This is a genomic window from Kitasatospora sp. NPDC022856 (assembly GCF_055561235.1).
Genome location: NZ_JBVHHE010000042.1, coordinates 1 through 46,440, shown reverse-complemented (window position 1 = coordinate 46,440; position 46,440 = coordinate 1). Strand labels below are relative to the sequence as shown.

Here is a 46,440-nt window from a genome sequence, read left to right as displayed (position 1 = left end):
GCCCTGGAAGGCCCGTCGCTGGACCTCTTCCTACCTGACTTGCCCTGACGCCGTCACCGGAGCAGTGGTGCTTTCACGGAACTCGCGCCAGAGCCGGCAAAGTCCAGGTGTGCGGCCAGTTGAGCCCCGGTTGATGGCCACCAGAAATCCAGGTGGACGGCCGTCCGGCCTGCGGTGTTCCTGATCGCTTCCTTATCTGAAGGAGACCCCTTCGTCCGGTTTGCTGGTGTTTGCGAAGCATCAGCGAACTGGTCGAAGAGGTCCTGTGACGAAGTCTGGCAGAGAGATCATGGAGATATTCGAGGCGTACGACCTGACCGAGACGGTCTGGTCGGCAGCTGCGCTCACGGGGAACGACCCGAAGACGGTCAAGCGGTACGTCGAGGCCCGCGCCAGCGGCCGGAACCCGAATCACCGCGAGCCGCGGCTGAAGATGATCGACGGCTTCCTGGAGAAGATCGAGGAGTGGGTCGAGCAGTCGAAGGCGTCGATCCGCGCTGACGTGGTCCACGAGAAGCTCGTGAAGATGGGCTTTCAGGGCAGCGCGCGTTCAACGCGGCGGGCGGTGAACGCGGCGAAGACCACGTGGAGGGCGGGCAAGCGCAGGACCTACCGGCCGTGGATCCCGGAGCCCGGGAGGTGGCTGCAGTTCGACTGGGGTGAGGGCCCGAAGATCAACGGCAGGCGGACCTGGCTGTTCTGCGCGGGGCTGTCCTGGTCGCGGTTCCGGGTGGCGATCCCGGTCTGGGACTGCACCCTGGGCACGCTGGTGGCCTGCCTGGACACCACGCTTCGGCGAATCGGCGGGGCGCCGACCTACGTGCTGACCGACAACGCGAAGACGGTCACCGTCGAGCACATCGCCGGGATCCCGGTGAGGCATCCGCAGATGGTCGCCGCGGGCCGACACTACGGTTGTCAGGTCGTCAGTTGCGTTCCCTACGACCCCGAGAGCAAGGGCGGGGCGGAAGCCACCGTCCGGATCGCGAAGGCCGACCTGGTCCCGACCACGGCGAACCTGCTACCCGCCTACGACTCCTTCGCCGAGCTCGCGGACGCCTGCCGGATCTGGTGCGACAGCGTGAACACGCGCCGGCACCGCGCGACTGGGCAGATCCCCTCCGACCGCCTCGAGATCGAACGCACCACACTGCACGTCCTGCCGATCGAGCCGCTGGCCCTCGCGCTGGGCGAGGAGCGGCTGGTCGGCTCGGACCGCACCATCAGCTTCAACGCGGTCCGATACTCGACGCCGCCGGGTTACACCGGAGCCCGGGTCTGGTGCCGGGTCGTCGGCGACGAGCTGTCGATCACGGCCCGCACCACCTCCGGCGACCTGTCGGAGATCTGGCGGCACCAGCTGTCCACGCCCGGCGTCCCGCAGATCATCGACGCCCACTACCCCGACCACCCCGACGGCCGCGGCGTTCACCAGCCCCGGCTCCAGCCCCGCTCCGAGGCGGAGATCGCGTTCGTGGGCATCGGTTCCGGCGCCGGACGCTGGCTCAAGGAGGCCGGACCCGCCGGAGCGTCCCGGATCCGGGCGAAGATGGCCCACGCCGTCGAACTCGCCGCTGTCCTGGGCAGCGACCGGGTCGACCAGGCCCTCGGGCTCGCGGCCGCGGCCGGGCGCTTCGCCGAGGACGACCTGGTCTCCGTCCTGGAGCACATCGCGGCCAACAGGCCCGTCGGACAGGTCGTTCGCGCGGACGAGGCCCACTCCGTCCAGAACGGCACCATCGCCTGGCAGGCCCTGGGCCGGCAGCAGTCGGCGGCCGGGGAGTCGAGGGCCGACTGACCTGGTCAGTCGCCGATGAACCACAGATACAGGTGCGGCCCGCGCTCGACGACCTGGCACAGCTCGCGGACCTGCCCGACCCAGTCGCCGTCCAAATCGGCAGGAAGCCGGTCGAGTTCCGACAGCAGCAGCGGCACCTGCCGCTGGTTGAAGACCGCATCCCCATACGGCGTCAGGGCCCAGAGCATCGGGAACTGCGTCATCTCCAGATCCGCGAGGCCGGCCATCCAGTCGACACCGGCTTTGGCGCGGGCGCGGCGGCGGCGGGCACCGGGGCGGGGTCCTCCGGGGCGAGTTCGCCGGCGGCCGCCTCGTGCCCGGCGCGCCCGCCGTCGGCACCGGCGCCGGTGCGGTCGGCCGGCACCTCGTTCGGCCGGCCTGCCGCGTCGGAGCCGCGCTGCTTGGGCAGCGCTCCCGGGTCGGGGGTCGCGGCTGCGACGGGTGGTGGGGCGACGGCGGTCGCCCCGCTGGCGGCGGCGAGCACGGTGAGCACCGTGCAGATGAGCAGCGCAAGGCAACGACGCAGTGCCAACACCGAAAGAATTCCCCCGACTTGTCCTGAAGATCGGGCAGAGATATATCGGACCGGTGTTCCTGTTGTGAAGACGGATCGAGCCCGAACCGGCGGGAAGGTGACCGGTATCACAGGCGGAAATGACGCGGCGGCCACGTAAAGGACATGTTTCGCCCACAGACGGAGGGAACCGTTCCGGTGCGGTCACCGATCCCCGGAGGCGCCGCACCGCGGGGGAGCGGGACCGTGGTCGGGCCGGGCGCCGGACCTGCCTGGGACTCAGCTGTGGCCGTCGGCGCTCTGGGACGCCGCCATCGCCGCTTCCACGGACCGGGCGCGCTGGAGGTGTCCGATGGCGGCTCAGGGCTGCCCTTCCGCGTCGAGGACGTCGGCGGCGAACTGGTGGGCATGGACGAGTGCGGGCCCGTACGTGCTCGGGTTGTCCACGAAGTACGGGTCGACGGCCTGGACCGCCTCGGTGGCGTCGCGCCGTGCGCCCGCCGTGTCGCCGGGCAACAGGAACCGGCCACGGGCGACCAGCGCCAGCACGAGCCCCACCCGCGAGCTGGCCGTGTGCGGATGACCGGGCCCCAGCATCCGCGTCAAGTCCTCCACCAGGGAACGCAGCAGGACGATTGCCTCACTGAATCGTCCGGCGTCTCCGTAGGCGTGGGCGAGGTTGTGACGGGTGGTGAGCGTGTCGGGGGCGTCCTCGCCCAGGACCCGGACCCGGTCCCGCAGGGTCCGTTCGTGCAGGGGGATGGCGCGGGCCAGGTCTCCGGCTTCCTGGTACGCGTGGGCGAGGTTGTTGCGCGTGCTGAGGATGGCGGGGGCGTCCTCGCCCAGGACCCGCACCATGGCTTCCAGGGTCTGCTCGTGGAGGGCGATGGCGTGCACCCGGTTTCCGGCGCCCCGGTAGGCGGTGGCGAGGTTGTGGCGGGAGTTGAGCGTGTCGGGGGCGTCCTCGCCCAGGACCCGGGCCCGGTCGTGAAGGGTCCGTTCGAGGAGGGGGATGGCGCGGGCCAGGTCCCCTGCCTCTTGGTAGGCGGTGGCGAGGTTGTTGCGGGAGGTGAGGGTGGCGGGTGCGTCCTGGCCCAGGACCCGGGCCCGGTCCCGGAGAGTCCGTTTGTGCAGGGGGATGGCACGTGTCAGGTCTCCGGCCGCCTGGTAGGCGGTGGCGAGGTTGTTGCGGGAGGTGAGAGTGTCGGGGGCATCCTCGCCCAGGACCCGGACCCGGTCCCGGAGAGTCCGTTCGTGCAGGGGGATGGCACGTGTCAGGTCTCCGGCCGCCTGGTAGGCGGTGGCGAGGTTGTTGCGGGAGATGAGGGTGGCGGGTGCGTCCTCGCCCAGGTTCCGGGTCTGCTCCTGGAGGGTCTGTTCGAGGAGGGGGACGGCGCGGGTCAGATCGCCGACGGCCTGGTAGGCGGTGGCGAGGTTGTTGCCGGTGGTGAGGGTGGCGGGTGCGTCCTCGCCCAGGACCCGTTTCGTGGCCGCCAGGGTCTGTTCGAGGAGGGGGATGGCGCGGGTCAGATCGCCGACGGCCTGGTAGGCGGTGGCGAGGTTGGTGCGGGAGGCGAGGGTGTCGGGGGCGTCCTCGCCCAGGACCCGGGCCCGCTCCTGAAGGGTCTGTTCGAGGAGGGGGATCGCGTGCGTCACGTTTCCGGCCGCCTGGTAGGCGGTGGCGAGGTTGTTGCGGGAGGTGAGGGTGGCGGGTGCGTCCTCGCCCAGGACCCGTTTCGTGGCCGCCAGGGTCTGTTCGAGGAGGGGGATGGCGCGGGCCAGGTCCCCTGCCTGCTTGTAGGCGTGGGCGAGGTTGTTGCGGGAGGCGAGGGCGTCCGGCGCGTCCTCCCCGAGGATCCGCGTCAGGCCGGTGAGGGAGCGTCGGAGGTGGGCGGTGGCACGTCGGGCCTGGCCCTGGCCGCTGAGGAAGAGTCCGGCGGTGTTGAGCACGGTGGCGGTGGTCACCGTGTCGGCCGACTCGGGTGTGCGGTCGGTGAGGGTGTCGACGTGGGGGATCAGGGCGCGTAGGAGAGGCCACCTGTCGGGCTGCCTCGTGTCGCCGGGGAGGGCGGCCTTGAGGCACTGGGCGGCGTGGTGGCGGGCGGTGGTGATGTCGTCGGCCCGGCGGTGGTGGTCGTGGGGGTCGGGGGTGCGGGCGAGGGTCTGGACGAGGCGGTGGACGGACAGGGTGCCGTCGCGGTTGTCGGTGATCATGCTGTAGGCGAGGAGCCGGCCGAGCGCGGTGGCGATCCGGGGGAGGCCGGGGCCGTCGTCAGCGCCGGCGAGGTGGTCGATCAGGCCACGGGGGACGTTGTCGGGGGCGTACCAGGCCAGGATCCGCAGGATCTCGCCGGCGAGGGGAGTGTCGGTGAGGCGGTCCAGGGTCAGGTGCCAGATCCGCGCGATGGTGCGTTCCGCGTCCGTGCCCTCCGCTCCGGCGGCGAACATGTCGGCCGGCCACCGGGTCAGCATCTCCAGGTAGGCGTTCGGCGTGGTGGCGGTCTGCGCGCAGTAGGCGGCGGCCTGCTCGACGGCCAGGGCCAGGTGCCCGAGCTCCTCGCACACCGCCTCGGCGCCCTCGCTCGCGCGCGGGCCGTCCTGGGTGAGGACCCGCACGAACAGGTCCACCGCGTCGCACCCCTCCAGGACGCCGAGCCGGACGGTGGTGGCGCGGTGGTGCCATCCGCCGGTGCGCCGAGTGGTGACGAGGACCCGGCCGCGGGGGACGCGTTCCAGCAGGGCTTCGATGTGGGCGGGGTCCTCGACGTTGTCGAGCACCAGCAGCCACCCGTCGTGGTCGGCGGCGAGCCACCGTAGCGCGCGCTCCACCTGCAGGTCCTCCGGCAGACCGGTGAGGCCGGGCTGGAGGGCGCGGGCGAGGGAGGCCAGCCCGGCCCGCAGTCCGACGGCCGTGTCGGCGGTGATCCGCCACCGCACCCGCTCCCCGCGCATCGAGGCCCAGTGGGCGGCCAAGGCGGACTTGCCCACCCCGCCCAGCCCGTGGACCGTGTGGACCACCACTTCACCCGTACGCTCGAACGCCGCGTCCAGCAGCGCGAGTTCCTCACGGCGCCCGACGAACAGCCCGCCGCGGATGTTCGACACCCCGCCCCGGGCCGCGTCGGCGGGGATCGGCGCGTACGCCTTCGGCGGCAGGACCAACGCCTGCTCGGCCCGCACGAACTGGGTCGAGGAACCGATCACGTCCCCGGCCGCGACGATCGCGCCCGTGCTGCCCTGAAGACTCGGACCGCCGTCGACGATCTGCTCCCCGGCAGCCGCGTCCCGCTGCCCGGCGCCGGTCCGCTCCTCGGCGCCGTCGTGCTCCTGCCCGCCGGTGGTGCCCTTCTTCCGCCGAGGCGTCTTCTTCCTGACCCACTTCACGGGCGGTACTCGGTGTGCGAGTTGTCCACCCTGCCGCGCGCGACGATGGCGCCGGTGGTGCCGTGCGTTCCGGTCGCCGGAGCGGGCCCGGAGCGGGTCGGGGCGGGGCCGCGGGCCGACGTCGTCGAGTCCGACACGTCCCCGTCGGCCACGATCGCTCCGCCGCTGGCGGTCATCGGCTCATCCCGCCGGGCCGACGAACGGGCGGTGCGCAGCTGCCACAGGGCGACGACGACGGCGGCGACGCCGGCCACCGCGCTCACTGCGCCCCACGCCTGCCCGGCACCGTCGGGGTGCGTGGCCGTCAACCACCACGCCGTCCCCGCCACCGCGCCCGCGCCCACGACGCCGAGCCCCCACCAACACGCCCGCTGCCAGCCAGTCATGGTTTCATCGTTCCCCCGGCAGCATGGTCAAGTACGCCCGATCCGGTACCGGGGCCAACCTGTTGCACAGGGACGAGGAATGTCACCACGGCAGGACTCCGGACCTTCCCCGAACACCCGGGGTGGCCGGCTCGGTCCCAGGGGCAGCTACCTCTCTGGGGAACGGAGCACCGTCGAGCGCGCTGCGCGGGATCCCCGGAAAAGGGTGACGTGTTCTGTCAGTTTTGGCATGAACGATGGATGACATGAACCACAAGGACATCACCACCCGGAACACTCAGAACGCCGCCGTGCAGGCCGGCCCCGCGCGTCCGCTCGCGGGGCGGGTCGCGCTCGTGGCGGGCGCCACCCGCGGGGCGGGCCGGGCCCAGGCCGTGGAGCTGGGCCGGGCCGGGGCGACAGTGTACGTCACCGGCCGCACCACCCGGGCCCGGGCCAGCGAGGTCGGCCGGACCACCGAGACCATCGAGGAGACCGCTGAACTCGTCACCGCGGCGGGCGGCGCCGGGATCGCGGTTCCCACCGACCACCTCGACGAAGTCCAGGTGCGCGCCCTCGTCGAGCGGATCGACCGGGACCACGGGCGGCTCGACATCCTCGTCAACGACCTGTGGGGCGGCGAGCACCTCCTGGCCACCTCGGTGTTCGGGAAGAAGAGCTGGGAGACGCCGCTCGCCGACGGTCTGCGGATCCTGGAGCTCGGCGCGCGCTCGCACGTGATCACGGCGGCGCTGCTGCTTCCGCTGCTGATCCGCTCCGACGCCCCGCTGCATGTGGAGGTGACCGACGGCACCGCGCACTCCAACCGCCGCTACCGGGAGAACATCTACTACGACCTGGCGAAGAACGCCCCGATCCGCCTCGCGTTCGGACTGGGGCAGGAGCTGGCGGAGTACGGGGGAGCGGCGGTCGCGGTCTCGCCGGGCTTCCTGCGCTCGGAGCAGATGCTCTCCCACTTCGGGGTGACCGAGGAGAACTGGCGGGACGCGATCGCCCAGGAGCCGGCGTTCGCGATCGCGGAGTCCCCGCGCTACCTGGCCCGCACGGTCGCCGCGCTGGCCGCCGACCCGGACCGCGCGAGACGGTGGAACGGCAAGTCCACCTCCAGCGGGGAACTCGCCAGGGTGTACGGGGTGACGGACGTGGACGGCAGCCGTCCGGACGCCTGGGCCTACTTCGAGGACGTCGTCCACGGCGGCGGGGAAGGCTCCCCCGAGGACTACCGCTGAGCCTCGGCTTCCCCGGGTTCCCCCTCCTGAGGGTCGCCCTGGTAGAGGGCGGCCAGGGCTGCGGCGCGCTCACGGAAGCGGGCGCGCAGGCAGGCCGGGGCCAGCACCTCGGCGTCCGCGCCGAGCCGGGCCAGCTGGTCGAAGGCGACCTCCTCGGACTCCGCCGGCAGGTCGAGGGTGACCAGGCCGGCGGCGTCCGGGGCGCTCGCGGAGGCGAGCGCGTCCACGACGGCGGCCCCGTCCACGACCGCGGGCAGCCGTTGGAGTCCCCGGCCGGTCAGCCGGATCGTGACGGTGGTGCGCAGCAGGGTACGGGCGAAGGCGGCCGAGCGGGCTTCCCAGTGCGCGGCCAGGTCGAAGGACGGGTCGCGAACGAAGGGTTCCTCCGTGCCGGGAGCGGGGTCGAGGGCGGTGATCCGGTCGACCCGGTAGGTTCGCCAGCCGCCGTCGTGTTCCTCCCGCTCGTCGGGGACGCGGGCCACGACGTACCAGGTGCCCGCCTTCAGCACGAGCCCGTACGGCTCCACCACCCGCGCCACGGCGCGGGCGTCGGCTCGGCCGGCCCGCGCGTACGACAGGTGGACGGTGCGGTCCGCCCACACCGCGCGGGCCAGCTCCGGCAGCAGTCGCGGGGTGGTGGCGGGTTCGCGGAACCAGGCCGGGGCGTCGAGGTGGAAACGGCGCACCGAGGACTCGGCGGCCTGGCGCACCGACGGGAGCAGGGTCGCGGTCAGCTTCAAGCGGGCGGTTTCCGCCGCGTCCGACAACCCCAGGTCCCGCAACGCCGAGGGGAGACCGAACAGGAAGAGCGTCTCCGCCTCGCTCGGACGGAGCGTGGTGAGCCGGGTCCGGTATCCCGCGGCGAGGAAGTACCCGCCCACCCGGCCCCGGTCCGATCGGACGGGGACGCCGGCCTCCTGCAACGCCTGGACGTCGCGAATCACGGTCCGCTCGGAGATCTCCAGCTCACGAGCGAGGGCGGCGGCGGTCAGGCCGGGGTTCGACTGGATCAGGAGGGCCATGCGGATCAGGCGGGCGGCGCGCATCCTCAAAGGATCGCCGACCCGACGAAGGAACGGGAACTCCCGCCGCCGCTGCTCCAGCCCGGACAGCCCGAGAACTGGCTGCGGCTCCCGGCCGTACGGACCGCCCACGGCTCGCAGTCACGGCTTGTGACGGAGCGACACCTGGCCTCGATGGCCAACCTCGATGAGGAACAGGCTGAGGTGGTCGCCCGGAAGGCGTGGAGCGACCGCCTGACGAGGCTCGGTGGCGGCGGGCAGCCGTCGGGGCGGTGGATGCTCCCGCGGCCGTGCCCCGGCGTCGGCGCAGCGACGTCGGGGCACGGGGGACCGGTTGCTGGTGGCGGTCCAGGGGTCAGCGGAAGGTCCGCAGCCGCAGGCTGTTGCCGACCACGAAGACCGAGGAGAAGGCCATCGCCGCACCGGCGATCATCGGGTTGAGCAGGCCGGCGGCGGCCAGCGGCAGGGCCGCGACGTTGTAGCCGAAGGCCCAGAAGAGGTTGCTCTTGATGGTCGCCAGGGTCCGACGGGAGAGCCGGATGGCGTCGGCGGCCGAACGCAGGTCTCCGCGGACCAGGGTGAGGTCGGCGGCCTCGATGGCGGCATCGGTGCCGGTCCCCATCGCCAGGCCGAGGTCGGCCCGGGCGAGCGCGGCGGCGTCGTTGACCCCGTCCCCGACCATCGCGACGACCCGGCCCTCGGCCTGCAGCCGTTCGACCACGGCCACCTTGTCCTGCGGTAGCACCTCGGCGATCACGTTCTCGGCGGGGATGGCGACCTCGGCGGCCACCGCCCGTGCGACGGCGGCGTTGTCGCCGGTGAGCAGCACCGGCCGCAGGCCGAGCTTCCGGAGCCGGGCGATCGCCTCGGCGCTGGTGGGCTTGACCGCGTCGGCGACTTCCAGGACTGCCCGCGCCGCGCCGTCCCAGCCGACCGCGATCGCTGTGCGCCCGGCGGCTTCGGCGGCGCGCTTGGCCTCGGCGAGTGACTCCGGCAGGTACTGCGCCCAGTCGGCGAGCAGCTGCGCACGGCCGGCCACCACGGCGTGGCCGTCCACCACGCCCTGCACGCCGAGGCCGGGGACGTTCTCGAACCCGTCGACGGCGGGCAGACGGCGTAGACGGCGGTGCCGACGGTCGGCGCCTGGATGGTCGTGGTGGCGGCGGCATCGGTCGAGCAGCAGGTGCCTTCGGTGGAGCAGGACATGGGATTCCTCCGGTGGTGGGTCGGCGTCGCAGTCTTCTCTATACCCCCTGGGGGTATCAGCTCGCCGTGAGATCTCTTTATACCCCCGGAGGGTATGAGCCACAAGTGCTGTCCAGAACTTCGTCAGGGCGGACGGCCGGCAATACGCCCTATGCGGCCGGGCGGCGGTGGCGTGCGGGGGCGGGTACGTTCCACTCGTCCACCAGCAGGCCGGCCCGGCCGTACGCGACGAGCCGTTCGCGCCGTGCGAATCCGCCTCCCGCTCGGCGGCGTACTCGGTGCGGGCGACAGGCCGCACGCACCGTCACTCCACCCGGGAGGCCCGGGGTCGGTCGGCTCCATGCCCGCCGCCTCCGCGACCGGTGATTCGGCCATGAGGTGGTCACCCCGGGGATTCGCCCGAAGCCGTGCCCGTCAGTCGCCCCACCTTGACGTGATACCCCAGGGGGGTATGTAATCCAGGGCGTCGGAGGACCGGCCCGAACGATTCGGGGGACCCCCCGTGCCCCGGCTACCACCACGAGAAGGAGCCGGTCCTACGGACGCTGCGCCCCGCGTGATGCGCGCCTGCCCCCCCGGGGCACCCCTGCCCACCGCCAGCTTTCGAGGAGTCCGCCATGAACACCGCTGTGAAGATCACCGCCTTTGTCGCCGGCGTGGTCACCGTCTTCGGTGCCTCGTACGGGGTCGGCCACGCCACCGGCGACGGCGCGCCCACCGTTCGGCAGGCCGCCACGCCTCTGCCCACGGCGGACACACCCCCACCGTATTCGGAGCACCCGCCTCATCCGCAGCACCCGCCACCGAGCAGGTGCCCGGCGGCCTGCAGATCTCCGAACGCGGCTACATGCTCGCCCTGGAGAACCCGTACGTCACCGCCGGCGCCCCGACCGAGCTGAGGTTCCGCGTCCTCGGCGCCGACGGCCGCCCCGTCACCGACTACCGCCCGGCGCACGAGAAGGAACTGCACCTGATCGTCGCCCCGCGCGACCTCGCCACCTTCCAGCACCTCCACCCCGTGCGCGCCGCCGACGGCGTCTGGAGCACGCCGGTCGCCCTGCCGGCCGCCGGGGAGTACCGGGTGTTCGCCGACTTCACCCCGGCCGACGCCCCCGAGGGCCTCACCCTGGGCGCCGACCTGCACGCCGCCGGCGAGCTGCGACCCGTCCCGCTGCCGCCGACCGGACGGACCGTCACCGTCGACGGCTACACCGTCACCCTGGGCGGCGACCTGATCCCCGGACGGGCCGGGCGGCTCACCCTCTCCGTCAGCCGGGACGGTCAGCCGGTCACCGACCTCCAGCCGTACCTGGGCGCGGCCGGACACCTGGTCGCACTGCGGGCCGGTGACCTCGCCTATCTCCACGTCCACCCCGACGGCGAGGGCGCCACCGGCGGCCCGGCCGTCACCTTCACCACCACCGCGCCCAGCACCGGCGAGTACCGCCTCTTCCTGGACTTCAAGCACCAGGACACCGTCCACACCGCCGCCTTCACCCTCCCCGCGGCCGCCACCGCCCCGGCCACCCCTGCGCCGGCCCCGGCGTCAGCGGCCGCACCCACCACCGCCCACGAGGGGCACCAGCACTGACGCTGCGCACCGACCCGCCCCGCACGGGGCCCGCCCACGTCGTACACCGAACCTGCCTAGGAGCCACGGTCATGTCCGCCACACTCGAAGCCGTCCAAGCACCCTCCTCGCCGCGCCGGTGGACGGCGCTCGGCCTCATCGCCCTCGCCCAGTTCATGGTGATCATGGACACCTCGATCATCGGCGTCGCCCTCCCGGAGATGCAGACGGCGCTCGGCTTCTCCCCCGAGAACCTCTCCTGGGTCTTCAACGCCTACGTCGTCGCCTTCGGCGGGTTGCTGCTGCTCGGCGGCCGGCTCTCCGACCTGCTCGGCGCCAAGCGGCTGTTCACCACCGGCTGGGTCGTCCTCGCCGCCGGCTCGCTGCTCGCGGGCATCGCCTCGCAGGGCTGGGTCGAACTCGTCGGCCGCGCCGTCCAGGGCGCCGGCTCCGCGCTGATCGCCCCGGCCGCGCTCACCCTGCTGATCACCCTCTTCGGCCCCCGCCCTCAGGAACTCGGCAAGGCGCTGGCCCTGTACGGCGCGGCCGCCCCCGCCGGTGGCACCGCGGGCGTGTTCCTCGGCGGCGCGATCACCCAGTACCTCAGCTGGGAGTGGGTCTTCTACATCAACATCCCGGTCGCCCTGGCCGTCCTGTTCGTGATCCCCGGTGTGATGCCCGCCGCCACCGCCCGTCGCGGGTCCGTCGACTGGCTCGGCGCGCTCACCGTCACCGCCGGTCTCGCCGTCTCGGTCTACGCCGTCGTCCGCGCCCCGGAGGCCGGGTGGGACTCGGCGGGCACCTGGCTCGTCCTCGCCGCCGGCCTGCTGCTGATCGCCGCCTTCGTCGCACTCCAGGCCAAGCGCCGCGAGCCGCTCATGCGCCTCGGCATCTGGCGCAGCCCCAACCTGGCCGGCGCCAACCTCGCCCAACTGCTGATGGCCGCCGCCTGGATCCCGATGTGGTTCTTCCTCAACCTCTACCTCCAGCAGGTCCTCGGCCTGAAGGCCTTCGCCTCCGGCGCGGCCCTGCTGCCGATGACCGGCGCCATCCTGCTGATGATGATCGTGGCGGCGCCCCGGCTGATCGCCCGGTTCGGCCCCAAGCCGCTCATCGTCGCCGGGCTGGTCGCCCTGGCCGCCGGCATGCTCTGGCTCTCCTTCGCCCGCCCCGGCGGCAGCTTCGTCATCGACGTCCTGCCTGCCTCGCTGCTCGCCGCGGTCGGCATGTCGCTCGCCTTCATCCCCTCGCTCGGCACCGCCCTCGCCGTCCCCGACCCGGCCGAAGGCGGCCTCGCCTCGGGCATCGTCAACACCAGCTACCAGATCGGCTCCGCGCTCGGCCTCGCCGCGATGACCGCCGTCGCCGCCGCGCACGGCTCCCGCGAGCTCGGCAACCCGGTCACCGTGACCGACGGCTTCTCGGCCGCCTTCCTCGGCGCCGCCGCCATCGCCGCCGTCGGTGCCGTCGCCTCCGCCTTCACCATCCGCACCCCCTCGCCCGAAAAGGAGCCGACCGCCGCCGCCTGACACTTACCCCCCCCGACGGCGTCGTCGCCCCCCGGGCCGACGACGCCGTCCGCATGCCCCGCCCGGATCCGCAGCACCGTGGCGGGTCAAGGCCGTGCGCCAGGATGACGCGATGACGACCTGGTTCCGCACCTACGACGAGGACGGAGATCAGTGGCTGTACTTCGAGGCTGACGATGAGGGCTGGGCGGCGCGTCAGGTTGAGGTCCGGGGCGAGGATTCACGGCCGGTGGTGGTGACGGCGGAGGGCCACGCCGTCGGCGGGGGCGGGAGCGGTGCCGCCGGCACCCAGAGGGTCGCGGTGTGCGAGGGCTGCTCCCTCGATGCCCCCGCCGCCCACGAGCCCGTCCTGCACGACACCGCCGAGCGGGCCACCCCACCGCCATGAAGGACCAGCCGGCCGTAGGCCCGGCCGGAGATCGTGATTCCGGGACGCCAAGCCGCGCGACCGCCTGAAGGCACGCGGGCTCAGCCCGGTGACCACTGGACAGATAGTCTGTGCGTAGATAATCTATGCACAGATCGCCGAATCGAGGAGACCGTCATGTGGGAGTACGAGCACAGCATCGAGACCAGCGCCACCCCCGAGGCGATCTGGCGTCTCTGGGCCGACGTCAAGAACTGGGGCACGTGGAACGCCGAGATCGACAAGATCGAGATGAACGGCCCCTTCGCGGCGGGCACGCAGATCACGATGGTGCCGCCTGGGGAGGACCCGGTGCTGCTGCACATCGCCGAAGCCGTCGAAGACGAACTGTTCGTCGACGAGGCGCGCTTCGACGGCCTGCTGCTGCGCACCGTCCACCGGATCCACCGGATCGACGACGACCGTATCCGCGTGGTGTACCGGATGGAGATCACCGGCGCCGGCGCCGACGAGGCCGGCCCGCAGATCGGCCCGGGCATCACCGCCGACTGGCCCGAAACCATGGCCTCGCTGGCCGAGCTGGCGCTTCGCTGATGCCACTGAGCCCCGGCGACAGCCCCGGATTCCTGCTGTGGCACGCCACCCTGCGCTGGCAGCGCGACATCGCCACAGCCCTGGCCCCGCTCGATCTCACCCACGTGCAGTTCGTGCTGCTCGCCTGTACCTGGTGGCTCAATACCCAGGGCGAGCATCCCAACCAACTGGCCCTCGCGCGTCAAGCCGGCACCGACGTCAAGATGACCTCCCAGGTACTGCGCACCCTGGAACAGAAAGGACTCATCGAGCGAGAAGTCGACCCGGCCGACACCCGCGCCAAACGACTGCGCGTCACCGCCACCGGCGCTGACCTGGCCCCACGCGCGATCGCCGCCGTTGAGCGCGCCGACGCGCGGTTCTTCCAGCCGGTGCCCCTCGACGACGCGGTAGCCCTGCTCGGCCGCCTGGCCCATCCCGAAACGTGAAACGCCCTCACCGCCAGCCGCAGGCCACCGCCCCCTCGGGTCCGCCACCGGCGGGCCCGGTGGGGCGGTGGGGCGGTGGGGCGGTGGGGCGGCCGCCTCACGGCCGATCACCGCCTGACCGCCCGCACTGCTGGATGGCGGCTGGCAAGGCGTCAGGACCAAGGCGGGTCATTCGTCACAGATCTTGGCCGCCCTGTCTGTCTCTCCTGCCACCGGCGGGGACCTGCCCGATTGCTCGGCTTCACGCGTGAGCAGGCCGACAAGCCACGGGAGAGCGGGCGTCGCCGCCATGGCCGCCCGTGCTGGATCCCCTGGTCCGCGCCGGGGCCACGAGCGCCCAGAGCAGCGCGAGGATGTCGGATCTTCCGCCGTCTGCTGCCCGCAGTTGTCGAGGGCGGCGACGACCTGGCCGCGTCCCGGCCCCGGCCCCGGATTTTCTTAACCCCGTGCCGTCTGCACGCCATCGATGTCATAGTCGGACGTTGTGTGGACAACGCTTGCGCCGCTCATCGGCGTCCTGCTCGGCGGGCTCATGTCGATGCTGGCCCAGCGCTCGGCAGGACGCGCCTTGGAACGCGGCGAGGCGCGCCGCAGTGCTCGTGAGCGTGCCGAGGCGCGCCGCAACGACTGTTCCACGTCTCGTACACGGTCCAGGGCATCTGGCGGCTGCTGAAGCGGCACGGCTGGTCCTGGCAGCAGCCCGCCCGTCGGGCGATCGAGCGCGACGATGCAGCGGTCGAGGTGTGGAAAAAGGAGACCTGGCCGCGGGTAAGAGCATCGCGGCGGGGCTCGGGGCCTGGGTGGTCTTCGAGGATGAGGCCGGGCAGTCGATGACGCCGCCGCGTGCCAGGACCTGGGGCCGGGTCGGCCGGACGTCCGTTGTGAGGGTTCGCGGCCGGGGCTGGGGACGGGTGTCGATGGCGGGCATGACCTGCTACAAGCCGGGCGAGCGGTCCCGGCTGATCTACGCCATCCGCGAGTACCGAGGCCGCAAGGGCGAGCCGAAGGGCTTCGGCTGGCGGGACTTCCGCGACCTAATCATCCGCGCCCACACCCAGCTCGGCGGCCCGATCGTCCTCGTGTGGGACAACCTCCGCCTCCACCTGACCAAGCCGCTGCGGGAGTTCATCGAGGCGAACGCCGGCTGGCTCACCGTGTTCCAGCTGCCCACCTACGCGCCAGACCTGAACCCGCAGGAGGGCATCTGGTCGCTGGTCAAGCGCGAACTCGGCAACCTCGCCGCTGCCGACCTCGACCAGATCACCAGGGCAGTGAAACGCAGCCTCAAGCAGATCCAGTATCGCCCGGACCGGGTCGACGGCTGCCTGGCCGGCACGGGACTCGCTTTTGATCAGCTGACCGGCCGAGAACGTCCTGGCACACTCGCCCTGAACGGCGGCGACAGCGATCACGTCTCGACGAGAGCTTCCTCCGACGCCGGCGGGTAGAGGTCGAGAACGACATCGAGTCCAAGCGCTCCGATCTCGGCGAGCAGGTGAGCTGGCAGGACGCAGCCTCCTGACCGCTTTCACTGCCGAAACCGAGGACCAGCTCCAGGTCGCAGTCGGCAGACAGCCGCATCAGCTCCTCACGGCGCTCGCCAAGCAGTCCAACCAGGGCCGCAACATGCTCGTCGGGCCAGCGGTCACTTCCGAGGCCGCTCTCGCGGATCCACACACTGGCCTCCCGCCGGGCGCTGCTCGGATTGCGGGGGCTCGTCAGGCTGCCTCTCTCGAACTGATCATCCGGAACAATCCCCAGGCGAGTCGAGATCTCGCTGGCGCTGACTGTCTGGCTCGTGATCCGCAACGACCCGGCCGACGACTTCGTATCGGGCATCGGCAGCTGCAACATCTGGTCTTCAGGCACGTCATCACGATCGCAGGCCACCCCGACCCTGACCACCGAGTTCTTCAGCGCGGTCCACGCACCGGAGCGTGAGCAACCCGGGCACCCGACATCAGGAGTTCAAGTTCAGTAGTTGGCGCGAGGCGAGTCCTGGTCACGTTGTGCAATGACTGAGGGCGGCCTCCAGCCCCTCGGGGTCTGACGGCCGCCCTCAACGTCTAAATGGCGCCTTGGCGGGTGTCCGGTCAGCTTCTACCGATCGCGAGGGCGACGACGCCCATCGCCAGTGCCATGACGGCAACAGCAGTGGCAATCGGCACAGCCAAGGTCGGGAACAAGACAACAAGCACAGCCACACCCGCGCCCACGAGGATGATGACTATCGCGAGCAGCAGGATCACAAGCACTTTGATGTCGGTCATGCTGACTCCGCCCCTCGCGCTGCCGGCACCGCCGAACGCTGGGCGACGATGCCAGCAATGCGCCGTACCTTGCGGCGGAACACCTCCGCATATGCCAAGGGGTACCCCAGAGCGGACGCCACGTCCGTCCAGGATCTTCCGGGCTCGGCCATGAGCATGAGAGCCTCGGCCTCGGTGGGGGATAGCGCTTTGAGCACTGCGATCAGCCGCGGGTCGATGCGGTGGGTTTCGATGTACTGGGCCTCCGGCCCGGGGATCGATCCAAGCAGCAGCTCGAGCGAGCCGTCCCTCTCCCTCGGCTGCTTCACCCGGTTCCTCGACTGGCGCACTCGATGCATCAGACGGGCCCTGAGCGCTTCGTCGGTGGCCCCATTGTCCCGATATTCGACGAGTGCCATCGCAACGGCTGATCGCCAGACCGCTGGGTTCGTCAGACCCAATCGCCTGCGACTGAACTCGTCGATCACCGAGATGTTCCTAGCGAACACGGCCTTGCGGGCGATGGCGGCGTCCGTGCCGAAGGCCGGGCGTCCGCGGACGGAGGCTACCGAGGTCTGGTGGCTGTCACCGGTCGCGGCCTGGTGCCGCTTCGCATCGAGTTTGCGGCGGTGATTTTTGACCATGTCATCGTCCTGGTTCCGATGCACAACAGTCCCGTGACCCGGCGCATCGCAGGGCGAGTTCAGACTCACAGAGAAGATCGGCAGGATGCGAAGCACCTTCGGGCCATCTTCGCTTGCCAGTCACGGGCTGGTGCTCGGCCTCGGCCGCTGTCCGGCCTGCGCTCACTATACAGGGCTGCCGGCCATCCGCCGGGCCGCTTTGAATCCGAGTGATCGTCAATCTCCCTCCTGGCAGGCGTCGCTGGGAAGGAGTGAGTTCCCGGGAAGAGCCTGCGCGGTGAGCGCTGAACGTCGTCTGACGGTCGGCCCGCCCGGCCCGGCACCATTTCCGCTGGTGCCGGGCCAGTGTGCGTTCGCGCGCATTACCGGTTGCGAAAATCCGTGCGGGATTGTGGTGCTGCGCCCCAAGCCATAGACGTTCTGCGCACGGGTCCTGTCTGTTGGACTCTGCGCACCTCGAAGGGGTGAAGGAACACACCTCTTTCGAAGGGGGGCGTCATGACGCCCGTTCAGGCCTTGCGCAGGGCGCGGGCCGCCTCGACCGCCATGCTCGGCGGCAGGTCGGTGTCCGCCAGCTCGTGCGCCGCCAGCAGCCTGCGCACCTCACCCGGAACCTGCGCCACGTGCGGACGGCACAGCTGCGGCATGAACACCTGCCGCACCTCGATCACCGGCTGCTCAGTGGCACTGCCGGAGGAACCCACGAGCTGATCCGCTTCCCGGCGAACGTCTCCGTCCCAGCACGCCGGGTGCGCCGTACGGCCTTCTCCACCTCCAGTTGCCCGCACAGGGCCTGCTGAGCCTGCTCCGCCCTCTCCTTCAGCTCACGCAGCCCCAGATAGAGCGCCAACCGCTTCGGGCCCGGCTCCAACCGCTCGTTCTCCGGCATCGTCCGGCACGTCCCGTCCCTCGCCCGCCTGCGCCCGCCCCGCCCGCAACAGGGCCGACGGGTACCCGCGACCCGCCACCGCTGACCAGCAGCGTAGTGCCCACCCCGCCCTCCCCGCCCGCAACTTGGGACACCCCGCCTGCCCTGATGCCACATTCAGAGCCAACGCCGGGCCCGGCATCCCAACACCAGCGACCACCCGAGAGGACACCCGCCATGCACAACGACCCCGCCCGCAAGCCCGACCCCGCCCCCACCGGCGCCGACACGGCACCGGACACCCCGCCCGCCCCCGCCGGCACCTCCATCCTCCGCCAGACCGGGCGCATCGCCCTCCTCTCCCTGGCCGCCACCCCCGCCCCGATCCTGATCGCCATCGTCGACTGGTGGCTGAAGACCCACTGACACCCACCCCCGATGGGCGTGGCTACCTCCCACTACGGGCAGCCACGCCCATCAGGACCGACCCCCCCACCGTCCTACGCCCACCCCACGCCGTGTTCGGCGAGCTGCGCGAGCTGCCCGGGCGTGAGCTTCGCCCGGCGGGCCTTCTGGTTGTTGAGCCAGGTGCCCAGCGCGAAGTGCGACACCACCACTTTCTCCTCACCGCCGGGGCCGGCCTCCACGGCGACTACCGGCTCCTTGTGCGGGCGGGGCGCCCGGGGATGCCGCTCCCGCTTGACGAACTGGGCGAGCGCCGCCAGGCCCGGGGCGAACCGGTCGCCGCGGGACACCTTCTGCTTCGCCTCGGCCGCGGCCTTCGCAGCCATCAGCTCCTCGTCCTCCTCGATGCCGATCGCCGCCAGCAGGTCCCGCTGGTCCTCCTCCAGGTCCGGCCAGCCGGACCGCTGCGCCTGGACCCAGCGGCCGAGCTGCTCGCCCTCGAAGACGGTGACCAGCGGCAGCACGCGTGCCGAGCCTGGTTCCGGGCGTGAAGTCCGCTTCCAGTTCCCAGCTCTCCTCCGGACCGGCCGCCATCAGGCAGCTGTTGCAAGATCTACGTGCCGACGATAGTCGGTCGCGCCGACAAGGCCCTCCATCCTTCCGAAGAACGGTGGACCGCGGGCGAGTGCCGGTCCGACCCGCCTCCCTCTGCGAAGCCGCGACTCTCCGGTAACACCGGTGTCGGCGTGCTCATTGAGGTCCTTGAGCGTGCCTGGGCTGGCAACCTGAAAGGGTTCGATGCGACTCTCTCCGCGTGAACCCTGACGACAGTGACTATTGGCAGCGCTGGATATTGAGGCTGCTGGCCGTCCTTGCAGCCGATCCTTCCGAGCAGCTGGCCTGGGCCGGAAAGCACTACGTGAGAACTGCCGCCGTCGCCGACGACGTCGAGTTCGTCCTGCACCTGGCTGAAGGCATGGCGGAGCGGAGAACCCTCGAGCCGGAAGCCCTCCAGGACCTCAAGACCATCAACCGGCTCATCTGCGACCTGGATGACCGCAGTCGTGCCGGCCGGTGGATCGACACAGTGGCTGCCGACTCGACCTGGAGCGAGGTAAGGACAGTGGCGCGCCAGACCCTCGTCGCCCGGCTGGGCGACTGGCGTCTGCCACTGCCAGGCCGCGTGCCGCCTCAACACATCCATGACTGACCGTTCGTCCGTACCTCACCGAGCGCGTTCACCACAGATCCCGAAGTAGGCATCCGGCCGAGACCAACACCGCCCAGCCCGGTAACCGGCCCGGCGGTCCGCTCCGTTCCGACCGCCGTCGTCCCGTCCGTCTACGCCCACTCCACGCCGTGTTCGGCGAGCTGCGCGAGCTGACCGGGTGTGAGCTTCGCGCGGCGGGCCTTCTGGTTGTTCAGCCAGGTGCCCAGCGCGAAGTGCGACACCACCACCTGCTCCTCGCCACCGGGGCCGGCTTCAACGGCCTCGACCGGTTCCTTGTGCGGGCGGGGTACCCGGGGGTGCCGCTCGCGCTCGACGAACTGGGCGAGCGCGGCCAGGCCCTGGGCGAACCGGTCGCCGCGGGACAGCTTCGGCTTCGCCTCGGCGGCGGCCTTCGCGGCCACCAGCTCCTGGTCCTCGGCGATGCCGATCGCCGCCAGCAGGTCCCGCTGGTCCTCCTCCAGGCCGGGCCAGCCGGCCCGCTGCGCCTGCACCCAGCGGCCGAGCTGCTCGCCCTCGAACACCGTGTCCAGGGGCAGCCGGGGTCAGTCGACCAGGCCGTCGGTGTCCAGCCACCACATCCGGGCGGTCGCGTAGGCGCGCTGCCAGGTGATCGGCCACACCGGGCACCACCATGGATCGATCTCCTCCAGCGCCCTGCGCCGCTCGGGCGCGAGCGCCCCCTGCTCGCCCGTCGGTACCTGCGCCGCGGCGATGGCGAAGGCCGGCTCGGCGGCCGAGCACCTGCGCGCGGCATGGCAGGCCGTCTACGGCCGGTCGCCCGATCCCTCGGGCGCCTACAGCCAGGCGATCAAGGCCGCGGAAGCGGCCGCGCACGCGGTGCTGGAGCCGAACAACGCGAAGGCCACGCTCGGCACGATGATCGGGAAGCTGCGCGACGCCCCGCACAAGTTCCAGGTCGCGATCGACGGCCCCTCCGGCGGAGACCCGACCCCGGTGCTGACGATGCTCCAGATGCTGTGGCAGGGACAGACCAGCCGCCACGGAGGCCAGACCCCCACCCGGCCGGAGAGCCGGGAGGCCGCCGAGATGGCGGTCCACCTGGCGACGACCCTCGTCCGGTGGTTCGTCACGGGGGCCGTCACCCGCCAGCCGTAGTCGCGCCGTTCCGGCCGGCGTTCGTTGACGAGGTCGTCGTCGATGTCGATGTCCCGGTGGTGCCTGCCGCTGCCTCGCTGGCGTGCCCGCCCGCCCCGGCTGGCCGTCGCTTGATGCCGCGTGTGGGCCACGGAGCCCGGGGCCGCCGTCCCCGCCGGACACCGACCCGCGGAGCCTCCAGGGGCTGCCCGTCGCCGGCCCGCTCGGGGGCCTGCTGCGCCGCCTGCTGCCGAGATCCTTTGTGGCCTTGGGCCCTAGGAAATGCCTGGGCCCCAAGGGCACACGAACGGTCAGGTGGGACGGTCAGAAGTTGTTCTGGCCGTCGGTGGTGATCCGCGGGGACTGGATCCCGCCGTAGTAGCCGTAGTGGCCGTCGATCGTTGCCCAGAACCCGGCCTGGACCACGTACGTGCCCGCCGGCGGGTGCTCCCAGCCGAGCTGGTCGGTCTTGTACTGTCCGCCCGTGGCGTTCCAGCCAAGGCACGTGAAGTCGTACGCCTGGCTCGTGGAGCCGTCCTGGTTGACCCGCAGGGCCTGGAAGCACACGTCAATGTTGAGCCCGGACGTGTTGTAGACCCAGGTACTGGCACCGAAGTCGTCCCACCCGGAGAAGCCGTCGATGCCGGCATCGACGCAGGACGCGAGCCAGACACCGCCGGCGACCTGAGCGTACGAGGAGCGGCAGGGCGGATTGTTGCTGGTGATGTGGGCGCTGGCGCTAGTAGCAGCACCGAGGCTGCCCGCAACCAGCGCGGCGCTTGAGGCGACGAGCACGACAAACCTCTTGAGACTGTGCACGGTGTACCCCCGTATCCGGCTGACAGCTATGGGGCAACTCTATGGAGCGTGGCGAGCTACGCGCAGGGAAGAACCGGCCATTCACCCCGACGTTCTCGTGGCTCCTGGGGTGGTGTTGGTGGGGCGTGTGCGGGTCTGTGTGGCGGCGTCCCCTGCTGTGTCACGAGGGGACAGCAGGGTTGTGACGACTCGTCCTTTCTGGTTGTGGGGGTTACTGAGGTTTTCAGGATGGAGTCGGTGGGGTGAGCGGCAGGCCGGTGCCGGCCAGGCACCCATCGATAAGGGCGGGTCGAAGTTGGATGTGTCGCAGTCCGCGTCGGAGAGTGCGGGTGAGATGATCCGGATCGGTGAAAGCGGTGTTCGCTGTCGGGCCGCGACGCAGGAGCGACCACAGGCCTTCGACCGGATTGAGGTCCGGTGCGTATGAGGGCAGTTGGAACACGGTGAGCCACTCCTGCTTCGCCGCGTACTGCTTCATGCCGACGGCCAGGTGAGTGTTGAGATTGTCCCAGACCAGGACGATCGGGCCGCCGAGCTGAATGTGCGCACGGACGGCGAGATCGCGGTAATCGGTCCAGGCGAAGCTCTTGCGGGCTCCCTTGAGCGGCATGTGAAAGCGGGGCCGGTAGATCACCCTGCTCTGCTCGCCGGGCTTGTAGCAGCACAGCGCGGCCACCGAGATCCGACGCCGGGAACGTCCCCGGACCCGGACCACGGGCGTGTGCCCGCGCCGGCCCCAGGTGCGGGCGCGCGGCGGCGTCATCGCGAACCCGGCCTCGTCCTCGAAGACGACCCAGGCTCCGAGCGCCGCCGCGGTGCTTTTACCCGCGGCCACACCTCCTGTTTCCACAGCTCCACCGCGCGCTCGTCCCGCTCGAGCGCCCGGCGGGCCGGGGCCTGCCAGGACCAGCCGTGCCGCTTCAGCAACCGCCATACCGTCGCAATCGACAACGCCATCCGGAACCGGCGGCCGATCACCGCCTGGACCCGGACCAGCGTCCAGCGCTGGTCCTCGTACCCATGGGCGGCCGGACCTCTGCCCAACTCCGCCTCCAGCTCGGCGAACTGGGACGCCGACAACTTCGGCACGCTCGCCGGACCCGCCGAGCGCAGGGCATCCGCACCACCCTCACGCCAGGACCGCCGCCAACGCTCCACCGACCGCTCGCTGACCCGCAGATCCCGGGCGATCGACGCGGTCTTCTCGCCCGCCTCGAACCGGGTACCGGCCTCCAGCCGCACCTGTTCACGAAACGCCCGCCGCTCAGCGGTCAGGCCCCCACCCTGCGCATACCGCACACCATTGACATACCGCAGGGATCACTACCTGTCACCACCGACAACAGAACGAAGACCTCAGTAGTCGTTGCCGCCGAGGTGGCCCTCGGCCCGAGCGGGCGACATCGTGGCGCCCGCCGGCTCGTTCCGGCCGGGGCCGAGCGTCATGGCGACGCCCGTCACCGGCGCCACGACACCCGACTCACCGCAGAGGAGCACGCCGGTGACCATCGATCCCCATGCCAGCCGCGGCAGCGCCGGCTCCCGACGGCCGGCACCCGGCGGGCACGACCGAGCCGTCGAGCGGCTGCTCGGTCAGACCGCCGAAGCCGCGGCCATCGCCGGCCGCGATAGGAGCCGCTCGCACGCCGGTGAGGGTCAGGGCCTTTCCCGCGAGGAGGCCCTGCGCCTCTTCCTCGCCGAGGCCGAAGGGCCCGGCCGCGACCGCGCGGCAGGCCCCGATGGCGGCGAGGACTTCGCGACCGCCATGCGCGAGATCGCGGGCGATGTGGCCGGCTACCACGCCGGCACCTACGTTCCACCCGCCTGGTGGGCGGACCACAACCGTGCCCGGCTGGGCCTCGACTCCCTGGCCCGCGCCACCGTGACACGCCCCAAGGCCGTCGCCCTCCTCGCCCGCTACGCGGACGAGGACTGGAAGCACCGCGCCGGCCGGCCGCCCGGCGACATCGACACGCGTGACGTCGACGACGAGATCGACGGTGCCCGGGTGTTCGGCTGCATCCTGCACCTGGCAGGCCATCCCATCAGCGCCGTCTTCTGGTGGCGTCTCGCCGCCGCCGGCGACCACGTCTCCGCGTTCGCCCTCTACCTCCACCACCTCCACCGCGGAGAGCTGGACGAGTCGGAATGGTGGTTCAACCAGGCGTGCGCCGCGGCTGGGGAAGTCGGCGGCTCTCCCATGCCCCCAGGCCTGCCGAACCTGCCGGGCTACCTCACCAAGGTGGTGCCCGCGGTCCTCCCACCCTGGCACAGTCGGGAGTCGGTGCGGCCCACGGGCGAACTCGCGGCGGAAGTCAACCGCCTGGTCGTCCACAGCGAGCCCGGCGACCTCCTGGTCATCGACGGAGTCGCGAGCCGGCCCGGCCCCCGCCTGGCCACGCAGCTGGAGGAACTCGCAGGCCGCCGGTGAGAACCACGGCTCTGTGCCGTGTGCCCGCAGGCACGACGCCAGGGCCCGAGGCCACCGGAGCCGACGTCGTCGGCCGGCCGCCCCGGTCGGGGCAACAGGAGCGGTCTGGGCCCGGGGTCCCGCCGGGTACGCGCGACACCTGCCCGGCTTCGAATTCGGTAGCTGCACGGACGACTGCCGCAGATCCTGGGAACCCAGGAACGGCCGGAGTCGGGCCGAAGCCTCGGCGGCGGGTCACAGCGGGGCACCGCCTGACCGAGCCGGCTGTTCCCGGCCAGCGCGCGGGCAGGCGCCGTGCCCGACGGCGGAGTGACACCACGCCGTCTCCTGAACTCCGCCACCAGGCCGTGCTCCCGGTCTGCTCCACCGCGCGGGGCGGGCTCGACGCCGTCCCGCCCCGCCGCGCCCTGCTCCTCGGTGCGCGGCCTCGTCTCGTGCATGTCCGTCTCCTTCTGCGTCGGGTGCGGTGAACACGAGCCGCGGGAAGGCGGGCCGGGACGGCAGCGGAGCGCCGCGGGCCCGCTTCAGGCGGTCCGTGGTGCCGGACGGTAGGCACGGGAGAAGGCGAGCCAAGGGGTGTTGAGTGCCGATTTTCACCGGGACCCTGGGCCTGGTGGCGGGTGCCGAACCGGCGGACGATACATCGCCAGCCGGCCGGCCAATCCGCGTTCGGGACCGGAGTTCGAACAGATCCGGGCCTGTGAAAGGCTGTCGCCCCCGGGTGCGGAGGTGGCGGCCGGGATGTCCGGACGACGGTGCGCGGTGACGCCGGGCGCGGCGGTCAGCGGGCGAGCGTGATGGTCAAGCTGTCGTTGGGGCAGGCGGCGCCGAGGTCGCGCAGGACGTTCTTCTCGGTGGTGTCGACGCTCTGGCTCCAGCGGGTCTTGGAGACGGTCCAGCGGGTGAGGTAGTCGCACTCCTCTGCCTTGACCGAGGGGCGCCATTCGGCGACGTCCTTTCGGACTTCTGGCGGTTCGAGCGGGCGGTGACGGCGACCAGGTCGCGCGGCTCGTCCAGGTCGTTGGCCGTAGGCCTGGCGCTCGGCCGCGCTCCAGGCGGAGGCCCCGCTGTCCCAGGCCTCGGCGAGCGGCACTACATGGTCCACGTCCAGGCCGGCCGCGTCGGTGACGGTCACCCCGTCGTAGATCGAGTACCAGACTCCGCCGGTCAGCGAGCAGCCCGGGCCGATCTCCGGCGCCTCGACGGCTTCCCGGAGGATGACCTCCTTCCTGGTGTTGCAGCCGTCCTTGTCGGCCTCGATCCAGTGCCGGAACTTCGTGCGCTCGTAGCCGGCCCTGCTCTCCTCGGCGACGGGCAGCGCCTCGATCGCGTCGCGGAGCGGGATGGTCACACTTCGCCGGCCGCCCGCCGCTCAGCCGAGGGGCCGGGTGCGGCGTGCGTGGGTGAGGCGAGCAGGCCGAGGCAGGCAGCGGCCGAGAGGACGGACACGAGCACAGGACGCGTGCGCACGGAGTCTCCAGGAGAGAGGCATGAGCGGGACGCACGGCCCAACGACGCTCGAGCGCGGCGGCCACGGCTCCTGACCGAAGTTCACCACCTCCGGCCGACCTGCCACAGCTTCCGGTATTCGCAGGCGTGAGGCTGCCCTCGGGTCGGCCGGCCACGGACCGCGTGGTCCGGTGGGTGCTCGGGGGCACCCCGGTTCAGTAGTGAGCCCTGGTCACCGTCATCGGTGACCAGGGCTGTTGGCGGCTTTCGCAATCACAGGCCGAGTTCCCGCCCTTCCGGGAACGTCGTGGTGTCCGCTACGACGACGGACCCGTGGAGGGAATCGACGATGGTCCGCAGCCCTGCGGCCTGGAGGATGATGTCCAGCGCCTTGTCCATGGTTGAGGTGACCACCTGGCACATCACATCGGCTGGGCTGCCGGGCGCGGCAGTATCGATCATGGCGTCGAGGTCGGCACCTTCGTTCCAGGTGACACGGACGGCGCCTGCCGGAAAGCCGGCGCTCCGTTCGGCCATGACCCGGACGCCCGGGACTCCCGCTCCGGGGCTGATCGGCAGGCCGGCCAAGTCCAGGGCCCGCTTGAGGCGGGGCAGGATCCGCTCGGTGCGCAGATCTCCGCGCAACTGCTCGGCCTCCTCGTCCATGCCGAGGAACTCGGCGAATTCCAAGAGTCTCCGCGGCTCGAGCTCGGGGCCGTCCAGGTCCTCGCCGTCCTCGGGACCGTTCTGGTCCTGGTCCTGGTCCTGGTCCTGGTCGTCGGCGGGGGCCGATGGGGCGTGGTCGCTGCTCACGTGTGCCCTTCTGGTGGGTGAGGAACTCGTTCGTCGTCGGTCATGACGGATCGTCGTCGGCGCCGGCCAGGTCGAGGATCCGGCCGACCTCCTCGAAGATCTCATCCTGGGTGCAGGCGTTGAGGCCGATCAGCGAGGTCATCATGGTGGCCGCCAGCGCGGCGAGGTCCACCAGCAGGTCATAGAACCTGGCCTCGCCCTCGATCCAGACGCGCGCCAGGATCACCGGAGCCTCCGCGATGGTGGCGGGGTCGAAGAAGACCCCGAGGATGGCGGGCACCTCGTCCTGCCACGGGACGTCCTTGCCGTGCCCCTTCCTCCGGTCCTCGGTGGCCTTGGCCAGAAGGTCCCGCATGAGCTTGGCCGGTTCGAGGTCGTGGTGCTCGGCGAACAGGCCGGTGACGGCGACGCCGGCAGCGAGGAAGGAGATGTTCTCCATGCCACCGGCGGCGACGTCCTTGCGGGCGGTAGCGGCCACGACACGGCACACGGGGTGCTCGGAGCGAACGGCGGCCGTTTGGCAGGCAGGGTCCAACGAAGCGCGCAGCAGCGCGAAGACCGGGTCATCAACAGCGGGCATGGCCTCATCCTGCTCCGCGCGCCGACTCCTGTCCGGCGAATCCGTAATCGGATGCTGACGCCCCGTTACATCCACGAGTGCGGCGTCGGAGGGCCTGCGGGAGCTGGCGAGCGAGCTCAACCGCGCGACCCTGCGCGCGACCCTCCCCTCCACCGACGTGCCGGCCTGAGCTACGCCCCGACCGAGCGGCTATCGCATCTGCTTCCCGGGCTCACCCTCCAGTCGCGAGACAGGTGTGGCCGGGCTTCGGCATCGCAGCTCACCCCCGAGATCCGGGAGAGGGCCCGAGCGTTCATGCAGCAGACCCTCGAACGGGACTGGCCCGGCTACATCGGCCGCCTGATCGCCGACGGCAGGATCCGCACCGCGTGATCGGACTGCAGGCCCCAGCGTGGATTCTCCGGTTCCGGCCCCTTGGCGTGGGGGCGCCCTGTTGCCTCCGCGCGCTCTTGACGGCCTGCCAGGAGAGCGGAACGGTGAGGGGGCGCAAGGACTCGCAACCGGCCTGGCAGAGGGAGTGGTCATGGCACTACGGTTCAGGGGCATCGACCCGGACACGCCGAACGGTGGTTCGCCGACCGTGTGGTTGGAGGACGAGAAGGCGGAGATCGTCGTCCAGGGCTGGCTGCCCGACATGGAGATGTACCGCGTGATCAGCGAGACCGAGTGGGTGGAGGGCCACGCCACCGGCGTCCCGGACCACGAGGGCGTCGTCCGGCTCCCGGTCCGGATGATCCCGTTCCTGCGAAAGGTGTGCGATGAAGCCGAGCGTGCCGGACTTTGGCGCCCTGCTGAGGAGCGCTGAGTGCTCCGCCTGCCACCTGGAGATGCGCGACTCCTACATGGACGATCCCGTCTTCGCCGACTGGCGGGCCGGCCTTCCGGTGGACCGGCCCGGGGAGTACGACCTGCCCGAGGAGTACACGGCCTGGGCGGCACTGGTGCGGGAGACCGTCGGTCGTGGGGCGGTGATGCGCCGGGCCCGCATCGTCTCGGAGCCGGTCACCGCCTACATTCGGTGGGAGCACGCGATCACCGAGCGGCACAACGTCGCGCTCGGCGAGCAGGTCCGCTGGCTGCCCCGGTCGAAGGCGTCCGACCTGCTGCTGCCGGGCAACGACCTTTGGCTGGTGGACGAGCGCCTGGTGCTGTTCCACTGGTTCACCGGCGACGGCGAGTGGGCCGGCCACGAGACGACCGAGGACCCGGCCGTGGTGAAATCGGTGGCCGCGGCCTTCGAAGCGGTCTGGGACCGGGCCGTCCCGCACGCGCAGTACACCGTCTGACCAACCCGTCCACCACCACCCCCAGCGGGCAGCCAGCACCATGCCGTCGTCACCGTCCTCCAGCGTCATCGAAGCGCGCAAGGCCCTCGCCGCCCGCCTGGTCGGCCTGCGCAAGGACGCCGGCCTGACCGGCGAAGAGCTGTCCGTCCACTGCGGGTGGCACCCGGCGAAGACCTCCCGCATCCAGAGCGGCCGCTCCGCCCCCTCCGAGGACGACCTGCGCGCCTGGTGCACCGCCTGCGACGCCGACGACCAGGTCCCCGACCTCATCGCCGCCGCCCGCGCGGTCGACTCCATGTACACCGAGTGGCGCCGCATGGAACGCACCGGCCTGCGCGCCGCCCAAGAGGCCGTCGCCGCCCTCTACCGCCGCACCGGCCACTTCCGCGTCTACGCCAGCCGCGTCCTACCCGGCATGGTGCAGACCCCCGAGTACACCACCGCCGTCCTGCGCTCGATCCAACGCGCCCGCGTCGAGGTCGACGACGTCGCCGACGCCGTCGAAGCCCGACTGGAACGCCAGCGGATGCTGTTCTCCGGCCGGCACCGCTTCGGCCTGCTCATCGAGGAGTGGGTGCTGCGAGCCGCGGTGTGCGACCCGGACACGATGGCCGCCCAGCTCGGCCACCTGCTCGCCGTCTCGGCCAGCCCGTTCGTCAGCGTCGGCGTCATCCCGACCCGGCCAGACCGCCCGCACCTGCCGGTCGAGGACTTCTACCTGTTCGACGAGGCCGAGGTGGCCGTCGAGCTGACCTCCGGCTACCTGCGGATCACCCAGCCCCGCGAGATCGCCGACTACGTGCGCACCTTCACCGACCTGGCCGCCATGGCCGTCCACGGAGCCGAGGCCCGTCAGCTCATCACCGCGGCCATCGCCACGCTCGGGTGACTTCGCGCAAGAAGGCGCAACCTCGTTGAGGGCCCGGCTGTGCACTCCCTACGGTCGAAACGGTCGCCCGCCGTGACGGACCGGAGACCCGGACCCGGCGGGCGAGCCGGGGCCGCTGCGCACGCCCGCCCCCGTCGGGCGGGCGCAGCCGTCACTGCCCGACGAGAGAGCGGAGAACCGCCGTGGCCGCGCACCGCATACCCCGCCCACCGGCCACGGCCGCGCCCGGGCAGCGCCGGAGGGTACGAGGGCCCCAGTGACCACGACCGTCGAGATCCTGACGCTTCCCTCAGCCGCCAGTTCCGCCAGGGCGCTGCTGCCCTACGAGCCGCAGTCCGCATCGGCGGCCCGGCGCCTGGTGCGCACCACGCTGCGCGCCTGGGGGCTGGACGACCTGGTCGAGGCCGGCGAACTCATCGTCAGCGAGCTGGCGGGCAACGCGGCGAAGACCGGCTGCCGACGGAAGATGACGGTCACGGTCGAGCGGATCACGGACCGGTGCGTGCGGATCAGCGTCCGCGACGGCTCCCGTGCCATGCCCTGCCTGATCGACGCGGGCCTCGCCGCCGTGTCGGGCCGCGGGATGGCCCTGGTCCACCACCTCACCGGCGGGCACTGGGGCGTGACCCTGGAGCCGTTCGGCAAGACCGTCCACGCGGATCTGCGCACTCGCGCTCCCGGCCCGGCGTAGCCCGCGCGGGCCGGGTCGGCCCTCTACTCCTCCCGGTCCCCGGGAGGGCACCATCACAGCGACGGAAGGAGCTCGGCATGGACCACGACGGAGGCCACGGCGGCGGAGGCTCGGGCGGCGGTGGCGGCGAGGGGGACGGGCACCCGGGCACCCCGTGGACGCCGCCCTCGGACCCGCCGAACCCCGACGGCAGCACGCCGCCCGGTGACGGAGGCCACCGCAAGTGACCAGCACCGCGCAGAAGGAGGGCCGCCCCGAGCAGGGGCGGCCCGCCCGCACGTGGGACGCGGCCTTCACCGCGGTTCCCCGCTCCCTGTTCCTGCCCGACCTGATGTGGGCGCACGACCTGGTTACCAACACCAGCCGAGCTGTCAGCAGGACTGCCGACCCGGACGGCTGGGCGGCGGCCGCCGCGGCCGACCTCCCGATCGTCACGCAGTGGGACGACGGCCGGCACCACGGCGAGCAGCACGGCAGTGTGCCGACCAGTTCGGCCTCCCAGCCCTCGGTGGTCGCCGCGATGCTGGAGCACCTGGACGTCCAGGCCGGGCAGCGCGTCCTCGAGGTCGGCACCGGCACGGGGTGGAACAGCGCGCTCCTGTCCCACCGGCTCGGCGACGCCAACGTGGTCACCGTCGAGATCGACCCCGACGTCACCGCCCGCGCCCGCACCGCGCTGCACAAGGCCGGCTACCGGCCCACCGTGGTCTGCGGCGACGGCGTCGCCGGCTGGCCGCCCGGCGCCCCGTACGACCGGATCGTGGCCACCTGCGCGCTGCGCGAGATCCCCCACGCCTGGATCCGCCAGGCCCGCCCCGGCGCCCTCATCCTCACCCCCTGGGGCACCCACTACAGCAACCTCGACGCCCTGCTGCGCCTGGAGGTGGACGACGACGGCGCGACCGCGTCGGGCCGCTTTCTGGAGCCGGTGGAGTTCATGAAGCTGCGCTCCCAGCGCCTCACCTGGCCTGAGCCGCCCGGAGGCGGTGGCACCCTCGCCGAGGGCAGCACCGCGACCACGCCGCCCGAGCACGGCCGGCATGCCGCCTTCACCTTCCTGATGGGGCTGCTCCTGGACGGCGTCACGCACGCGGTCCAGCCGCACGACGACGGCGCGCGCACCCTGTGGCTGTACTCGCTGACTGAACCGGCCTGGTCGGCGGCGACGTTCCGCGAGGGCGAGCGCGAGCACCCGGTGCGCCAGTACGGAGCCAGGCGGCTGTGGGAGGAGTTCGAGACCGCCTACGCCTGGTGGACCGCAGAGGGCCGGCCGGGCCTTGCCCGGTTCGGCCTCACCGTCACCCCGGACGGGCAGCGCCTGTGGCTGGACGACCCCGCCCAGCCCCTGCCACGCTGACCGCACCGACCACCCAGCGAGAGGGGACCGGGCCGTGGACGACGAGCCGTTGAGCGAGTGGGCCGCGCGCCGCAACCGACGCCTGCGCCCGGTCGGAGCGCGACGGGTCGTCACCACGGCTGCCGCGCACATCGACCCCACCGCCCCTCGGCTGCTTCAGGAGTGGGACGGGCACGGCTGGGTGGCGGTGGCGCTCACCGACGAACCACCGACAACCGCGGTGGCGACCGGCTCCGGCCGCCACCGCCGACCCTGACCTACGCACCGACCACACCACCCGCCCGATCCACGACAGCCAGGCGGCCCCGTTCCGCCGCCGGCTGATCCCGTTGCCCGATCGGCGGCTGCTCGTTGGACCCGCCGAGCGCCCCGACCAGGGCGCGCGGCTGCGCCTGCTCCACACCGCCCGGCCCGGACACCCCCACCGGACCGGGCGCAGCACGGTGAAGCTCTCGGGCGGCCGGGCCCGTACACAGCCCGGCCGCCCAGCCGAGCCGGGACGCGCACTGGGACCCCCGGGTCTCCATGCCCCGTACCCGTGGGCAGCTGCGCACCCTGATCGGCGACGGGTACCGGGCTGGCTGGTTGGACCTGGCGGTGCGGGTCGCGCTGGAGGACCTCGCGGGGGACCTGCCGAACCGGCGCTGGGCCGTGTTCTCGCAGGCACGGTGGCACTGGCGGGAGCTGCTTGCCCACTGGCGCGACCGCCAGGCCGTCCAGTCGGTGGGCTGACCCGGTCCGGCTACACCACCGCCGGACCGTGATGCCATCCTGCGTCCGGGCCGCGAGCGCGCGGTGGCGCTGATCGCCTGCGCGCTCATCGCTCGCGGTGCCACGCTGGCCCGATGGACGAGCACGACGAGCAGCTGCTGCGCGGCCGCGTCTACGGCGCCGAACCGGGCGAGGACGCTGGCCCCGAGCCGGGACACGAGTACCGGGAGCTGGTGGGCGGGCCGCTGGATGGCCAGTTGGTCGACGTCACCGGCTGGGACCCGGACGAGCTGGAGTGCGGGGCCGCGCTGATCGCGCCGCTGGGCCACTACGGCGCCGGCGGCCGCGCGCACTACGAGCCGCGCCCCGGCGACCCGCTGCGCTGGGACTGGGAGGGCGACTCGGCGTAGGCGGCCTCTTGGACAGTCACTCCTACCAACAACAGCGGGAGGCCTGCGCACCGCGCACGACGTGCTGGCCGCCGACCTGAACGGCGAGGACCCGGACGAAGCCGCCGCCCTCAACAAGCTGCTGGTGGAGCTGGAGCACACCTGCGCCCCGCTGCCGGTCCCGCAGGTCGACCTGAGCGACGCGGACGTCATCGCCCGCGTCCTCGCCGACCCCCGGCTGGCCGCTCGCGGACCGCTGGCAGGCCCAGCAGGACAACGCAGGCTGAGCTTCCCACGAGGGGCGTTGAGGTCCGGTGTCAAATGCCGGTGCTGCCCGGCGGGCTGAACCTCTACGGTGTCGCAATGACCTTGTGGACTCCCCTTTCCGGCCGTGAAGGCGGCACCGTGGCCCTGCGCGCGGAAGTCTCCGCCGCCTTGGAGAGCCCGCTGCGTGAGTGGCTGTACTCCGCGCTGCGCCGCCCCGTTGGAGAGGTGTGGCGGCGGGTCGCGCTCCGCTGCGACCTGGTGCTGGGCCACGAGGGCGAGGCCAACTATGAGGCGGTCATCGCCTTCCAGGTGCCGGCGGAGCATCTCCTGGAGGTCGTCGACGCGGCGCTGGACTTGCTACCGGTGCCGGTGCCGGTGCCGCTTGTCTCCGCTCGCCGGGCCGAGGACCCGCCCATGGATCGGAAGACGGTGGCTCTGGTGGCGCTGGCGAGCATGGGCGAAGTGCTCACCCAGCAGCGGGGGGTGGACCGCGCCCCACTGCAGCAGCTGCTGGACGACGCGCGTTCGCGGTACACCGTCCGCGCGGACGGCCGCGCCCTGGTGGCCCGGGTCGATCCGGCGCTCGCGCGGGTGCTGCAGGCCGCGGTGGAGAGCGGGGAGCAGCCGGAGCGCGGGTCGGCGGCGGAGCACCTGCGGGAGGCGGTCGAGCGGGCGTATGCGTTCGTCCCGGATCCGGTGAAGGCGTTCAGCGAGGCGATCAAGGCGGTGGAGTGCGCGGCCCACGCCACCCTGCAGCCCAACCACCGTCGGGCGACGCTGGGCACGATGCTGGGAGAGATGCCCAAGCTCGCTGGCGCGCTGGTCTTCGAGATCGAGGGCGCCGATCCGCAGGACGGCGTCGAGATGGTCCGCCGGATGATGAAGCATCTGTGGGACGGCCAGAGGAGCCGGCACGGCAAGCAGGACCCGACCCGCAAGGAGACCGAGGCACAGGCGGTGGCCGCGGTCCACCTGGCGGCCACGCTGGTGCAGTGGTTCTCCTCCGGCGCGATCCGCCGGGCGTAGGACGCGGGCGGCCCCGGCGTCGACCGGCTCGGACTCACCGTCACCTTGGACGGCGGGTAGGCATGGCTGGACGATCCCATCCAACCGATCTGACCTTCGTCCCACCCAGCCCAGCCCGGCGCCGCGAGAGCGCCTCGCGGCGCCGGAACCAATGCCGAACTCTTTGCCTGTCCTCCCACAGCGTCCGCTGGCCACTGGCCCCGAACGGTTGGCAGCCGTGCCGGGCCGAGAACGACTCCGGCCGGGGTCTACGCTGCTACGCGCTTCGCAGGTGCCGCCGTTTGCCAGTGGGGGCGCGCTCGAGGGCGTGTTGGAGGTCGGTGCGGGTCATGGTGGAGCGGTGGGGGATGTCGAGGTCGGTGGCGCGTTTGTAGAGCTCGGCCTTGGTGAGCTGGGAGAGCTGCTGTTTGCCGGTGGTGCTGGCGCGCTTCGCGGCCGTCTTGCCAGCGGTGGTCTTGCCCGTGGCGGTCTTGTGCGGGGTGGTCTTGCCGGTGGGGGTCTTGGCGGAGGTGCTCTTCTTTCCGCCGGCGCGCTTGGGGGTGCTGGTGGCCGTCGTCCGGGTGGGGGTCTCCGTGGCGGGGGTGGTGGGTTTGTCCTGGCGGGCGGTGTCGAGGCTTTGGCGTAGGGCGTCCATGAGGTCGATGACGTTGGTGGCCTCGGGGGCGGGGCCGGTGGAGACGGCGATCTCGCGCCCGGCGAGCTTGTCCTGGATGAGGGTCTTGACCTGGTCCTCGTAGGTGTCGTGCCACTCGTCGGGCTTCCAGTCGAGGGCGAGCATGCCGATGAGCTGTTCGGCGGTCTTGATCTCCTGGGTGGACAGGTCGGTCTTCTCGGGGAGGTTGTCGATCTCGGTGCGGGGGTCGCGGACCTCGTCGGCGAAGTGCATGGTGTGCAGTTCCAGCAGGCCGCCGTGGGAGCGGATGGCGGTGAGGTACTCCTTGCCGCGCATCGCGAACATCGCCAGGCCGGCCTTGCCCGCGTGGTCGAGGGCTTCGACGAGGAGGGCGTAGACCTTCTGGTACTCCTTGCCCTTGGGGCCGAGGTAGTAGGTCTTGTCGAAGAAGATCGGGTCGACGTCGGCGAGGTCGACGAAGCCGGCGATGTCGATGGTGCGCGAGCGGCCGGGGGAGATCTGCTCCAGCTCCTCCGGTTCGACGACGACGTACTCGCCCGCGGTGACCTCGTAGCCCTTGACGATCTCCTCGTACCCGACCTCCTGGCCGGTGAGTTCGTTGACCCGCTTGTTGCGCACCCGGTCGGAGGTGCCGCGTTGCAGCTGGTGGAAGCGCACGTCGTGGGACTGCGTCGCGGTGTACAGGGAGACGGGCACGGTGACCAGGCCGAAGGTCAGCACTCCGGTCCACACGGGTCGAGCCACGGCGGCCTCCTGCTCGCGTCGTCGGCACTCGCCGCGCGCTGGTGGGCGCGGGTCCAGCCAGCGTCGCCGCCGCCTCGCCGGCGCGCACGCGGAGCGGGCCCGTCTGGCGTCACGGCAGCGCCGGCGGCGCAGCGCGGCGGTGCGCGCGGGAGTATGGAGGGGTGAGCGCTGCCAGCCCCCGTTACCGGGCCGAGGACGTAGTCGAGGAGATCGCCTGGCCGGGTCGGCGCCTGCTCGTGGTGGCCGTGGGGGGGAGGCGTACCTGGTGCGGCGGCTCGACGCGCCGGCACCCGAGCGGCCGGACGTGGAGCCGCGGGAGAGCGCGTGGGTCCACGCCGGGTGCGAGGCGGCCACCCGCCCGGTCGGGCTCCCCGATGACCGGCCCGGCCCGGGGGAGCTCGGCTGAGGGGAAGCCCCCGAGGCTGACACGGGCCCGCTTCAAAGGGCGGATACCGACCTGGGACGAAGCCTCACGGCCGGGCGTGGCCGCCTCAGGCCGCCCGGGGAGTCGGCCCGGCGAATGCTCCGGTACTCCGGTGCGTGCGGCTCCGGCCGGTCATAAGGTGGTCATGCCAACCGTAGGGGAGTCGGAGGGAGCCGCACCGTCGCCATGTTCGAGTACGAGGACGCCTTCACCGTCACCGCCCGCGACAGTGCCGCCGGGCCGGTCCTGGAGTGCTGCGGCGAGCTGGACTTCGATGAGACTCCCGTGCTGACCAGGGCCCTGCACCGCGCCCTCGCGGCGCGGCCGGTGCCGTCGATGGTGCTGGTCGACCTGGGCGCTGTGACGTTCATTGACTCCAGCGGCCTCAACGTCCTGCTGCGCGCTCGCATCGAGGCCTCCCAGCAGGGCACCGTGGTCCATCTGGCCCGTCCCTCCCACACGGTGGCTCGCATGCTGGAGATCACCGGCGCCGACAAGGTCCTCCCCGTCGACCAGGACGTGCCCCCGGCCGCCCTCGCCGACTGACCGGCAAGCGGGTCGGCCAGGGGCCGGTCGTCTCATCTGTTCCACCGGGACCGCCCCTGGCGGGCCGGCCTCGGCAGTCCTGCCGCTCGGCGGACCTGTCCCGCCGCGGCGAGCTTCAGCGGACGTGGTTGATGAACGCGCGGGAGCCGTCGTGGAAGTCGATGGTGGCTCCGTGTCCGACGGCGGGCGGGGTGGGCCGGGCGGAGTAGAGGTCCACGGAGGCGATCTCGCCCGGGTCCTGGGCGAGCAACTGCGCGACGAGGGCCCGCTCCACGGTGGCGACGTCGTTCGTCAGCGCCGGAATCTCCATGGCCGGCGGCTTCTCGCCCAGGACCGGTGCCCGCTCGTCGCTCTCGGGGCCCCAGGTCTCGCCCGGGGCGCTCATGAGGGCGACCTGCCAGCGGGAGGTGCGGCCGCCAGCTTCGATGACGACGCCGAAAGGGTGGCGGGTGTGGCCGGCGTCGGCGAAGGTCTTCGCGGCTGCGCCGGGCAGGGCGGCCGCGGCGTCGAGGAGGAGCTGCTGGACGCGGGCAGGGCGCATGGGGGTGTCCTTCGGTGGGGGTGGCGTCACGCTACCGACCGCGGCCGCCGGGGGGTGCCGGGCGCCGGTGTAGCTGACGTTTGATCACTCCGGCAGCTTATCGAACAATAGTTCTATGACTTCCGCTGTGCCGTTCTCCCGCCCCGTCCGCTCGCCCGAGCGGCCGGGTGACGCCGAACGGGCACCGCGCGAGCTGATGTCCCTGCCGGGCTTCTACCGGGACGAGCGGCGCTGGCGCCTGGTGGAGATCCGCCTGGGCGGGCGCTGGCGGCCGGGGATGCTCACCGTGTGGCGCCGCCCGCCCGGCAGCGCGGTGTGGGTCGTCCACGTCACCTGGGGCCCGGAAGGCACCGGCCCCGGCGAGGAGGCCTGGGGCTGGTTCCTCTTCGACCGGGACCGGATCCGCCCGCTGCCCGAACCCACCGACCCAGCCCCCACCACCGCCCCCTGTTTCGGCACCTGGCGCGACGCGGTGCGCGTGCCGGGCGAGCTCACCGGCCCAGCTGGCACTCACCCCTCGGAACGCTGCTGGCGCCTGGCCTGGCTCCGCGCCGACAACACGTGGCGCTCCGTCCTGGTCACCGCCCGCCGCCGCCCCGCTCCCCAGATGCCCTGGATCGCCCACGCCCGCTGGGGGGAGGACAAACAGGCCGCCTGGGTCATCGCCGACGGCACCGCCCTACGCCCCCTCGCCCAGGACGACCAGCCCGCCCAAGCCGACACCGACGTCGCGTCCGCGCCCGCCGGAGCGGCGGCCCCGTTCACCCCGGCCACCCCGATCACCCCGGGGGAGTGCGCGTGAGCCTGGCCGCCGCCCCTCTTCCGGAGCTCGCCGCGGACCGACGTGAACGGCTCGCCGACCTCCTCGACGCCACCTCCCCCGAGACCCGCGCCCGCCAGGCCCAGGCCACCGTCCTGCCCGTCCTCGAACCACTGCGCCGCCTGCTGCCGCACGGCGGCCTGGCCAAGGGCACCGTCACCGAGGCCACCGACATGAGCCTGCTCCTGGCTCTCGCCGCCGGCCCCGCCACCACCGACCGCTACGCCTGGACCGCCGCCGTCGGCCTGCCCGACCTCGGCCTCGCCGCGGCCGCCGGCTACGGCCTCGACCTGAAGCGCCTCCTGGTCGCCGACTTCCCCGGCGACCATTACGCCGAGGTGGTCACCGCGCTCGCCGCCGCCTGCCCCGTCGTCCTCGCCGTGGCCCCCACCGGCCTGGCGCCCCGCGCCCTGGAACGCCTCGCCGCGCAGCTGCGCCGCACCGGAACTGTGCTGCTCACCCCCGGCCCCTGGCCGGGCGCGCAGCTGCGCCTGGATGTGAGCTCCCGGCGGTGGTCCGGGCTGGGGGAGGGGCACGGGCAGCTGACGGGCCGGCGAGCGCGGGTAACGGTGTCGGGGCGAGGCTCGGCGGCGCGGTCGCGGGGTGCGGAGCTGTGGCTGCCGGACCGGGCCGGTGCCGTCCGCGCGGTTGAGGAGAGCGCCTTCGGCGTCGGGCGGCCTGAGGGCACCGCGGCCGTCGCGATGGCGTAGCCGGCGGAGGCTGCTCGCTACACGCCCCTTGAGGGTGGGCGGTCAGCGCGGCAGGCGCCGGGCGCTGGTCGCGGGTCGCAGGGCTGGGTGTGCGGTGGCCGGGCGCGCGATGTTCGAGGGCCGAGCCGCCGTGGGCGGTCTCGAGGTGGTGGCGTGGCTCAGCTGGCGAAGCCGGCCCGGGGGTGGATGACAGAGCGGGCTAAAAGCGGGCGAAGGCAAGCAAAGTCCGCGTAGGCGTGAGGGGTGATCAGATCCGTGTCCTGCGCCGCTGCTATCTACCGCTGATGACTGATCCTTTTCGTTCATTCAGTCAGATTCGGGCTCCGCTTAACCGATATGACGGCGAACGGGATTAATGACCAGCGCGGCTACCACGGTGCGTGTCCTGCCCGCTACTCTCGCGGTTTGCGGGCCCCGGCAGCCGGTCCTCGAAAACATGCAGCCGGGGCGCCGCTACCCATCGCTACGTCGTTCGAGGAGGACACATGTCCCCACTCCGCAGCAAGTCCGGCAGCATCAAGGCGCTACCGGACGGCGGGTCCGACCGTAACATCCCGCGGTCGGCGGGTCTCCAAACCAGAGGCCGGCACTTGACCGTTGACCTGGTGGTGAACGTCCGGCTCACCGGCGCCAACGCGGCCCTCGGCGCACCCTTGCTGTTCGCGCCCACGCTCGACGGGGTGCCCCCGGCCCTGGCCCTGCTCGGCCTTCTGCCCTGGCTGAGCGGCTCCTACCTGCGGCTTGGCACCAGCGCCCGCCTGTGAACGGTCGGGTCGCCGTACCGGGCTTCCCCTGGTGCGGCGGCCCCTGCCTCCGTGTCGGCCGGAGCCGGCGGAGTGTTTCCCTCGCACCATCAGCGGGGGCCTTTACGACCCACCGATGCCCGCACACCCTCCCCATCCGAGGGAGTGGCTCGGGCGAGGAGACCCATCCGATGACGATGAACCTGATCTGCCAGCGGTGCAAGACGCCGTTCCAGCGCACCACCAAGCGCGGCCGTCCTCCGAAGTACTGCACCGAGGAATGCCGCCGCCAGGGCACCACCAGCCGCCGGAACAAGAAGCTGGCGAGCAAGCTGGTGGTGACCCGTGACGCGGCGGCGGTGGCTGTCGCCCGCTCGATCGCCGAACGAGGCGCCGAGATGGACCGGCTGGCCCGGATGCGGCAGCCACTGCGGGTCCTGGAGCAGATCACGCTGATCGAGCAGGATCTGGAGGACCTCAAGGCGTTCGCGGTCCGCCAGGCACGTCACCAGAAGCACTCCTGGGACGCGGTCGGCGGCACCTTGCACATGACCTCCAAGGCCGCCGGGCGGCGCTAGTCGAGGTCCTGCGCGCCGAACGGGCCTCGGGCCGACGGCACCCCGTCAACTTCGCGGAGTGCTACGCGGAACTCCTCGCCCGGCAGGGCCTGATCGACGAGCTGGGTGTCCTCGCAGCGGAGGACCACCGCTCAGCCCTCGACGTGTTCGCGAAGGCGCTGGAGGACGCGGGGCGGGCGGACGAGGCGGAGGCCGTACTACGCGACGGGATCGAGGCCCACGACCATCCGAAGGACCGGGCGGCGCTGATGCGCCTGCTCGTTCGCCAGGGGAGGGTCGACGAGGCCGTCGAGACCGGCCGGCCCACCTACGAGTACTACGACTGCTGGAACTTCCTTCAATGGGCGCTGGAACTGCTCGTCCAAGACGGCCGACCCGGTCGGGCACTCGAACTCCTGGACGCCCGCACCGATGAATACGTCAAGGAGCACCCGGACCAGGTCCGCTCCCTGAGGCTCTGGCTACTGGGCGAGGCCGGCCGCTACAAGGAGGGCATCGCGGAGGCCACCGCCCTCACCGAGCAAGAGCCGGGCGAGTGGGGCACCGCGCTCGCAGGGCTGCTGGAGTTGGACGGCCGGCTGGAGGAGGCCCTCGCACTGCTCCGCTCCTCCACCCACTACCTGGTTCACCACGATTTGCCCGACATGCTCATCAGGCACGGCCGCCCGGCCGAGGCTCTCGACTCCATCCCCACGATCGCCGAGAGCCGCGCCGCCGCCGAACGGCGGGAGCGGGAGGCGGCGGAGCGGCGAGAGCAGGACGGTCCCTGGTCCGCTACGGGCGGGTTCAACGTGGAGCCCCCGTTCTAGCCAGGGGTGGCGCGGTCAAGGTTCGGTGAGACTGGTCAAACTAAGGGCTGTCCGTAAAGGGTCTCGGGTGGCCTCGGACATGGCGGCTGCCGCGCGGCCCCCTCGGTTATCCGGCGAGGGCGAGATTGTGAATCCGGGCGATGCCGAGCATGGGATGGTGGACGCCGTCGCCCTTGAGACGGCAGTCGCGGAGGATCTTCCATGTCTTCATGCGGGCGAAGACGTGCTCCCCGCGGGCACGGACCTGCTTGTGAGATTTGTTGTGCTCCTGGTTCCAGTCGGGCAGGTCTTCGCCCTTGCGTCGGCGGTGGGGCATGACGAGCCCGGTGCCCGGGTAGCCGCCGTCGGCGATCGTTAGTGTCTTGCCGACGGCAGCCTTGGCGCCGGACTCCTCCCATGCCTTGCGTTTTCCGGCGAGCGGCCGGCCCAGGACGACGACCAGGGCGTGTGTCTGCGTCGATGACAACCTGGTGGTTGGTGGAGTACCGGTAGTTCTTGGACTGCTCGGCGATGGTGTGGTCGCGGGTGGGGACCAGGGTGCCGTCCACGATGAGCACGGTGCCCTTGGCGAACCGCTTGCGGGGCTGGAGAGCAAGCATCGGCCCGAGGTGGTCGATGACCCGGTCCGCCGCCGACTTGGACACCCCGAACAGCGGGGCGAGCTGGCGCATGGTCAGGTTCGTGCGCCGGTATGCGGCGACCAGCAGTGCCCGGTCCTCCAACGGCAGGCCCCACGGCCGTCCCTTGCGGACCGCGTCTGCACCCTCGCGCCGCAGAAGTGCCACCAGATTTCCGAGCTGCCGCGGGCTCAGCCCGGTGAACGGGACTATCCAGGACGGCTCGGACGCCGTGATCACACCAGCCACAGTGAGATCGTCTCAAAGATCGACGGCATGGCACGATGACCGGCATGTCAGGTCAGGTCTGGGTGTCACTCATATCGCTGGGCGGCGTTGTCCTCGGCGGCTCGTTGTCCTACCTCGTCCAGCACAGAACTCAACTCTCGGCGGAACGCGCTGAACAGCAACGGCAGCTGCTCGCCTTGTCGGAGGCCCGGCGCGGGGAACGGCTGGCGCTGCTGGAGCGGTTCGTCGAGGTGGGGGCCGAGGCCGAACGTTCCGCCTTCAGTCGGCCCTCCGAGTGGGAGGACACCGACGTCTGGTTCCTCACGACCCGGGACGTCATGAACAGGCTGTGGGTTGCGGAGCGGCTCATCCGCATCCAGTTCCCTCTGCCGGTGCACGACGCGGCCCGCGCGTACTTCCTCGACCTCAACCGGACGGTATGGGAAGGCTTGCCCGACGGTGAAAGCGTGCGGGACTACCTGGAGGACAACCGGCTGGCGTTTCTGGACGCGGCTCGCGCGGTCATGGGGTAGCGCACCGCCGTCCCCGGGAGATCTTTACGGGACAGCCCTTGGGCCGCTACTGAGCCGGCCCGGTCAGCGTTTCGATCGGCATCGGCCCGTACGGCCTGGGGTCCCAGGTCAGGTCGACCAGTTCCCTCGGGGGATCCCCGCCATCGAGCATCGCTTCGGCGTAGGCCTTCGCCTGCTGTATCCCAAGGACTGGGGCGTCCTTACGCAGGTGACGTATCGCGGCCAGGATCCCGTCGGCCTCCAGGACCGCACGGACGGCCGGAGCCAAGGGGTCCGGCCGATCCGGTGGCCTGATGCCTTTGATCCTCCAGAGGTAGTGCTTCTCCCAGCCGTCAACCAGCGTGAGGACAGGGATGTGGTGGATGCTTCCGTCCTCCCGGTCCACCAGATACGGACCGCCCCCGATCAGCATCTTCCGGCGGTCTCGTGTGCGGATGTACTCCAGCGACTGCCAGCTGACCAGCCAGCCGAACGGATGCTCCGTCACGCTGTCGACAGCGACGTCGGCTTCCCCGTGCCACGCCCTCGACAGCAGAGCTTCGACCAGCTCGACGGCGCGCTCCCTTGTGACCATGCCCCTCATCATTCACCAGAGTGCAACAGGGTTCCGATCCAGGCCAGCGCAGGTGCACACCGCCCGGATTGAGATCTCAAACGCGGTCTGAAGTCAGCAACGGCCGGAGGCCGCCACCCCCAGGGTGACGGCCTCCAAAGCCTTCTCGGGGCCCCGGCAGCCCAGGGGCGTCCCGTCATTGATCTCCGGCATGCTGGGGCGAGCCGGGTGTCGGGGCGGCGGCTCGACTACGCGGTCTGGTTGAGGGTGTGCAGGCGGGCGATGCCGAGCACGGCGTGGTGGGCAGTACAAGGAGGACCCGGTGGGGGCGTAGGAAGCGGCTCAGCAGGTCCTGAAAGTCCTGTTCGGCCAGGACTCCCACCACGACCCGTACCTGGAGCTGCTCCGCCTGGGCGCCGCGGGCGAGCACATCGACTCCGAGGTCGTGGTCACCCTGGTCGTGCCTGGCGGTCTTGTCACGGGCACTATCGTCCCGGCTGCGGTCTGGGAGGAGAAGTTCACCCGCGAGCTGGACGACTACGACCTGCGCCGAGCCGTCGGAGCGACCCGCGACCGGATCGAGGAGAACGGGGACAGAGGCCGACGCCTGCCGCCGGCCCCCCCGTTTCCTCCACCTGCGTGACGTCACCTACCGGGACGGCCGTACCGCCCACGCCCTGCCGACCTGGCGCGGCCCGGTTGCTGCGGTCAGCGGCTGGACCCTGGGTGCGCCTGAGAAGGGCTGACCGGCACCAGCCGATTGGGTTCCAGCGCTAGGAGGCCGCCAGCCGTGCCCGGGGTGCCACGGGCTACGCGCCGCATCTGGCTGTGGGCCTGCCGCTCGGCTGGGCCGGACTGTCCGTGGTCCCCCGGCCTGGGTCCTCTACACGCCGTGGAGCCTGCGCCTGGCGGTCCTCCTCCATCTCGCACGTCCGAACGGGCCAGTGTGCGGGTCCGGGTCGGTGGGCGGTGGCCGTGGGGGGAACACGTCGGTGGATGGCGAATCGAGCGGCGCGGAAGGACCGGCCACGGTGACCGACGACGAGAACGACCGGCGGCACGCCCGTCCGGCCGGGATGGATGATGCGACGGTGGAGGCGCTGGGGCTGCTGTCGCAGGCGTTGGAGACGACGCAGCGGGCGCGGGGCCGACTGTACGACTTCCACCAGCTGACCGGCGGCGCGGACAGGATGGTGGGTGAGGCGGTCCGGGCGCTGCGGGCGGCCGGCCACGCCGAGCAGGCCGACCTGGTGGAGCGTGAGGTGCAGGGCGCCGACGTGCTGCCGGGGATGTGGACCTTCCAGGTCGTGGAGGCCTACGACGACGGCTACCACCGCCGCTTCACCGAGGCGGAGCGCTCGGTGCGCCAGGCTCTGGCCGGCGGGCGGGACCATATCGCCGAGGCCGAGATGAAGCAGCGCCGCGAGACCCACTGACCGCCCGGGGGCCGTACCTGCCCCGGGTCCTGTGCCCGCCTCGCGCTGCGGGGCACCGGCCGGTCCGGCCTGCGCCGCGCCGCGCCGCGCCCGGACCGTCCGTGCGGGCGCCGTTTTTCGTCCGGGCCCGGGGTCGTTGGTCCCTCCGAGAGATCTTGGAGGGCAGTGCCGTGACCCGTTCGCACCTCAGCCAGAGCCCCCGCCCGTGGTGGGAGGGAGGCCCGGCGGTGCTGCCGCCGCCGGCGCTTCCGAAGCAGGCCCGCCGCACGGGGATTCCGGGACTTTCGGGGTGGGCGACGCCGGCCACGGCCGCGGGTATCGACCTCGGGATCGCCGACGGGCTGATGACCGCCTACCTGGCCGTACTGACCGCCGTCGCGCCGTCTTTCCTCGTTGGGCGGCATACGACAAGAAGATCGACGGATTCGGGCGATGACACGGTTGTCATCGCGCGGATCGGGGCGGTGCTGCGTGCCGGGGACGGCGGACAGGTTCGGGGGCGTGTGCGGACGCGGCGGCACCGGGCGGTGTGCCGGCCGGTGACCTGCCCGCCGGGGACGGCGCTGGCGGCCCGGGCACCGGGCGCCGGTGAGTGCGGACGTGCTGGACGTCCGGCAGGCGCCGCAGGGCCGGGTCGCGGGAGGGCGTCCAGGCCCTGGCGCGGCAGGCGCAGGACTGGAGTCGCCCGGCGACCGCGGACCTGCGGGAGTGCCGGCTGCTGCGAGGGCTGCAGCGGGTGCGCGCTCCCTGGTGCCCGGGCCGGGGCGCGTGCACGCCGAAAGGAGGCGCGCCGCCGCGCGGGCGCACCCATCTGCCCGTGCGGACGCCGGCCCCGCCGGAACGGCGCGGGGGAGTCCTTCTCCTCCAGGTCGACACCGCGGCGATCGGCCTGGTCCTGGTGCACGTCCTGCGGGGGCTGCTCCCGCTGGTCGCCCTCGGCATCGTTCTCCTGGTCGCCGCCATGGCCTTTCTCGCCGCATCCGCCTGCGGGGGCCGGCGCCCTCGCCGCCGACCCGCAGCTGCGCCGACCCGGGCGAGGTTCTGTGCCGTGTGCCGTGGGTTCGCCCGGCCGCACGGCGGCGTCGAACGGCCGCGTGGCGGGTCCGGTAGCGGGGTGGTGGTTCGGCGCCGGGGTGGGGTAAGCGTGGAGGCATGAAACAGCCCATACATGGGACCAATCGGACGCGGGTTCGGAATTGGCCACCTCGACGGAGCTGGCGGCCGAACTGCTGCGCAGACAGACCGCCGAGGCCTGCGCTCACCTGCGTGAGCAGGCCGCCCGCACGCGCGCCGGCCTGCCGCCCGATCCCCTGTCCCAGCCCCCTCCCCGCCGCGGCAGGGAGGAGGTGAGCGGCTGATCGGCCGCGGTACGTCGTCGACGCAGGCTCTCGCCCACCCGCTGGCCGAAGGGGGTCTGCGTGCTGTCCACCTGGCCGCTGTCGGCCCGAACGAGCAGCGCGGTTCCCCGAGCAGCTGCGCCTGGCGCTCGCCGAGCAGCGCACCTCCACCTCGCCGCTCGCCCGGGGCCTGGGCGCCTCCCTAACACGTGGACCGTGCCCGACAGCGACCTGGTGCTGGAGGGCCGGGACGCCGATCCGGGCCTGTTCGCGGTGCGGCGCCCGGACCGCCGCCTGGCGGCCTGCATCGCTGCGGCCGGCGACGGCTGCGGCAGGGGGACGTTCGTCGACGGGCGCCAGGTCGTCGACGCCGCCGACGGCGAACCCTGGCTCTCCCAGGACCCGCAGCACGCCCTCTCCCTGCTCCGGGCCGCCCCGGACCTGCGGACCACCTGACCCACCGACCGGTACCGGAGGAGCCGCTGTGCTGCGAGATCCCGGAGCCGGCGGCCCGCACCGTCCGCCAGGCCCACCTCGCGCGCCGAGAAGGCCGGCGGGGTGAAGACGGTACGTGCCACGGGCAATGGTGTGCGGCGCGCACCGCCCGCTGATCCTCCCAGAGCCCGCCAGCCACCCCGCCCCACCTGCCCGCTGCGCGTGCCTGGTCGCTCTGGCCCGCTCAGCTCGATGTGACTGAGCGCGATGGGGCGGGCCTCCAGGCCGAGTAGGTGCTGAGATTCGGCGGCGTCGGTGATCAGCCGCCGTGGAGCCCCCACTCGTCGAGACCGCCGTACACGTGGGCTTCAAGGCATTGTGGAGCGTCCAGGCCGACCGCTTCGCCTCGGTAGAGGGCGATGAGCGAGTCCTTGCCCCGCCACCACGTGTCCGTCACGCCCTGTACTTCCGGCACCGGCTCGAAGCCGACGAGGTTCAATGACTCGACGGCCTTCCCCTTGATCCTTGTCACGGTTTTGGCCCAGCGACCGGCATGCGCGGCGAGCGCCAAGGACTCCACCCATCCGTCTGTGCTGGCATGCAGCGGTGTCCAGCGGTAAGCATCGATCCCGAATGCGCCGCCGGAGTCAATCATGAAGCCGTAGGCCATTGACACCCGACAGCTTCCCGCCGGAAACAACCAGCCCTCAGCGGCCGAGCGCTCGGGACAGTCGGCGCTCAGGATGCGTGGACCGCCCTCGTAGAACGGGGCAGGCGGCAGCGCAAGACCGCCCCAACGGTCCTGGAAGGCCGCGGCCCGGTCGATCTCCGCAGCTGGGACCCCGTGCTCGATCCACCTCTCTCGGTACTGCCCGAGGCCCTGCCGAGGAACACGAATGCCGTCCACCTCGACGAACCTTCTGGCTCGGTCGGTCAGGCCAGCGGGCACGACCGGGATGGGCGATACGGGAGTGACGGCTGTCATGGCGCCGGAGTCTAGTGGCGGCTCCATCAGGGTCTCGCTCCGGGCCACTGCGGCCCTTCGCCCAACCCCCGGGCTGTCCCCCCGGCCCCCAGGGGCGTAGCCCGGTGCTCGCGCCGCGGCCGGGCAGCTCGGCGTTCCGGTGGGTGCGGGCGGCCGGGCCGGGCGGGTCGGCGGTGACCGGGCAGGCCGGTGCGGCGGGCAGTGCGGCTGGCCGGTGCGGCGGGCGGGGCCGGTCGGTGGCGGCCGGTGCCATCTGGGCCCGCACCACCGACACCGGCACCTACCAGCTCGCCGAGGGCGAGAAGATCACGCTCCAGATCCGCATCGGTGCCACCGGGGCGGTCACCCCCGGCCACTACGAGGCGACCGCGTCGGGCGGGTCCGACCTGCTCAGCGACGACACCGGCGAGTACGTCACCATGACACCGGCGGACCCCGGTGCCGAACCCACCCCTCCCGCCGGGCCCGCGTCGCCCGGCACCGGCGCCCGCACCCCGGCCTCCGCCGTGCCCAAGGGCGTCATCGGCACCGACACCTGCA

The 46,440-nt window shown here is 72.0% G+C and carries 54 protein-coding genes and 4 pseudogenes; 35 read left to right on the top strand and 23 right to left on the bottom strand.

The features are described from left to right. The first annotated feature begins 289 nt into the window (after positions 1 to 289). Positions 290 to 1,798 carry an IS21 family transposase gene (istA, locus tag ACZ34W_RS32975; RefSeq protein WP_465609392.1) on the top strand — a complete coding sequence of 503 codons (1,509 nt, stop codon included), beginning with the start codon at positions 290 to 292 and terminating at the stop codon, positions 1,796 to 1,798. A gap of 5 nt (positions 1,799 to 1,803) precedes the next feature. Here istA and ACZ34W_RS32970 read toward each other — a convergent pair whose 3' ends face one another. The 4 genes from ACZ34W_RS32970 to ACZ34W_RS32955 form a co-directional block, all read right to left on the bottom strand. Further along, positions 1,804 to 2,001 (bottom strand): hypothetical protein, encoded by a 198-nt coding sequence (locus tag ACZ34W_RS32970; protein WP_465609390.1) that lies wholly within the window; start codon positions 1,999 to 2,001, stop codon positions 1,804 to 1,806. Further along, the gene (locus tag ACZ34W_RS32965; protein WP_465609389.1) at positions 1,998 to 2,330 is read right to left on the bottom strand and encodes a hypothetical protein; all 333 of its coding nucleotides are present in this window, start codon (positions 2,328 to 2,330) and stop codon (positions 1,998 to 2,000) included. Before ACZ34W_RS32965 ends, ACZ34W_RS32970 begins: the two co-directional genes overlap by 4 nt. A 342-nt stretch (positions 2,331 to 2,672) precedes the next feature. Next, positions 2,673 to 5,696: a tetratricopeptide repeat protein gene (locus ACZ34W_RS32960; protein ID WP_465609387.1), complete on the bottom strand. Its 3,024-nt coding sequence runs from the start codon at positions 5,694 to 5,696 to the stop codon at positions 2,673 to 2,675. Beyond that, positions 5,693 to 6,082 carry a hypothetical protein gene (locus ACZ34W_RS32955; RefSeq protein WP_465609385.1) on the bottom strand — a complete coding sequence of 130 codons (390 nt, stop codon included), beginning with the start codon at positions 6,080 to 6,082 and terminating at the stop codon, positions 5,693 to 5,695. The genes ACZ34W_RS32960 and ACZ34W_RS32955 overlap by 4 nt, the downstream gene beginning before the upstream one ends. A 245-nt stretch (positions 6,083 to 6,327) precedes the next feature. On the opposite strand from ACZ34W_RS32955, the gene ACZ34W_RS32950 reads away from it, so the two are divergent. Continuing rightward, positions 6,328 to 7,311, top strand: coding sequence for an SDR family oxidoreductase (locus ACZ34W_RS32950; protein ID WP_465609383.1), 984 nt, complete (start codon positions 6,328 to 6,330; stop codon positions 7,309 to 7,311). On the opposite strand, the gene ACZ34W_RS32945 is transcribed toward ACZ34W_RS32950, so the two are convergent. Both ACZ34W_RS32945 and ACZ34W_RS32940 read right to left on the bottom strand, forming a co-directional pair. Then, positions 7,302 to 8,357, bottom strand: a complete 1,056-nt coding sequence (locus tag ACZ34W_RS32945) for a helix-turn-helix transcriptional regulator (RefSeq protein ID WP_465609381.1) — start codon at positions 8,355 to 8,357, stop codon at positions 7,302 to 7,304. The two genes, ACZ34W_RS32950 and ACZ34W_RS32945, sit on opposite strands and share 10 nt — an antisense overlap. Before the next feature lie 331 nt (positions 8,358 to 8,688). Then, positions 8,689 to 9,426, bottom strand: a pseudogene (locus ACZ34W_RS32940) (HAD-IC family P-type ATPase); the annotation flags it as partial. A gap of 924 nt (positions 9,427 to 10,350) precedes the next feature. On the opposite strand from ACZ34W_RS32940, the gene ACZ34W_RS32935 reads away from it, so the two are divergent. The 6 genes and pseudogenes from ACZ34W_RS32935 to ACZ34W_RS32910 form a co-directional block, all read left to right on the top strand. Continuing rightward, positions 10,351 to 11,130 (top strand): hypothetical protein, encoded by a 780-nt coding sequence (locus ACZ34W_RS32935; RefSeq protein ID WP_465609379.1) that lies wholly within the window; start codon positions 10,351 to 10,353, stop codon positions 11,128 to 11,130. A gap of 71 nt (positions 11,131 to 11,201) precedes the next feature. Beyond that, entirely contained in the window at positions 11,202 to 12,638 is a 1,437-nt protein-coding gene (locus ACZ34W_RS32930; RefSeq protein ID WP_465609377.1) for an MFS transporter, read from the top strand. Positions 12,639 to 12,750: 112 nt separating this feature from the next. After that, complete coding sequence (locus ACZ34W_RS32925) at positions 12,751 to 13,026, top strand: hypothetical protein (RefSeq protein ID WP_465609375.1); 276 nt, start codon at positions 12,751 to 12,753, stop codon at positions 13,024 to 13,026. A gap of 156 nt (positions 13,027 to 13,182) precedes the next feature. Next, positions 13,183 to 13,599 (top strand): SRPBCC family protein, encoded by a 417-nt coding sequence (locus ACZ34W_RS32920; RefSeq protein WP_465609373.1) that lies wholly within the window; start codon positions 13,183 to 13,185, stop codon positions 13,597 to 13,599. Further along, the gene (locus ACZ34W_RS32915) at positions 13,599 to 14,027 is read left to right on the top strand and encodes a MarR family winged helix-turn-helix transcriptional regulator (RefSeq protein WP_465609371.1); all 429 of its coding nucleotides are present in this window, start codon (positions 13,599 to 13,601) and stop codon (positions 14,025 to 14,027) included. Before ACZ34W_RS32920 ends, ACZ34W_RS32915 begins: the two co-directional genes overlap by 1 nt. A gap of 624 nt (positions 14,028 to 14,651) precedes the next feature. After that, a pseudogene (locus tag ACZ34W_RS32910) lies at positions 14,652 to 15,379 on the top strand (IS630 family transposase); the annotation flags it as partial. Here the strand turns inward: ACZ34W_RS32910 and ACZ34W_RS32905 are convergent. After that, positions 15,312 to 15,866, bottom strand: a complete 555-nt coding sequence (locus tag ACZ34W_RS32905) for a DUF4279 domain-containing protein (RefSeq protein ID WP_465609396.1) — start codon at positions 15,864 to 15,866, stop codon at positions 15,312 to 15,314. The pseudogene ACZ34W_RS32910 and the gene ACZ34W_RS32905 overlap by 68 nt on opposite strands. Here ACZ34W_RS32905 and ACZ34W_RS32900 point away from each other — a divergent pair. Continuing rightward, positions 15,826 to 16,008 (top strand): hypothetical protein, encoded by a 183-nt coding sequence (locus tag ACZ34W_RS32900; protein WP_465609398.1) that lies wholly within the window; start codon positions 15,826 to 15,828, stop codon positions 16,006 to 16,008. The genes ACZ34W_RS32905 and ACZ34W_RS32900 overlap by 41 nt on opposite strands. A 112-nt stretch (positions 16,009 to 16,120) precedes the next feature. Here ACZ34W_RS32900 and ACZ34W_RS32895 read toward each other — a convergent pair whose 3' ends face one another. The 3 genes from ACZ34W_RS32895 to ACZ34W_RS32885 all read right to left on the bottom strand — a co-directional run bounded on the left by ACZ34W_RS32895 (position 16,121) and on the right by ACZ34W_RS32885 (position 17,624). Next, complete coding sequence (locus ACZ34W_RS32895; RefSeq protein WP_465609369.1) at positions 16,121 to 16,297, bottom strand: hypothetical protein; 177 nt, start codon at positions 16,295 to 16,297, stop codon at positions 16,121 to 16,123. Beyond that, the gene (locus ACZ34W_RS32890; RefSeq protein ID WP_465609367.1) at positions 16,294 to 17,016 is read right to left on the bottom strand and encodes a hypothetical protein; all 723 of its coding nucleotides are present in this window, start codon (positions 17,014 to 17,016) and stop codon (positions 16,294 to 16,296) included. Before ACZ34W_RS32890 ends, ACZ34W_RS32895 begins: the two co-directional genes overlap by 4 nt. Before the next feature lie 413 nt (positions 17,017 to 17,429). Next, a complete protein-coding gene (locus tag ACZ34W_RS32885) occupies positions 17,430 to 17,624 on the bottom strand; it encodes a hypothetical protein (protein ID WP_465609365.1) in 195 nt (64 codons plus the stop codon). 401 nt (positions 17,625 to 18,025) lie between these two features. Here ACZ34W_RS32885 and ACZ34W_RS32880 point away from each other — a divergent pair, with 401 nt between their 5' ends. Beyond that, on the top strand, positions 18,026 to 18,214 hold the full coding sequence (locus tag ACZ34W_RS32880; protein WP_465609363.1) for a hypothetical protein: 189 nt from the start codon (positions 18,026 to 18,028) through the stop codon (positions 18,212 to 18,214). A 74-nt stretch (positions 18,215 to 18,288) separates the two neighbouring features. On the opposite strand, the gene ACZ34W_RS32875 is transcribed toward ACZ34W_RS32880, so the two are convergent. Then, a complete protein-coding gene (locus tag ACZ34W_RS32875) occupies positions 18,289 to 18,717 on the bottom strand; it encodes a helicase associated domain-containing protein (RefSeq protein ID WP_465609361.1) in 429 nt (142 codons plus the stop codon). Between the two features lie 290 nt (positions 18,718 to 19,007). Here ACZ34W_RS32875 and ACZ34W_RS32870 point away from each other — a divergent pair, with 290 nt between their 5' ends. Then, positions 19,008 to 19,403 carry a hypothetical protein gene (locus tag ACZ34W_RS32870; protein ID WP_465609359.1) on the top strand — a complete coding sequence of 132 codons (396 nt, stop codon included), beginning with the start codon at positions 19,008 to 19,010 and terminating at the stop codon, positions 19,401 to 19,403. A 131-nt stretch (positions 19,404 to 19,534) separates the two neighbouring features. Here ACZ34W_RS32870 and ACZ34W_RS32865 read toward each other — a convergent pair whose 3' ends face one another. Continuing rightward, positions 19,535 to 19,945 (bottom strand): Helicase associated domain protein, encoded by a 411-nt coding sequence (locus ACZ34W_RS32865; RefSeq protein ID WP_465609357.1) that lies wholly within the window; start codon positions 19,943 to 19,945, stop codon positions 19,535 to 19,537. A gap of 85 nt (positions 19,946 to 20,030) precedes the next feature. On the opposite strand from ACZ34W_RS32865, the gene ACZ34W_RS32860 reads away from it, so the two are divergent. Next, positions 20,031 to 20,540 carry a hypothetical protein gene (locus ACZ34W_RS32860; protein WP_465609355.1) on the top strand — a complete coding sequence of 170 codons (510 nt, stop codon included), beginning with the start codon at positions 20,031 to 20,033 and terminating at the stop codon, positions 20,538 to 20,540. A gap of 303 nt (positions 20,541 to 20,843) precedes the next feature. On the opposite strand, the gene ACZ34W_RS32855 is transcribed toward ACZ34W_RS32860, so the two are convergent. From ACZ34W_RS32855 to ACZ34W_RS32845, 3 genes are all read right to left on the bottom strand, one after another. Next, entirely contained in the window at positions 20,844 to 21,314 is a 471-nt protein-coding gene (locus ACZ34W_RS32855; protein ID WP_465609353.1) for a hypothetical protein, read from the bottom strand. 247 nt (positions 21,315 to 21,561) lie between these two features. Continuing rightward, positions 21,562 to 22,637 (bottom strand): IS630 family transposase gene (locus ACZ34W_RS32850; RefSeq protein WP_465609351.1). Its coding sequence is split into 2 segments (ribosomal slippage): positions 21,562 to 22,188 and positions 22,191 to 22,637, totalling 1,074 coding nucleotides; the frame shifts between segments, so codons are not numbered across the junction. A gap of 57 nt (positions 22,638 to 22,694) precedes the next feature. Next, the gene (locus ACZ34W_RS32845) at positions 22,695 to 22,847 is read right to left on the bottom strand and encodes a hypothetical protein (protein ID WP_465609349.1); all 153 of its coding nucleotides are present in this window, start codon (positions 22,845 to 22,847) and stop codon (positions 22,695 to 22,697) included. On the opposite strand from ACZ34W_RS32845, the gene ACZ34W_RS32840 reads away from it, so the two are divergent. Continuing rightward, on the top strand, positions 22,840 to 23,769 hold the full coding sequence (locus ACZ34W_RS32840) for a hypothetical protein (protein WP_465609347.1): 930 nt from the start codon (positions 22,840 to 22,842) through the stop codon (positions 23,767 to 23,769). The two genes, ACZ34W_RS32845 and ACZ34W_RS32840, sit on opposite strands and share 8 nt — an antisense overlap. A gap of 781 nt (positions 23,770 to 24,550) precedes the next feature. On the opposite strand, the gene ACZ34W_RS32835 is transcribed toward ACZ34W_RS32840, so the two are convergent. The 3 genes from ACZ34W_RS32835 to ACZ34W_RS32825 form a co-directional block, all read right to left on the bottom strand. Beyond that, the gene (locus ACZ34W_RS32835) at positions 24,551 to 25,120 is read right to left on the bottom strand and encodes an HNH endonuclease (protein ID WP_465609345.1); all 570 of its coding nucleotides are present in this window, start codon (positions 25,118 to 25,120) and stop codon (positions 24,551 to 24,553) included. Between the two features lie 371 nt (positions 25,121 to 25,491). Then, positions 25,492 to 26,031, bottom strand: coding sequence for a hypothetical protein (locus ACZ34W_RS32830; RefSeq protein WP_465609343.1), 540 nt, complete (start codon positions 26,029 to 26,031; stop codon positions 25,492 to 25,494). A 40-nt stretch (positions 26,032 to 26,071) separates the two neighbouring features. Beyond that, complete coding sequence (locus ACZ34W_RS32825; protein WP_465609341.1) at positions 26,072 to 26,509, bottom strand: hypothetical protein; 438 nt, start codon at positions 26,507 to 26,509, stop codon at positions 26,072 to 26,074. Positions 26,510 to 27,134: 625 nt separating this feature from the next. Here ACZ34W_RS32825 and ACZ34W_RS32820 point away from each other — a divergent pair. From ACZ34W_RS32820 to ACZ34W_RS32770, 11 genes are all read left to right on the top strand, one after another. Next, on the top strand, positions 27,135 to 27,416 hold the full coding sequence (locus tag ACZ34W_RS32820) for a hypothetical protein (RefSeq protein ID WP_465609339.1): 282 nt from the start codon (positions 27,135 to 27,137) through the stop codon (positions 27,414 to 27,416). After that, entirely contained in the window at positions 27,370 to 27,897 is a 528-nt protein-coding gene (locus ACZ34W_RS32815; RefSeq protein WP_465609337.1) for a DUF6879 family protein, read from the top strand. The genes ACZ34W_RS32820 and ACZ34W_RS32815 overlap by 47 nt, the downstream gene beginning before the upstream one ends. Positions 27,898 to 27,937: 40 nt before the next feature. After that, the gene (locus ACZ34W_RS32810) at positions 27,938 to 28,786 is read left to right on the top strand and encodes a helix-turn-helix domain-containing protein (RefSeq protein ID WP_465609335.1); all 849 of its coding nucleotides are present in this window, start codon (positions 27,938 to 27,940) and stop codon (positions 28,784 to 28,786) included. A 256-nt stretch (positions 28,787 to 29,042) separates the two neighbouring features. Continuing rightward, entirely contained in the window at positions 29,043 to 29,477 is a 435-nt protein-coding gene (locus ACZ34W_RS32805; RefSeq protein ID WP_465609333.1) for an ATP-binding protein, read from the top strand. Positions 29,478 to 29,554: 77 nt separating this feature from the next. Continuing rightward, on the top strand, positions 29,555 to 29,704 hold the full coding sequence (locus tag ACZ34W_RS32800) for a hypothetical protein (protein ID WP_167745251.1): 150 nt from the start codon (positions 29,555 to 29,557) through the stop codon (positions 29,702 to 29,704). Continuing rightward, complete coding sequence (locus ACZ34W_RS32795) at positions 29,701 to 30,834, top strand: methyltransferase domain-containing protein (RefSeq protein ID WP_465609331.1); 1,134 nt, start codon at positions 29,701 to 29,703, stop codon at positions 30,832 to 30,834. Before ACZ34W_RS32800 ends, ACZ34W_RS32795 begins: the two co-directional genes overlap by 4 nt. 34 nt (positions 30,835 to 30,868) lie before the next feature. Continuing rightward, positions 30,869 to 31,090 (top strand): DUF6087 family protein, encoded by a 222-nt coding sequence (locus ACZ34W_RS32790; protein WP_465609329.1) that lies wholly within the window; start codon positions 30,869 to 30,871, stop codon positions 31,088 to 31,090. A gap of 269 nt (positions 31,091 to 31,359) precedes the next feature. Next, entirely contained in the window at positions 31,360 to 31,566 is a 207-nt protein-coding gene (locus ACZ34W_RS32785; protein ID WP_465609327.1) for a hypothetical protein, read from the top strand. A gap of 113 nt (positions 31,567 to 31,679) precedes the next feature. Next, entirely contained in the window at positions 31,680 to 31,955 is a 276-nt protein-coding gene (locus ACZ34W_RS32780; protein WP_465609325.1) for a hypothetical protein, read from the top strand. Between the two features lie 61 nt (positions 31,956 to 32,016). Continuing rightward, positions 32,017 to 32,280: a hypothetical protein gene (locus tag ACZ34W_RS32775; protein WP_465609323.1), complete on the top strand. Its 264-nt coding sequence runs from the start codon at positions 32,017 to 32,019 to the stop codon at positions 32,278 to 32,280. Positions 32,281 to 32,297: 17 nt separating this feature from the next. Next, entirely contained in the window at positions 32,298 to 33,227 is a 930-nt protein-coding gene (locus ACZ34W_RS32770; protein ID WP_465609321.1) for a hypothetical protein, read from the top strand. Positions 33,228 to 33,483: 256 nt separating this feature from the next. On the opposite strand, the gene ku is transcribed toward ACZ34W_RS32770, so the two are convergent. Next, on the bottom strand, positions 33,484 to 34,605 hold the full coding sequence (gene ku / locus ACZ34W_RS32765; RefSeq protein WP_465609319.1) for a non-homologous end joining protein Ku: 1,122 nt from the start codon (positions 34,603 to 34,605) through the stop codon (positions 33,484 to 33,486). Positions 34,606 to 35,215: 610 nt separating this feature from the next. On the opposite strand from ku, the gene ACZ34W_RS32760 reads away from it, so the two are divergent. Next, entirely contained in the window at positions 35,216 to 35,575 is a 360-nt protein-coding gene (locus tag ACZ34W_RS32760; protein ID WP_465609317.1) for an STAS domain-containing protein, read from the top strand. A gap of 115 nt (positions 35,576 to 35,690) precedes the next feature. Here the strand turns inward: ACZ34W_RS32760 and ACZ34W_RS32755 are convergent, their stop codons facing one another. After that, a complete protein-coding gene (locus ACZ34W_RS32755; RefSeq protein ID WP_465609315.1) occupies positions 35,691 to 36,116 on the bottom strand; it encodes a hypothetical protein in 426 nt (141 codons plus the stop codon). 115 nt (positions 36,117 to 36,231) lie between these two features. Between ACZ34W_RS32755 and ACZ34W_RS32750 the strand changes: the two genes are divergently transcribed. The 5 genes from ACZ34W_RS32750 (at position 36,232) to ACZ34W_RS32730 (ending at position 39,776) form a co-directional block, all read left to right on the top strand. Then, positions 36,232 to 36,918: a hypothetical protein gene (locus ACZ34W_RS32750; RefSeq protein WP_465609313.1), complete on the top strand. Its 687-nt coding sequence runs from the start codon at positions 36,232 to 36,234 to the stop codon at positions 36,916 to 36,918. After that, positions 36,915 to 37,646, top strand: a complete 732-nt coding sequence (locus ACZ34W_RS32745) for a hypothetical protein (protein ID WP_465609311.1) — start codon at positions 36,915 to 36,917, stop codon at positions 37,644 to 37,646. The genes ACZ34W_RS32750 and ACZ34W_RS32745 overlap by 4 nt, the downstream gene beginning before the upstream one ends. Positions 37,647 to 38,236: 590 nt before the next feature. Further along, on the top strand, positions 38,237 to 38,410 hold the full coding sequence (locus ACZ34W_RS32740) for a hypothetical protein (RefSeq protein ID WP_465609309.1): 174 nt from the start codon (positions 38,237 to 38,239) through the stop codon (positions 38,408 to 38,410). Positions 38,411 to 38,580: 170 nt separating this feature from the next. Next, positions 38,581 to 38,967: a hypothetical protein gene (locus ACZ34W_RS32735; protein ID WP_465609307.1), complete on the top strand. Its 387-nt coding sequence runs from the start codon at positions 38,581 to 38,583 to the stop codon at positions 38,965 to 38,967. Positions 38,968 to 39,110: 143 nt separating this feature from the next. After that, the gene (locus tag ACZ34W_RS32730) at positions 39,111 to 39,776 is read left to right on the top strand and encodes a tetratricopeptide repeat protein (RefSeq protein ID WP_465609305.1); all 666 of its coding nucleotides are present in this window, start codon (positions 39,111 to 39,113) and stop codon (positions 39,774 to 39,776) included. 106 nt (positions 39,777 to 39,882) lie between these two features. On the opposite strand, the pseudogene ACZ34W_RS32725 reads toward ACZ34W_RS32730, so the two are convergent. Continuing rightward, positions 39,883 to 40,642 (bottom strand): annotated as a pseudogene (locus tag ACZ34W_RS32725) (transposase). A gap of 35 nt (positions 40,643 to 40,677) precedes the next feature. Between ACZ34W_RS32725 and ACZ34W_RS32720 the strand changes: the two are divergent. Then, positions 40,678 to 41,154 (top strand): hypothetical protein, encoded by a 477-nt coding sequence (locus ACZ34W_RS32720; protein ID WP_465609303.1) that lies wholly within the window; start codon positions 40,678 to 40,680, stop codon positions 41,152 to 41,154. 46 nt (positions 41,155 to 41,200) lie between these two features. On the opposite strand, the gene ACZ34W_RS32715 is transcribed toward ACZ34W_RS32720, so the two are convergent. Beyond that, positions 41,201 to 41,728 carry a YrhB domain-containing protein gene (locus ACZ34W_RS32715; protein ID WP_465609301.1) on the bottom strand — a complete coding sequence of 176 codons (528 nt, stop codon included), beginning with the start codon at positions 41,726 to 41,728 and terminating at the stop codon, positions 41,201 to 41,203. Between the two features lie 1,055 nt (positions 41,729 to 42,783). Between ACZ34W_RS32715 and ACZ34W_RS32710 the strand changes: the two genes are divergently transcribed. The 3 genes from ACZ34W_RS32710 to ACZ34W_RS32700 all read left to right on the top strand — a co-directional run bounded on the left by ACZ34W_RS32710 (position 42,784) and on the right by ACZ34W_RS32700 (position 44,936). Then, positions 42,784 to 43,143, top strand: coding sequence for a hypothetical protein (locus tag ACZ34W_RS32710; protein ID WP_465609394.1), 360 nt, complete (start codon positions 42,784 to 42,786; stop codon positions 43,141 to 43,143). 1,196 nt (positions 43,144 to 44,339) lie between these two features. After that, positions 44,340 to 44,501, top strand: a complete 162-nt coding sequence (locus tag ACZ34W_RS32705) for a hypothetical protein (protein WP_465609299.1) — start codon at positions 44,340 to 44,342, stop codon at positions 44,499 to 44,501. A 195-nt stretch (positions 44,502 to 44,696) separates the two neighbouring features. After that, on the top strand, positions 44,697 to 44,936 hold the full coding sequence (locus ACZ34W_RS32700) for a hypothetical protein (RefSeq protein ID WP_465609297.1): 240 nt from the start codon (positions 44,697 to 44,699) through the stop codon (positions 44,934 to 44,936). A 298-nt stretch (positions 44,937 to 45,234) separates the two neighbouring features. Here ACZ34W_RS32700 and ACZ34W_RS32695 read toward each other — a convergent pair whose 3' ends face one another. Further along, positions 45,235 to 45,900, bottom strand: a complete 666-nt coding sequence (locus tag ACZ34W_RS32695; protein WP_465609295.1) for a hypothetical protein — start codon at positions 45,898 to 45,900, stop codon at positions 45,235 to 45,237. A gap of 236 nt (positions 45,901 to 46,136) precedes the next feature. On the opposite strand from ACZ34W_RS32695, the pseudogene ACZ34W_RS32690 reads away from it, so the two are divergent. Further along, a pseudogene (locus ACZ34W_RS32690) lies at positions 46,137 to 46,440 on the top strand (hypothetical protein); the annotation flags it as partial.

What these genes read in the sequence shown, in the direction of transcription:
- istA (WP_465609392.1), top strand. Translation starts at nt 290, where the DNA reads ATGGAGATATTCGAGGCGTACGACCTGACCGAGACGGTCTGGTCGGCA.
- ACZ34W_RS32970 (WP_465609390.1), bottom strand. Translation starts at nt 2,001, where the DNA reads ATGACGCAGTTCCCGATGCTCTGGGCCCTGACGCCGTATGGGGATGCG.
- ACZ34W_RS32955 (WP_465609385.1), bottom strand. Translation starts at nt 6,082, where the DNA reads ATGACTGGCTGGCAGCGGGCGTGTTGGTGGGGGCTCGGCGTCGTGGGC.
- ACZ34W_RS32950 (WP_465609383.1), top strand. Translation starts at nt 6,328, where the DNA reads ATGAACCACAAGGACATCACCACCCGGAACACTCAGAACGCCGCCGTG.
- ACZ34W_RS32945 (WP_465609381.1), bottom strand. Translation starts at nt 8,357, where the DNA reads ATGCGCGCCGCCCGCCTGATCCGCATGGCCCTCCTGATCCAGTCGAAC.
- ACZ34W_RS32930 (WP_465609377.1), top strand. Translation starts at nt 11,202, where the DNA reads ATGTCCGCCACACTCGAAGCCGTCCAAGCACCCTCCTCGCCGCGCCGG.
- ACZ34W_RS32925 (WP_465609375.1), top strand. Translation starts at nt 12,751, where the DNA reads ATGACGACCTGGTTCCGCACCTACGACGAGGACGGAGATCAGTGGCTG.
- ACZ34W_RS32920 (WP_465609373.1), top strand. Translation starts at nt 13,183, where the DNA reads ATGTGGGAGTACGAGCACAGCATCGAGACCAGCGCCACCCCCGAGGCG.
- ACZ34W_RS32915 (WP_465609371.1), top strand. Translation starts at nt 13,599, where the DNA reads ATGCCACTGAGCCCCGGCGACAGCCCCGGATTCCTGCTGTGGCACGCC.
- ACZ34W_RS32905 (WP_465609396.1), bottom strand. Translation starts at nt 15,866, where the DNA reads ATGCCCGATACGAAGTCGTCGGCCGGGTCGTTGCGGATCACGAGCCAG.
- ACZ34W_RS32895 (WP_465609369.1), bottom strand. Translation starts at nt 16,297, where the DNA reads ATGACCGACATCAAAGTGCTTGTGATCCTGCTGCTCGCGATAGTCATC.
- ACZ34W_RS32880 (WP_465609363.1), top strand. Translation starts at nt 18,026, where the DNA reads ATGCACAACGACCCCGCCCGCAAGCCCGACCCCGCCCCCACCGGCGCC.
- ACZ34W_RS32845 (WP_465609349.1), bottom strand. Translation starts at nt 22,847, where the DNA reads ATGGTCACCGGCGTGCTCCTCTGCGGTGAGTCGGGTGTCGTGGCGCCG.
- ACZ34W_RS32820 (WP_465609339.1), top strand. Translation starts at nt 27,135, where the DNA reads ATGGCACTACGGTTCAGGGGCATCGACCCGGACACGCCGAACGGTGGT.
- ACZ34W_RS32815 (WP_465609337.1), top strand. Translation starts at nt 27,370, where the DNA reads ATGAAGCCGAGCGTGCCGGACTTTGGCGCCCTGCTGAGGAGCGCTGAG.
- ACZ34W_RS32810 (WP_465609335.1), top strand. Translation starts at nt 27,938, where the DNA reads ATGCCGTCGTCACCGTCCTCCAGCGTCATCGAAGCGCGCAAGGCCCTC.
- ACZ34W_RS32800 (WP_167745251.1), top strand. Translation starts at nt 29,555, where the DNA reads ATGGACCACGACGGAGGCCACGGCGGCGGAGGCTCGGGCGGCGGTGGC.
- ACZ34W_RS32785 (WP_465609327.1), top strand. Translation starts at nt 31,360, where the DNA reads ATGCCCCGTACCCGTGGGCAGCTGCGCACCCTGATCGGCGACGGGTAC.
- ACZ34W_RS32780 (WP_465609325.1), top strand. Translation starts at nt 31,680, where the DNA reads ATGGACGAGCACGACGAGCAGCTGCTGCGCGGCCGCGTCTACGGCGCC.
- ACZ34W_RS32770 (WP_465609321.1), top strand. Translation starts at nt 32,298, where the DNA reads ATGACCTTGTGGACTCCCCTTTCCGGCCGTGAAGGCGGCACCGTGGCC.
- ACZ34W_RS32760 (WP_465609317.1), top strand. Translation starts at nt 35,216, where the DNA reads ATGTTCGAGTACGAGGACGCCTTCACCGTCACCGCCCGCGACAGTGCC.
- ACZ34W_RS32755 (WP_465609315.1), bottom strand. Translation starts at nt 36,116, where the DNA reads ATGCGCCCTGCCCGCGTCCAGCAGCTCCTCCTCGACGCCGCGGCCGCC.
- ACZ34W_RS32750 (WP_465609313.1), top strand. Translation starts at nt 36,232, where the DNA reads ATGACTTCCGCTGTGCCGTTCTCCCGCCCCGTCCGCTCGCCCGAGCGG.
- ACZ34W_RS32735 (WP_465609307.1), top strand. Translation starts at nt 38,581, where the DNA reads ATGACGATGAACCTGATCTGCCAGCGGTGCAAGACGCCGTTCCAGCGC.
- ACZ34W_RS32720 (WP_465609303.1), top strand. Translation starts at nt 40,678, where the DNA reads ATGACCGGCATGTCAGGTCAGGTCTGGGTGTCACTCATATCGCTGGGC.
- ACZ34W_RS32715 (WP_465609301.1), bottom strand. Translation starts at nt 41,728, where the DNA reads ATGGTCACAAGGGAGCGCGCCGTCGAGCTGGTCGAAGCTCTGCTGTCG.
- ACZ34W_RS32710 (WP_465609394.1), top strand. Translation starts at nt 42,784, where the DNA reads ATGGATGATGCGACGGTGGAGGCGCTGGGGCTGCTGTCGCAGGCGTTG.
- ACZ34W_RS32695 (WP_465609295.1), bottom strand. Translation starts at nt 45,900, where the DNA reads ATGACAGCCGTCACTCCCGTATCGCCCATCCCGGTCGTGCCCGCTGGC.